A 49406-nucleotide genomic window follows, 5' to 3' on the forward strand; every position below is an offset into this window, starting at 1 on the left:
CTTCTGCCATTTGTTTTCATCTAAAAAAACCAACTTCATCCTCTTTCCTCTATAAATTATTCTCTCTATCCTAACATAAGATCAACACGACCTAGTACAGCTACCCGATAGATCCCGTGCTCAACGCCTTACGGCAATCAGAGGAAAATCATGTACCCAGTCTTCTGGATACTCGATAATAGACTCTGTGCTCAACGCCTTACGGCAATCAGAGGAAAATCATCGCCGATCCTGGGGAGGGCAAAGTTGACGGTTCAATACGTGCTCAACGCCTTACGGCAATCAGAGGAAAATCATGCAGCTGCTCTGAGCAGAGCTCAAGGATCCCACAGGTGCTCAACGCCTTACGGCAATCAGAGGAAAATCATAACCCATCCCCTGGTCTCGTCTATTGATATTCTGAGTGCTCAACGCCTTACGGCAATCAGAGGAAAATCATAACTGTCCCAAAGCTTCTGTCCCTCCCTGTCTAGTAGTGCTCAACGCCTTACGGCAATCAGAGGAAAATCATACAAGTTTTGACGTTCTTTGCTCATTGGAGCAACCTGTGCTCAACGCCTTACGGCAATCAGAGGAAAATCATCTCTCTAACCCCCCTATAGGGGTAGGGGGATATAGAGTGCTCAACGCCTTACGGCAATCAGAGGAAAATCATGGCGCACCCCAGGATTCTTACTCTGCAAGGCTCGGATGGAGCCTTTGCAAGCATGTACCCTTATTCTATACACCAACTGCCAGCTAGAAGACAGGTCTCCTAACGCACTGGGCCCGGCAAAAGGTTTTCTCGTAAGGGAGCCGGGATTTTGCAAGCAACTCCAGGTGGTCGAAAATCCCTGGAACCCTCTTCCGACAAGACTTTCAGGTCTTTTGGGGGCTAGAGCGTCTTTCACAACGATAGATCCTTGCTTTTTAACAGATCCTGTAGCCATCCTGTCGTTCTGGCCAACTTTCTGGTCGGTTCGAGGCGAGCACCCGCTCCAAGCAGCGGTTGCAGATCCCCACAAGCAAGAGGTCATCCTCTGGTTTTAGAATTTTCTCTAGCTCCCAACGCAGTTTCTCTCGTTCTCGCAATGTTAGCCAGGCACGAAAAATTGAGTACTGAATTCGTTCTCCATATCCCTCCAATAACTTGGACGCTTTCCGCCACCGCTTCTGGCAGCGAATATCGTAGCACACCAAGTAACAAACCTTATGCTCTGCCATAATCTATCTCACAACTAAGTTTCCAAACAAGTCTGCTTCGCCGTTCCACTCTTTTTCCAAAAGACGAACCTCTAGCTCTATTAAACGGCAGTAGGTAAGAGAGTAATGAGTAACTGGGTGCTTCCACTTTTCTCGCTTGCGCTCTTCGTAAATCCGAATCATCTTCTTACGTCCCTCTTCGCTGAGCCAAACTTGTTGGCCTCGTACTGTAAAATCTGCGTCTGGATCCCATTGCCGTCGGTTAACTGAGGCTACGACTGGCATATCTACAAGAGGAACACGGAAGATCTCCATCAAGTCAAGAGCCAGAGGATGCGCTTGGGAGCGAGGCTGGTGATAAAAACCCAGGGCGGGCTCTAATCCAACTGTCAAAATAGCATTCATTACATCTTTAAGCAAAAGGGCATAGCCGAACCCAAGCAAGGCGTTAAAGCGATCCTTGGGAGGTCTTCGATTTCGTCCTGAAAATCGCATTTCCTCAGGTACTGCATCAGACAGCAGATGAGGCAAGGCAGAAAAGTAGAGCGCTGCTAAGTTTCCTTCCAGTCCCAATAGACTTGATAAAGAGTCTGCCTGATCAACTTGCTTGAGCAATCGCTTCATTTGTTCGATAGCTTGTTCTACCTCCGGCGAACGCTGGGATCCCAAGCGCATTAAGAACTTGCGCTGGCTCTGGCCTCGACACCTCACCAACTTTCGGGCTAGTCTCAGGCACATTTCAGGATTGCTCAGGGCCTGATACTGTCGAATGCGGCGCTGGATGCTCCCATATCGGGGATCCAGGCTGCCGACATAGCGTCCACCTCCCGAAATTAAGTGAATTCCAATGTATTGTTCGGCGCAGAAATGAATGGCTTGAGTTGAAATTTGAGAGAAACCATGCAGCACAATTTGTCCAGTTTGCTGAGCGGAGATAAACTCTTCGCTTTGGTTTCGGTAGGTAACTTTGAGACGGGATCCACTGCGCCCTACCCGTGCCCCTGGCTCTAGAATGTGGACACATTGCCGTTCGTCATCTTCCGGGAACAGGCGAATAGGTTGCCATTCTCTGTCATGAGCTAGCCGTGCTTCTTCGGGCAAACACACGGGAGCTAAGGAGCAACCCGCACACAGCCGCTCATTGTCGGTAATTGGGGGCCGCAGAGGAGATTGGCGCAGCAGCCTCGCTTGTTCAATTGCCTGACGTACAGCTTGGCGCCCAGCATCATCAAGGGGTACGTGTACGAGCACATTATCTGCGTGGTACCGAATTCGTCCTTCGGGAATTGGGATCCCCAAAGCTGTTTCCACGAGATAGGCGTAGGCCAAAATCTGCAACCGGTCACTCTCCCAGGCTTGAGGCTGGTTGTCCAGATCCCGTGCTGACCGACCCCTTTTATGCTCGTAGGGAATGATCTGTCCATCGCGAGTGCGCAAAGCATCCACTCTTCCCCGCAAGCCCAGTTCTTCGCTTTCTAGAAATAGATCCTCCCACTCCTCTCCCTCTTGCTTTTCCAGCTCTGTGTGTAACCGCCGACCGGCAAAAATAGCTGCGTTTTCCGTATAGAGCTCCTCGACCTCCTCTAGATAAAATAGTCGTGGGCAGTAGGCCAATGCGTGCAGTGCTGAAACACGAATCAAATCTGAATCTATCTGTGCGGGGAAATCGATTAGTGATGCCGGCATAATCTGATACTCCGAAATATGAAAATATAGAGTTCTTCAGCAATCTTAGAACAGCTTTCTCTTTGAGCAGAGACAAAACTCAGGCTCCACGCAAGATCTTCTCCTGGCAGGGTTAATAGGCTGTTCGGAAATAAGCCTTCGACCTAAGGTTGATAAGTCTAGAACCAACAGCTTGGAATTCTCACGGCTTAGTTTGGGCAAATTTCCGTCCAGGCTAACTCCGGCACATCATCACCTTCAAGAGTTCGGAGTGAGTATCTTCGCCAGCGAGTATCCCGCGATCCCACGTGATCAACCCAATACGGCAAGGTCAGGATCCCATCCTCATCTTGAATTAGCCATCTTCCCCCTGAAGGGACTTTCTGAATTGGTCTTACCGAGTTAACTAAGTCACGACTCTCTCCTAGGCTTAGTCCCCCAGATCGGTCAATTAATTCAGGATTTTCAAAGGCTCTTTCCAAGTCATGAGCAAGGGATCCATTGACCAAAACTGCGATTTGCACATCGGTCAGCAATTGTTGGTAGTCAGGACGGGCATTGTTTGGATGCTGAATATCTTTTGTCTTAAAACGACGAAGGGTACGGATCACTGTAGAAAGCTGGGGTTGGCTCAGGAGAGCAATTGCCAGTTGGGATCCGCAATATCGATGCCGATCCCATTCTCCCAGCAGGGAAAGCAACATTCCATAAACAGTAGCCGGTGGCGGCACCGGATAAGTTTCGGCAAACTCCCTGGCCCAAGATTGACGAAAACAGGCGATAGGCACCTCAACGTGGAGCCGAATCATGCTGCCTCCTCACAAGAAATTTGCTGCCTAATCAAGCTGATAAGTTGATTAACTGTTGACTTAATGCCTGGACTTACATGAGCACCCAACTGGGCTAGCTTCTCCCCGTCCTCAGTTTCGGCAGCAGCTCCTGCCAGCCATAGCTCTTGAGGAGCTATATCCCCCACTTGCACTCGACGCACTAAGTCCGGCATGCTGATTTCTCCATCAGAGTTTTCTTCAAAACAGTAGAGCAGGCGTGGCGAAAAGTCGTGTGTCCAGCGCAGGACTATGCTATCCGGTGAAAAGTCATAGAGAAAGCGAGAGTGATTGCCAGCTACTTCCCCCAACGAAACCAGTCCGTTTAACACTTCGATTACTCGGTCTTGCCGGTGGAGCCGAGCAGGAGTCATTGCAAAGCCGTACTGATAGCGAGTAGCATGAACCTCCGTTCCGTAGAGAGAAGTGGATCCCTTCTGGCCACTTTTCGCGTTGAAGGTTACATCTCCGCTGTAGGGTCGAGTAGAAACTGCCCGAGTTACTTCCAAAACACCTCGCCGAGCAGTGGTAGTGCCCTTTGGTAACTTCTCTCCCTTCTTCCTGGATGAGTTTTCGTCTGAGGCATCTACTTTAGCCCCTTCCGCACGCATAAAGCCTAGGACATCATCATCGATATACCGCTCGGGATCAAAGTTAGGCGCTTGCCACTCGTTGTCGTTGGTTTGATCATTCCAACGTCGGTTAACTTCGCAGCCATTCCCTGAGACCTGCCAATAGTAACGCAGGGCCCAACGGATTGCTTCAGCAGAGACGGTAGTGTGCACCTCATTTTTCCAGAGGATCTTTTGCAGGGTAGTGATGTTGCCTTCATTCTCACCGCGGTTGTTGGCAGCGGTGCCGTAGCTGGTCAAGATGTTGCCAAACAGGTGCAAAGTCATAATCTTCCTCCAAGCTAATTCTTCAAACTGAACTGTTAAGTCGTTGCTGCATCAACTTTTTACTTGACTTTCTGGCTCTTGCTTTACACTTTCAGTCCTCCTCTAGCTCGGCAAGTACAATCAAGTCAACATCATCCTCGTCAAGCTCATCCTGAAGTTCTTCCTGTCGCTCCTTGCCTTTGTAGCTGGCCAACGCTAGAAGAGCTAAGTCTCGCGCTTTTTTCCATTCCTTGGGATCCATAACTAAACCCATCAAGTCATCCCAATGCTCTTGCAGTGTCGGTATTCTTCCAGCCCGCGCCCAAAAGCTAGTAATAAACTCGCGGAAGCTTTCCGCGTTTTTGCATCGAGTCAGACCAGTGCGAATACGTATATTTTCTCTGTCGAAGTTAGTAAACTCTCCCCTATCCTGGGTTTTCTGAGATAACCGACCATAGGTAAAGCGAATGGCTTCATGACAAGCCTGAACAAACCAGCGCTCTCTGTCATCCATTTCTGTTTTCATGACCATTTCGTTTAGACCTCCGCGCTCGTAACATAGCTGCTTAAACTGCTCGTTGCTATTAACCTGCTCTGCAAATCCGGCATACCAAGAGTAACCCCTTGCCAGATTTTCAGCAATCATCTCACGAGTAAAACTTGTTGCAATGAAACTGCCTTCCTCTGCTTTTGCCTTGACGACAACTCGATCTGGTAACACTGCTTTGCAGATCTGGTAGTTTTTACAGACGCGATATTCTGCTTCTACAGTAAGTAGATCTGTGCGAGATTTTTGTTGGCTCGACCACGGAACAACACCTAGAGTTAGAACCTGACATCGTTTTACCTTAAATTCCCTAGCAGATTCTGCAATCCCTTGGTACGTCAAAAACCTAAGCCCAGCATCTCCCAAACTCGAAGCATGAAAATCCTGGTAGGCTGCATAACGAAGCTGGGGATCTTGCCGGTAGCTTGCATAGACCTCCATATCGGTAATCTCGGGAACTACCAGGGCATATTGAGCTTTCTGATCTCGCAGCCGCGAGCGAAGTATGTAGTAGCAGCAAGAAACAGGAGCGTAGAGAAGTATAAAGGCCATCTCTGGAGATTCTTCAAAGCTTGTATCCGAGGGAAATGCATTGTGGCGAACAACTGCACCAGGATTAAGCCAGCCAGCAATGCTAATTGGCTGCTTAAGCCAATTACCGTTTTTATCACATAGATTTTTGGCAAATTCCTGATGGACGTAGCTTTCTAAAGCTTTATACTTGATAATGACAGGCGGATGATCCTCATCAATCTCTAAAGATTGAGTTTGCTCGCCAATAACTTTACGGGTTTTGGCATGTTGTAGAAATGTTCCCAGGATTCCTTGATGGATGACTACCTGGGAGTCTTTTCGCATCGACTTACTGTCGATCCCTCGCAGTGCGATTAACCCATTGTCAAGCTGGAAGGACTCTTTGAGCAACCAATCAATCACTTCAAAGTCATTCCCTTCCCAGAACAGTTGAACTTGTCGTGGCGTCAACTCCCAACTTAGTGACCCTGGGCGCTTTTCTGGTGGAATTTCCTGCTCTAGCTGCTTGAGGGTCATCCATAGTCCGGCTAAGCCCGCTCGATGTAGCAGGGTTAATCCGGGGTGTCCCAGATGCAACTTTAATTCGGTCATGGCGTACCAAATTCCTCGCTGTAGTTGATATATCCAGGCTCTGTGACGAAGTAGAATCCGCGTCGCCTCCAGTTCCACCACTCCGTCTTTTTATCTGGGATCCGAATTGGAATTGACCAGGCTTGAGCTTCTTGTAGAAAAGCTTGCATTCTCGATAGCTTTTGGCCCTTATCTAGAGCTTTCTTCTGTCTGACTTCAGCAGCCTTCCAAATAGCGTCTTGATCTTCTGCCAGAAGCACTGTTATCGTGTAGCCGGCCTCTCGCAGGGAACTTGGATAAGTGCACCAGTTTTGATCAAGCCATGCTGACTTCACCCTGGCAGGCTCTTCCCGGCTGAGCTGAGAGATGATATCAGCCAGGTCTCGCTGGGAAATATACTCAAGTTCTCTAAGCTGTTCAAGCAGCTGCCGGCCAGTTTCTAATTCTGCTGCGCCATAGGGGAGGTGTTCGTTCCATTCGTAGAAAAGAGCTACACGGGATCCCTCCTGCTCGCTTTTCATTCTTCGATTGAGGCGACCTAGTCGCTGAATTAAAGATGTCGCTGGAGCCATAGCAGAGATAAGCAAGTCTGCACTTAAATCTAAGGACATTTCACAAACCTGTGTAGTAACAGCGAGAACAGGCCCTGGTTGACCAAAAGCGTTAATAATCTGCTCATGCTTTCTAAGTCTATCTTTATAACGAAATCGACTGTGATAAATTAAAACTTTGGCTTCAATGTCTTTTAGCTTCTTCTGAGCCTCTCGATAAATGTTAATGCAACTGGCAACTGAATTGGTTACCCACAATACCTTTTGGTTCTCTTGAACTGCTTTAGTAACTTCCGACCAAATGGATTCGGAATTGATGGGATCCTCCTTTGGTTGAATTTCTCGTATTTGATAGCGCTTCAGCTCTTCTAGCTCTTGAGGCCCTTCAATGGGATCCCCAATAGGTTCACCCAACTCACTCATCACCCGTTTAATCGCCTCAAGTCGCCCTGGGGTGAAGCTGGCGCTCATCAGTAGGATAGGTGCGCCTCGAAAAGCCTGTAAAAATCTCAGCAAAGAGCCAAACAACTGATTGTCATAGGCATGTACCTCGTCAAAAACGAAGGCAGATTGAACTAGAGCTGGCCAAGAAAATAGTGGTCTTCTATTGTTCTGGATTAACCCTAAAATAGAGTCTACAGTGCAGATAACCAGTTTCTTTCTCCATACTTGCAACGCTGCCAAACGAAACGAAGCACCCTCATCCTCTTCGCCTTCGCCGGTCAATAAAAGTTCTCGATCCAAATCTGCTCGTGAGTGCATCAGTGCCTTTTCTATTGGGGATCCCTCGGCGTAGTCCAAGTAGCCCTGAGTAGCCGTTCCGGTGGTCGGATAGCCAAAAAACAGTCGCCTTCCCGATGCCCACTTTTTCGCCCAAGCGTAGGCTCCCAAGGTCTTGCCTGTACCACAGCCTGCCTTGACCAGTGTTACTCGATGAGTGGCAGCAGCCATTTGCTCTTGGAAGGGACGCAGGGAGTTTTTTCCTAGTTTCTGGGTAATCAGTTGCTCTAATTCACTTTCTTGGAGAGCTAAACTCAAGGTATTAGAAACCCAGCTTTGCAAGTTTTCTCCCTCCACTGGCAAGACCGATCCTGCTAAATCTGCAGCAATTACTGTTGCCTTAGCAGCCGCTATTAATATCTGTCTCTCAAAGCTAAAATTTTGAGCAAAGTCTCGAAACTGATCTACCAATGCACGCAAGTGCTGTTCCAGTTGGTCTCTTTCCCAACTTGCTGAGGGTACACTTGGAATCTCTGATGGTAGCCCTAGTCTCTGCGATCCGAGCCTCAACACAGATTGAAAGTCTGGATGGCCAGTATAAACGTAAATCTCAGATCCTGAGCCATCAGACAACTCCGTAATTTTGTGAGATTCTTTGCCCTGAGAATTCACTCCCGCTTTGAGGTGATGTCCAATTGCTGTCCAGGCAGCTAAGAGGAGCTCCTCTTCAGTAAATGCTTTCTGTAGCCACTCTCGAAATGCACTGACCTGTAAAGCAAGTATGCCACTTAAAAACTCGTGTCGGATAAGTTGCCTTCTGTTATGACTTCCCCAACTCTTTTCAAGCTCTGCTTTCGAGTTAGTGTCTAGGATCGATGACTTGAGATAAACCATCTCCTGGAAATGTTGATTGGCTTTACCCCAGTCGTGCAGATAAGCTCCTAATTTGACAACAGCTCCCAAACGATTTGAGTCACTTAACCCTAACTGCTTGCAAATAGTCTGTCCTAGACGATCTGAGAAGACTTCAGCCGCTGACAAGACAGCCGCAACATGGCCTGCAAGTTTAGCAGCGCCCCTTGCCTGAGCATACTCTTCTTTAGATTGGTAGCTGGGATCCCATTTTCCCAGCGATTTTGCTAGCAAAAACTTAAACATTGTAGAGTCATCCTCACCTGCACGGCAAAAAGAATCCACAACCCATGCGCCGCCGGCCACCTAGCCCTACCTGCTGGAGGCGAATTGAGTCTTCTTCCTGTAGGTTCTCTACTAAGGTTGAGAAACCTACAATCGTATGCCCTTTAATTCTCAAGGTCTTGCGCAAGGGTTTCCCAGTTTTATCTTGCAGTACTGATACCCGGCCTGAGATATTAAGCTTCTCTAACTGGTCTTGGGCAGCTTGCACAAATGGATCTGGCTCGGTGTAGCCCTTGATTGTAACAATTCGGGCTTTTAGGGAAGTGCTTGGTTTGAGAGTAAAAATCCTGGGGATTCCTAGCTGTACTTCGTGAGATCCAATCTTCAATTGCTTGCCGGCTAGCTTGTACACCTCCGGCACTGCTTCCATGGGCAGCCGAATTCTAATGTGGGAGTGCGGAGTCAGTAAGATTTTGCCTCGTCTGTCTCCAATTCCCGCTGTTGTCAAAATCCCGATGTGAGGGTTTCGGTGCAGTGTTGGTACTTGGTGGCATAGCGCCGCGAGTAGAGCGTACCCGTGATCTGCTGGGAGGGTAGTTCCTCGCACGGGCAGGCATAGGTCCACTACGGGAGCTTCGTAAGGGACATGTGTTGGGTTTGCCATTGAAGCTTCAGCAGTCATTGAGTGGCTCATCACACAGCTGCCACCTGAAACATATGTAAGAAATGCTAGTGAACACAGCCCGCTTCTGTCAAGCAGCGCGCGGCGCCCCAGGGCGATCAGTGGAAAGGGCAGTCAGGGGTGCTAAGGCCTGCTGCCAGCAGCAAGGCACTTTCGACCACAGCAGCCACGTGAAAGTGCTCAACGCCCAGGGGCTTACCTCTGACAATACCATTGGTCTTAGCCCTCTTCAGCCAGGAGGTGATTTTCGGAAGAGTTCCCAGAAGAGGGCTGGATCCCCTACCCCCGCATAGGCAACCTCGAAGGGTAGAGCTTAGGATGGCTTGACCCATCTCCTCTTTATCAGCTCTCTCGCTGCCTATGAACCTGTCATCCATTGCCAAGCCACAGCAGCTTTCTCTTTTGCTGATTGCACTTCAGCTAACTCTGGGAGCGCCGGCGACAGCTCATCCGGTCACCAGTTCTGCAACGGACTCGACGGCGGCGGCCATTCAGCGAGTAACGGAAATTCATGGCGGAGCTGGGCCTTGGGCCGTGGTCGGCTATCGCATGGGGATGCGCGCTCTGCAGGAGCTGGGCTTGATGAGTCCAACTCCCCACACTTCTAGGAACCGTTTTCTGGTGGAGGTCATTCACGAGTCGCCGGCAGAGATCCCGTTCGTGTGCATTGTGGATGGCTTGCATGCTGCAACAGGGGCCAGTTTGGGCAAGTTGAACTTGAAGCTGGTGGAGGTCGAATCTCTTGAAAAAATGCGCAGCGTGGTCATCCACCGAGAGACCGGCAAGCGGGTGGAGTTTCAAGTTTTGCCCGAGTTTATTGACAAATACCGGAACTTGCCCCCGGAACAACTGGCGACTGCAGGGCAGGAAGTTCTTCAACTAGCCGATGAGAAGCTTTTCCGTCTCGCCATTAGCCCATAGCAGGGAATATCGCTGCCGGATCCCTTCGGCATTCCTGAGCCAATCAGCTCCAGACCCGAGCGGGTGGCCACCTCTGCCGGATGCTCTCTTTCTGGAACTAACTCTGATTATCGTGGGCTCGCTAGGTACCCCCTAAGGGATCCGGGCTTGAGCGAATACATCTTGAGGGATCACCTTTAGACCCGGCAGGAAATCATCTTGAATGGCTTGGGATCCCGTAAAGGTGCGCGGCGGGGCATCGGGATAGAAGACCGTGATGCTCTTGGCTTGGGGATCCACAACCCAAACCCTGGGGATCCCAGCTTCTAGATAATCGGTTGCCTTCTGGGCTATGGCTCCAAAACTCTGGCCAGGAGAAAGGATCTCGATCACCAACTCGGGAATGGCAAAACAAGGTTCATCGGTCATGGCCTCAACCGGCAACCGCTCGTTAGAGATGTAAGTAACATCAGGAACTGGGATCCAGGGCTCTGCCTTTCGTGTTAAAACAACTGCCCACTCAGTATGTGCTGACCCAGGCTTAGGACACTCAGGGCTAGAGCACCAGTCCTCCAAAATTTGCCACAACACCGGTTGGAGACGAGCATGGAAGCGCTTTGGCGACATGGGTTCGTTTTTGGAGACGGCCCGCCCATCGACTAGCTCATAGACAATATCCCCCTCCGGCAAGGCCAGAAACTGTTCGGGAGTTAGCTTTTGACCTGAAATGGACAACTCTGGAGTCGATAGCATCACAGGATCCCCGTTGTTTAGGATGGCCGAATCTCTGTCTAGGCTAGCTCTGACATCCCCCACCTTCACCGTTTTGAAACAGTTGTCGAGCAGGGATCCAAATCCAGCGGCAAGATGGCTCCACTCAATTTTGGGGGTAGAGATCCCCATCTTTCTGGCACCGGCTGAGCAGAGGATGCCACTTTTCGGGAGAGGATAGAGCAACATTCAACCCAGAACCCTCTCCAGGCAACTTGAGAAGGGGGGGCTTCCAAGCTGCAGTAGCTTGAAGATGCCCGTGCTTCAATGCTTGAAAGCCGTCATCGAGAGGATCCCTATGGCTAATACCCTTTTGACCACTCTAGGCACCAGCCCCTACAGCGAGACGGTGTATGTTTTTGGGGAGCGGAAAGCCGATAGAACCCGTTATGTTGCCAAAGCCCTCTGTCAGCTCTTTGACATCGAGAGGGTGATTGTGCTGCTAACCCAAGAAGCACATGACACCCATTGGAAGCATCTACAGGACTGCCTACCCCCCCACGTGGAGAAAATTGCCAAGGCCATTCCTGAAGGGAAAACCGAGGCAGAGACCTGGGAGATCTTCGATGTGCTGGTCGATAGCATCAAGCCCCATACGCGGCTGGTTTTCGATATCACCCACGCCTTTCGCTCCATCCCCCTACTGGTGCTCTTGGGAGCTGCCCTTTTGCGCAAGGCCAAAAATGTAGAGATTCAGGGTCTCTACTATGGTCTGTACCGCTCTGGCCAAGCGGAAACCCCCATTATCGATCTCACCCCCGCCCTTCGTCTTTTGGATTGGCTGACAGCTACCGACAAATTCATCAGCACCGGCTCGGCCTTGGAGTTGGGCCAACTTTTGGATACAGTTCAACGGGACTTTTACCGCCAACCAAAGCTCGGCAAAAGGGATCCCAAGCCCATCCGGCTGCAGAACTTTGGCCAAGCCATCCGCAATATCTCTCGTTCCCTGGAGCTGGTAAGACCGGTCAGCCTTTTGGAGGATGACTTGCTTAGGTTGCAAAGGCACTCCACCCAGGAGTTGGCAGAAGAGGTGGGCCAATTTGCCAAGCCTTTTGGTCTGCTGCTGCGAAGCATTCAGGATAGCTACAGCCAACTGGCTTTGCCAGCAGACAGAGCTACGGATGCCAAGGCTCAAGTTCAAAAGCAATTTCAACTGCTGCGCTGGTATGTGGAGAAACGCTTCACCACGCAGGCAATTCTCTTAGCTCGGGAGTGGGTGATCTCGGCCCTCTGCTTGTGTGAGGGGCTGCCCAACTACCGCCAGCGGGAAGCGCGGCAGGAGATCGAACACCAACTGGGATCCCTCATTCCGCGGAAAGACCAGCCCCTTGGAGATCCCCCTGCGACTGGCGAATCGGGCCGATCCCTCATCCCACGGGAAGACCAGCCCCAGGCGCTTCCTCCTATTACCACCCATGTGCCCGACGCCAAGCAGCTTGCCGATCTCTGGTCTCGCCTCAGCCAGTACCGCAACGATGTTGCCCATGTGCAGATGAATCTAGACCCTTTGAACAGCGAAGCTCTAGAAAGCTTTGTTTTGCAAGACCTGCTGCCTGGCCTGGAAGAGCTGTTTCCCAAATTGACCTGGGCAGAAGGGAAGTTGGAAGGGGATCTTTCCACTTCTCCGTAGGCTAAAGACATCGGTTCGCCCTCAGGTTCTGGGTTTTTGGTCAAACAACGGCTATTGAGAAATACTGAAGAAAACTGAGGGCTGGCCGGGATCAGATCGATGTTCGAGGAGTTCCTAACTGTTCTGTTTCTCCAGCGAAAACACCATGTCTTACTACTGGCAAGCTAAGCTCTGGGGTCTGTTACATGATCCCGCCCTCAAAGCCCTACACGACAGGACTGGCCGCTCCAAGGAAGGGCCGTGGACCAGACTGGCGGCGATGCAGGGATGGTCTTCTCCCAAAGCCGAGGGATCCTCTCCCATAGGCGATGCCGATCTCATCGCCTCGGCCAGCGACCGCGCGGCCATTGGCCATTTGCCCATAGCCATCAACTATCAAGTTGAGGATCGCAACTTGGGTCTTGGACTAGAAATGAGCCACTTGCTCTCCGGGCGCAAGCGCTTTTGGCAATTGGCCGATGACCAACACCAAGCCCTCAAGGATGCCCGCTCCCGTGCAGACTACCTGATGGAACGGGAGGAGAGCGCCATCCCCGATTGGGTTTGGCAAGAGGAGGATCCCCAAAAAGTGTTTTGGTGGTTTTGGCGGTGCTTTCCCCAGGCCATTTGTCAGGAGTTTGGGGATGAGAGCTTGCTGCTATTGCCGGCAGAAACCCGGCTGCCAGACGGATCCCTGTGGAGCCACGCCAGCGTCACCGCAGCCTTGGCCGGATGCTTGGCCGGCTACGAGGAGCCCACGCGACCCTTTTTGGTGAGCTTTACCTTCAACCCCATCCAAGAGTTGATCAAAGCCAGCCGCAAGATGCGGGACTTTTGGGCCGGATCCTGGCTGCTGCACTACCTTTCTGCCCGCATGAGTTGGCGGCTTGCCGAGAAATACGGCCCCGACTGTCTGCTCTACCCCAGCCTCTACGGCCAGCCGTTAATCGACCACTGGCTGCGGGAGAAGTACCCCGAATTTGAAGAATGGATCCCTCAACCTTCTGCCAACGCCCTGCTCACCGCCGGTTTTCCCAACGTGCTCCTGCTGCTGTTGCCGGAAGACCGGGTGCAAGCGGCCATGCAGTTTGCCCAGCAGACCCTCAAGGAAGAATGGAAGCAGTTGGCCCAGAAGGTGCTGGATTACCTGCAGGGGGATCGCCGCTGGCTGAGGCAGTTGCACCCAGAGGACCCCACCTGGCAGGGATGGCTGGAGCACCAGTGGCAGCACTACTGGGCAGCCGTGCCCCTGGGATCCCCGGCTCATGCCCTCAAGGATACCGGCATCCTCAAGCCCCCTCAGGTTTCCATTGATGCGGATCCCTGGGTCAGTGCCCAAAACCGCACCTATCACCTGGGGGCTAAGCAAAAGCTCTTTGCTGATGAGGAGCTGGAGTTTCTGCGGGCTAGCTTTTGGGATCCCCAAAGACAACAGCGCCGCCAATACAAGGCCGGACTCAACGTGGGATCCTGGTGGGCAGCCGCAGTGGAGCAAAGTCGGCGGCTACAAGCCGCTTGTAAGCAGGCCCGCGATTGGCAGCTCCCCGTTGCGTTTGGGCCGCGCAGCACCGTTTCGGGCTTGGGGCCGGTGGTGCATCCCTCACCGCGGCAGGGGTGGATAACAGAAGGGGAGAGTCGGCGGCTTTGGCAGCGGCAGGCCGGGCTCTTCGATGGCCGGGAACAGCTCAATGCCACCGAAACCCTCAAGCGGGGCTTGTACAAAGTGCTGCCGGAGCTCTTCCGCGAGCTGGATGAAGACCAGATTGCCGCTTCCTACCCGGATCTCACCGCTGGCGTAGCCGGCTACCTCAAAACCCAAGGGCGACGGGAACGAGAGCACTTCGAGCAGGCCTGTCAGGCAGTGGAGGCCCGCTACCCGGAGGTCAGAGGGGTGCTGCGGGAAATGCGGGGCAAATGGGGGATCCCGTGGGCCGACCGGCAGAACCTGCGCTACCATCCCCGTCTGCTCAATGCTGGTTGGCTGGTGGAAGACCTGGAGCTGGACGAGGAAACGCAAAGAAGCTACCGGCAGGACATCGAGACTCTTCTAGGCCGCTACTACCCCAGCGTTAACCCCGCCAGTTGGTACGTGCTGGCTGCTGGGGATGGTGACGACATGGGCAAATGGCTCAGGGGCGAGAAGATGAAATCCTACTACGACTATCTGCCTCAACCCCTACAGCGGCTGGCCAACGGGCAAACGGAAGCCATTGGCGAGGTCTTTGGCAAGGACAAGGAGGAGCTGGAGCAAGTCAAAGACGCTTTTCAGAAGTTTGTCAAAAACAGCCGCAAGCGCATGGGGCCTGCCACCCACAGCGCCCTAAGCCGCGCCCTGCTGGATTTTTCCGGCCAGTTGGTGCCCTACCTAACAGAGCAACGCTATGCAGGCAAGCTCATCTACGCCGGTGGGGACGACGTTTTGGCCTACACCAACCTCTGGGAGTGGGATGGCTGGCTGTGGGATATTCGCCAGTGTTTCCGGGGGGGAGAGGATGACTGGCGGGAGTTTGAGAACCTGGGGGACTACTGGCAGTGGAAAAAAGGGCGGCCTCCCGAAGGTTTGAGCCGGCGCCCCCTCTTTACCCTGGGATCCGCAGCCACCATCAGCTTCGGCGTGGTGATTGCCCATCACTCGGTGCCTCTGGCCATTGCTCTGGAAAACCTTTGGCAGGCGGAAGAAGAAGCCAAGGGCCACCTCTATGCCCATGGCTGCCCCAAAGACAGCGTGCAGGTGCGGGTGCTGTTTGCCAATGGCAACCAACTGGTGAGCACCAGCAAGTTCGACACGTTCGACAAGTGGAAAGACCTCCTTGATTTTGACTGGAAGCTCATGGGCCAGCAGCAGGATCAAAGCTCCTTGTTTGAGCAGGCAGCCCAACTGTGGGAGCAACATCCTGCCCCCAGCCCAGAGGCGGTGCCAGCCTGGGCCACGCTCTTTTGCAGCCGCCGGGATCTCTTCAAACAGGAATCGGAGCAGAAAGAGCACTTCCAGAACAAGCTTGTGGAGTTTATCCAGCATTTTTGGCAGCACAGCCTGCCCGCCCAGCCCCAGGAGTGGGATCTGGAGATCAAAAACTGGTTCAAGTTGGCAGCTTTTGTGCTGCGCAACCGCACCGTGAAATTGGGGAGGAACAGCCGATGAGTTGGTTTACCCTATCACCCTTGGATGTGTGGATGTTTCGGGATGCCAAGCCCTTTGCCCCGGGAGAGCGGGCCTGGGCCAACAGCAGCTTTCCCCCCAGTGGCCACACCTTGGCCGGGGCTGTTCAAGCCTACCTGGGCCAGCCGATGACGCTGCGGCTGCGGGGCCCCTTTCTCTGCCACGACGAAAGGCTCTATTTCCCCGCCCCTCTGCATCTGGAAGACGGATTCTCCCTTGTTCCCGTTCCTTGGTTGGACAAGACGGATCCCTACTTCCATTGCCACTGGGATCCCACCCGGCCAGCCCCGTTGGTGTCCCTGAGGCCAGCAGAGGAGGAACCCGAAGGCAGCCAGAGCAGCAAGAAGAAGAAAACAGGAGGCTATCTGCCCTTCGAGGCGGTGCAAAAGGCGCTGGAAGGCAAAGGCTGGGATCTCAGCCAGGCCGTTAAGCCACCGCTGAAGTATGAAGTGCGACCCCACAACACCCTGCAGGTGAGCAAGCGGCAAGTGCGAGAAGCCGATGGCTACTTTGTGGAGACCTGCATCCGCCTTCAGCCGGGCTGGAGTTTGGCCCTTTCCATCGAGGGCTGGGATCCAGATCGCGAAGCCTGGGATCCCCTACCCCTTACTCAGGAAGCAGTGCTGCGGCTGGGGGGAGAAGGCCACTGCGCTTTGCTGGCCCCCTGTCCGAAGCTGCAGGAGCAGTGGCAGCAGTTGCAGGACCTTTCTCAGGCCGCCTTTTGCCAAGCCCGACGCGCTTTGGCCTACTTGGTGACCCCAGGTGTGTTCATCAAAAAGGTGGACGGGCGTTCCCTCTGCCGCGCCTGGCCGTGGGAATGGCGATTGGCCACTCCCCATCCTGCTCACTCCCTCACCGGCCCCCTGGTGAGCGTGGCCACCGGCAAGCCCGTTCCCATCAACGGCCGCCTGCGGGTGGATCGCCCCCCAGAGCAGCGGCAGATGAGCCTGCCCGCCCCCCAAGTTTTTGCCGCGCCCCCTGGCAGTATCTACTACCTGGAGCAGCCGGCCCCCCTCAACCAAGAAGAGCCCGAGCTAGAAGATGGCCGGCTCAACGTGTTCCACCGCTGGCGGCTGTTGGGCTATAGCGAGCTCCTATGGCTGCCTTGGGCCAACTGAGTTTTGCTTTCAGTCCTTGAATACTTACTCGCAAAAGGAGCCCATCCATGACTTTTCAGATTGCCTACCTCCATCTATTGACTCCCCTGCACACCGGCGGCACCACCCAAGAAGGCAACCTCTTGGGCATTGCCCGCGAATCCCACACCCATTTGCCCTACATCCCTTCCAGCACCATCCGGGGCAGGTTGCGGGCCAGCGTGGCCGATAAAGACAAAAAATTTGAGCTCTTTGGCAACGAAATTGGGGAAGGGGATCAGCTGACCCAGGGATCCATTTGGATTGGGGATGGCTCTTTGCTGTGGATCCCCGTGCCCTCCCTTAGCCATGGAGTGGTGTGGATAAGCTGCCCGCTTCTGCTTAAGCGCTGGCTGCGGCTAACAGGCCAGGATCTGTCAGTGCCGGATCCCTATAGCACCAACTTGGAAACAAACCAGCCTATCTACCTCAAAGATGCCATTCTCAAAGAGGGTCTTCGACAATGGTCGGAATGGAAGAGCTACACCAAAGATCCTAATATCAGTCGCGTGATTGTTTTACCAGATCAGCACTGTGCCACCCTCATTCAAATGAGCCTGTGGCGGCAGGTGAAAGTCAAGCTTAGCGAGCACAAGGTTGTGGAAGGAGGCTTCCGCTATGAAGAGGCCATTCCTCCTGACAGCTTGATGTACTTTACCTGGGGGGTTACCGCCCAAGCAAGTGGCAGTTCTGAGGAGGCAATGAAAGAGTTTCGAGATCTGCTGCAATCCAACCAGATTATGCAGATTGGCGGCCAGGAAAGCTTGGGCCGAGGCTTTGTGGAGCTGTCTTTGAACTAGATCTCAACCTAGGAGGGAGGTTTTATGAATAGCTTTGACCCGCGTACATTGGCCAAGCCCGTTTACGAATCCCTGTGCCAGCTCAGAGCGCAAACCAGGGATCCAGAAAGGCTAAAAGAGCAAAAAAACCAGGCTGTGGAGCTCTACACCTATCTTTCTACTTGGGGCCTGCTGCGCCTCAAGGCCGAAGAAGACGCCCTTAGCCAAGAGGGCAAAAAAGAGGTGGTCAAGGAGTTTTTCGATTGCCTAGAAAAGATCTCCGGTCAAAACGAAATTGCCAAATCCAACGGCCTGGATCGTCTCATGGGGTTGGGAGTTGAAGAGTACCTGGGCTTAACAGGACTGGGACTTGCCTTGGCGCAAGAATTCAGCTTCTGGGCTACAGCCATTTACCATGACGTTAGCGGGGGGGACTAATGAGTGTAGCTGTTCCAATCCAGTCTATTTCCCTGTGTGAAGGAAGCCAAGTGGTCATCCATTCGCTGACTTGGCAAGACTTTGAGAGCATCTTGGAAGAGTTAGGGGAAGACCGCCACACTCGCATTGCCTATTACAACGGCACGTTAGAGATCATGTCTCCCTTGTCCAAACATGAGCGCCCTCACCGCATTGCCGGAGATATTGTGAAAGCTCTCCTTGATTCTCAAGGGAGAGACTGGGAAGACTTTGGCTCAACAACCCTTAAAAAGTCTGGCAGTGCTGGGGTAGAGCCTGACACCTGCTTCTATGTCAATAACCTGGAGCAGATGCGAGGGTGTGAGGGAAGAATTGATGTTGATCTATTGCCCCCGCCTGATCTGGCCATTGAGTCCGACGTTACTTCCCGAACTTTTATCGAGGCCTATAGAGCCATCGGCGTGCCGGAAGTTTGGATCTTGGGTGAGCGAAGTTTGCGGATCTTTATTCTGCAGGGAGAAGACTACGTAGAATCAAGCTGCAGCTGGCTTTTTCCAGACTTCGACATCCCCAATCTTGTACCTCAACTCATTCGACGCGCCCTAGAAATTGGCACCAGCGCTATGTTGCGCAAATTTCGGCAAACCCTTGGCAATTCCTAACGCTGTTTCCCACTTTTGGAGAAGATCCCATGACTGGCAATCGCCCTACTCGTCCTGGCAACGCTCCTCAGCCGCTTCCTCGTCCCCCCAGGCCAGGGGATCCCAGCCGCCGGCCGCCTCAGGAAAATCGGGGCCCTAATTCTCCTAGAGGAGGCAATGGAGGGGGAAACCAGCCGCGCGGTGGAGGAGGCAACAATCCTCCGCCCTCGCCTTGGCTGGGTCACTCCTTGGATCCCACGCCCAGGCCGGATCCCACCGCTGGCTTTATTGAATATCTGCGCTGGATGCGAGCGCCGCTTGATGCTTCTAAAGACGGCACCAAAGCGGAGCTGGCGCACCAAGTGGAAACAACGATCAACCTTGGAGCCCGCCTGAAAGTTTTGAATGAGCGCACCCAACGCATTGCCAGCGACACCTTTCAGGTTACTTGTCCCTGGCGAATTCGAGTCGGTGGGGCCAAGGGTCCAGAGAGCATGTTGCTCCCCGCTTTCGATCCCTTAGGGATCCCTTACATTCCCAGCTCCACCCTGTGCGGCGTGGCCCGCTCCCAGGCCATTCGAGAGCTGATGCAGGAGCGCAATTTATCTTGGGAGCAAGCAGACAAAGCCGTAGCTCCTTGGTTTGGGCACCTACAAGCTGACGAAAAAGACAGGGCCGGCAAGGTTATCTTTTTGGATGCCTACCCGGTACCCAATCGGCCCCAACGGCGAGAGGATCCCGATAATTCTAAAACGGGGGGTCTAGCTGTAGATATTGCCAATAGTATCTGGAAATGGAATGGAAAAAATCTTGACTACTCGCCTAACCCTAACTTGTTCTTTTCTCTCAAGCAAGCCACTTTTTTAATTGGCCTGCGCAAAGGCCCCGGCTGCACCGATGAGATGCTGGATCAAGTCAAAGAGTGGCTGATCCAAGGGCTGGAGCAAGGGGTGGGATCCCAGGTGAATACCGGCTACGGTCGGCTGATCCCCTTAGGGAAATCACTGGACAAGAGCCAAGGAGAATTCTTGCGCCTGCCCTTTGAGCTAAAAGGCCAACTCATTCACGGGCGGCAGGTAGTCAACTGGAGGCCCGATAAGAATCGCTACGACAACCGATCCATCGCCGAAGTGCGGCCCGTAGCCTTTAAGAATATGCTGCGCTATTGGTTCCGCACCTTTGCCCTGGGAGTTTTGCCGGTCGATCAGGTGCAGGAGTGGGAAGGGCAACTTTTTGGCGCCATTACCCCTAAGCAAAAACACGGCTGGATCCATGTAGATCTCCTAAATGGCAAAGTCTCTCAGCCGGAGCCAGAGCCCAATCGGGAAGGAAGAAATAGACCCGCAGGCCGACAAGAAGGGATCCTCATCTTAAGTCTTTCTGGCGAGTGTCAAAACTATGCTTCCCAGGAAGATCAAGAGGCGGTGGAAAAGCTCTTTACTAACCTCACCTGGATGATGTTCCATCTGGGAGGTGTGGGTCAAGGAGCTAGAAGACCCTGCTACTCCCGCCAGAACCGGGAGCGGGCTCCCTGGTGGCGCGGCTCTACCCTAATTCCCAGGTCGGAGGATGCCTTTTGGAAGCTGGCGGAGTCGGTGGCCGGGTTTCAGAAGCTTTTCCAAAAGCGCCTGGGCAACTTCTTTGACGCTCTCAAGACTCTAACCAAGCAGGCCATTAACCCCGATAGCCCAAGAAGTGCTGGCCAGGTTCAGAGGGATAAATGGCCGCAAGCGGTGGATGCCAACTGCAGGATCGTAGTCTGCAGCGGCGAGGAAGATTTCAACAAACCCTATGCCCTGGCAACTTTGCATCGCTTAGGCCGACAAGATGAAGGCCGGTACGACAAATTCTTGTGCGGGGGTGTACAGGGAGGTGCTCTGCCCTCTCCGGTTTGGATTGCCGATTTGGGTGATTACCAAGTGGTTACCGTTTTTGGGGCAACGGCAGATCCTAGGAAAAAGTATCTTGAGGAGCTCAAGAAAGATGCTGATGATTTTCAAGTAATCTGGCCCTTGAGATAGAAGAAATCTCGAAGAATTTTTGGAGTAACAAAATGCCCAAAAAGAAGATCAATGCCAAAGTTCTCAGAAACCTTGTTACAGCCGTAATCAATGGCTCGATTACACTGGCCATTTTGCTCATTGCTCCCTTGGGCCTGGCAGCCGTGATTACCAACACTATTTTGGTTGCCATTGCCAGCTTCTTTTCTGGAAGCTTAACAGAGATGGTCATGGATCTTTTGTCAAGCCCTGAAATTGACGTGGAGGTTTTGCCAGAAGAGCGCCAATCCAAGACCAGCACTTCCATAGAGCCAAGGCGAGGCTCAGAGAGTCTGCGTCGAGATGATCAATAATGCGAACCTTGTATGTTTCCCAGCAAGGGTGCAGGCTAAGCCTCAGGCAAGAGTTTGTGCTGGTTCATTTGGGCGAGTCGCTCTTGCAAGAGATGCCTCTGCCCTTGCTGGAGCAAATTTTAATCTTTGGCCGCTCTCAGGTGACTACCGATGTTGTGAGGGAGTGCTTGAAGCGCAATATCCCCATTGCCTACCTCTCCCGGCTCGGCTATTGCTACGGTCGCCTCATTCCCATTGAAAGGGGCTACCGCCGCCTGGCCCATTGGCAACAGGCGCTCCCTGAAGCATGGAGACTGCAAACAGCAGCCCAAATAGTGCGAGCTAAGCTCCTCAATGGCCGCGTGCTGTTGATGCGACAACTTAGGCAGCGCCCCAGCGAAACCAGGGATCTAACCCTGCGCAGCCTGGAACACTTGGCCGCTCAAGCTCTGCAGGCTACTTCGCTGGATCAATTGCGAGGCATTGAAGGGATCGGCGCAGCTTTGTATTTTCCCGAATTGGGCAATTGCTTACAACAAAAAGGATTTGTTTTGATCAAGCGCACCCGACAGCCGCCCACCAATCCAGTGAATGCCATGCTCAGCTTTGGCTACATGGTGCTCTGGAACCATCTATTAACCCTGATTGAGCTGCAAGATTTGGATCCCTATCAGGGTTGCTTGCACGCTAGCAGTGAACGCCATGCTGCTTTGGTTTCCGATTTGCTGGAAGAGTTCCGAGCGCCTATTGTGGACTCACTGGTACTGTGGCTGGTCAACAGCGGTGTTATGGATATCCAAGAAGACTTCGAGTATCGAGATGGGGGCTGTTTTCTCAGCGATGCTGGCAGAAAGAAGTATCTCAAAGCTTTTCTCCAGAGAATGGAGGGATCCATCCAGACCCCTGACGGAGATCAACCCCGCTGGGATCTGCTAACGCAGCAAGTTAAAAAGTTTAAGCAATCCGTCTATAATCCTCAAGATTTGTACCAGCCCTACCGGATTCGCTGATGTTTCTTTATGTTGTTACCTACGATACTCCCTGCGACAAGCGACGCAAGAAAATTGCCGACCTGCTAGAAGGCTACGGCAAGCGCGTGCAATACAGCGTGTTTGAGTGCGTCCTCGACAAAGACAAGTTCGAGGAGCTCAAACTGCGGCTCCGCAAGAAGATCAAGCCCGAGGAAGACAGCGTCCGCTTCTATCCGCTCACTAGCTATGCCCTCGCCCAGGTGGAAATCTGGGGTGGGCCTGCCCTGACTGCACCCCCCAGCTCGGTCATTGTGTAGCTCAGGCAAGTCTCTTCCTACTTAAGCACTCGGTGTTTCCAAAAGCACACTCAAACGGTATCAACGCCTGCGCGAGCGATCCGCCAAAAGCCGCAAAGGCCGATTCTTTCGTCCGATCCCTCGACGCCTTGCGCCACAAGGCTTTCCGGCCCCAAAGCCCCCTCGCCAGCACCCTTTTTGCCGACTTTTTTCCGGATCCCTCGCAAATGGGTCTTGCATTCCTTGCCCTGCTTGGGTTTAATAGGGGTGGAGTTCCCCCTTCGGGGGGATCCCTAGAAATTGGAAACTCACAACCAGGTTCCCCCGTAGAGTAATCTGGTTGGAGTTCCCCCTTCGGGGGGATCCCTAGAAATTGGAAACGGTCAAATTCGCAAAGACAGGTACGAATGAACTGTAGTTCCCCCTTCGGGGGGATCCCTAGAAATTGGAAACACGACCAGTTTTACACCCATATCCTGGAGGCCCTGAAAGTTCCCCCTTCGGGGGGATCCCTAGAAATTGGAAACCGAAGAGTCTCAACCCAAATGTGTCCTTAGGTTGAAGTTCCCCCTTCGGGGGGATCCCTAGAAATTGGAAACAACCATCCTTTGGCAAGTTGAATTTGGTTGTTATTCAGTTCCCCCTTCGGGGGGATCCCTAGAAATTGGAAACGGTGGGGGTGTTAGATCCCCAGCTCAGCTTTCAATGCCTGTTCCCCCTTCGGGGGGATCCCTAGAAATTGGAAACCTCCTTTGGCAGTGAATCACAATTGTCTGCCTAAAAGTGTTCCCCCTTCGGGGGGATCCCTAGAAATTGGAAACAGCATTTTCGGGAACCACACTATCAACCAGAGTAAAGTTCCCCCTTCGGGGGGATCCCTAGAAATTGGAAACCAGACAATATTCTGGTGATGCCCCGGGGATGATTTGGAAGTTCCCCCTTCGGGGGGATCCCTAGAAATTGGAAACGTTCAAATGCATCTTCGTACCACTCTTCTGGTACATTCCCGTTCCCCCTTCGGGGGGATCCCTAGAAATTGGAAACGCCTGAATCCAAACAATCTCATTGTTCTCATTGATGTTCCCCCTTCGGGGGGATCCCTAGAAATTGGAAACCGCGAAGTGAGTTGGTAACCAACCGTGCCCGGATGAAGTTCCCCCTTCGGGGGGATCCCTAGAAATTGGAAACACCCAGTGTTCAACACTCTGGGTGCATTCCGTCTGAAAGTTCCCCCTTCGGGGGGATCCCTAGAAATTGGAAACTTCATCTATTTGCTCCCAGTTTATGGGAGCAGAGGCTTTCTGGTTCCCCCTTCGGGGGGATCCCTAGAAATTGGAAACTTGATTTAGGTGTTACAGGCACGGCACCCACAGGGGTGGTTCCCCCTTCGGGGGGATCCCTAGAAATTGGAAACTTGGACATGATCTGACTCCGTAGAGAATGTGCCTAATCGGTGTTCCCCCTTCGGGGGGATCCCTAGAAATTGGAAACGAGAGGGGGGTGCCGGCCCCAAAAGTAAGGGTCAATGTTCCCCCTTCGGGGGGATCCCTAGAAATTGGAAACGTTGAGCCACCCAAGTTGGTGGTGAGGAACATCAACGGGTTCCCCCTTCGGGGGGATCCCTAGAAATTGGAAACTTCTATGAGTTAGCCAGCTATTTAGAGACTTCACCTGATTCATGTTCCCCCTTCGGGGGGATCCCTAGAAATTGGAAACCATAACGGATACAGATAACACAGATAATCTGGATGAATGTTCCCCCTTCGGGGGGATCCCTAGAAATTGGAAACCAGGGATATCTCCAGAACATCCCCAGTACCCCCGGAACGTTCCCCCTTCGGGGGGATCCCTAGAAATTGGAAACAAGAGGTGCCCATTGTTGTAGTTACATAATAAGGAGTGTTCCCCCTTCGGGGGGATCCCTAGAAATTGGAAACGAGAATAACTTAGTTACTTGGAATACTCTGTCTTGTTCCCCCTTCGGGGGGATCCCTAGAAATTGGAAACTCTATCTCACGAAAATTGAATTCGTGAAGGCAGACTCGGAGTTCCCCCTTCGGGGGGATCCCTAGAAATTGGAAACAGGAGTCACCGACCAATCCATGTGCGTTAGAAGCCGTTCCCCCTTCGGGGGGATCCCTAGAAATTGGAAACACCATTTGATAAGCATAACTACCTCCCTTTTATTGGGGTTCCCCCTTCGGGGGGATCCCTAGAAATTGGAAACTTGATAGGCCGAATTAGCGTGTTCACGAGGCGGTATTGTTCCCCCTTCGGGGGGATCCCTAGAAATTGGAAACGCTAAGTAGGCTTTCCGGTCTTTCACTGACCATACGGGTTCCCCCTTCGGGGGGATCCCTAGAAATTGGAAACAACCACTACACTAGGACGACCCGTGCAGTTGTACCCCTCGTTCCCCCTTCGGGGGGATCCCTAGAAATTGGAAACGTATTCATAACCTTCGGCTACGCCTTGCAGCTGAACGGGGTTCCCCCTTCGGGGGGATCCCTAGAAATTGGAAACGGTAAGTGTGGGACGTATGTATACTCAATAACGTGCCCGTTCCCCCTTCGGGGGGATCCCTAGAAATTGGAAACTACCGAAGGAGGTATTTATGGCTAGCAAAGTGGTGAAGTTCCCCCTTCGGGGGGATCCCTAGAAATTGGAAACATTTTATGTGCTTTAGCCAGAGCCTCGCCGTATGAGTATGTTCCCCCTTCGGGGGGATCCCTAGAAATTGGAAACTGTATAGTCGTCACGCAAAGTGACGTTCAAGCAGGTAAAGTAGTTCCCCCTTCGGGGGGATCCCTAGAAATTGGAAACCCAAAGTCAATAAATAGCGTAGAGGTGGTTAAACACGCACTAGTTCCCCCTTCGGGGGGATCCCTAGAAATTGGAAACGGTTTTGTTTGAACCAGATTAGTTTGGTATTGTATGCATGTTCCCCCTTCGGGGGGATCCCTAGAAATTGGAAACGCAGATACCAGCCAGGGGGAGAATTAAAAACATTCTATGTTCCCCCTTCGGGGGGATCCCTAGAAATTGGAAACACCTTTAGTACTAATAGTACCTCTTGGAGATATTAGCGATGTTCCCCCTTCGGGGGGATCCCTAGAAATTGGAAACAAACCTTCGTACAGATCCAGCCATCGGGATCGGTTGATTGTTCCCCCTTCGGGGGGATCCCTAGAAATTGGAAACACCCCGCCCTCACTATGAGCCACCCAAGCTCATAGTGTTCCCCCTTCGGGGGGATCCCTAGAAATTGGAAACATGTCGTCTAGGTTCATTGGGTTACCTCCCAATCACTGTTCCCCCTTCGGGGGGATCCCTAGAAATTGGAAACCCAGGACAAGGTTATGCCCGTCCGATACGACGACATTAGTGCGTTCCCCCTTCGGGGGGATCCCTAGAAATTGGAAACTGAGCAGTCGACGTAGTCGTACCAGCGCTCTTCGCTATACTGTTCCCCCTTCGGGGGGATCCCTAGAAATTGGAAACCAGTCGGCTCGATGATCCCACGCTCTAATGCGTGTTCCCCCTTCGGGGGGATCCCTAGAAATTGGAAACTTGGGCGGCCTGGGCGACCTTGGCCTCTTGATCTGATGCGGCCGTTCCCCCTTCGGGGGGATCCCTAGAAATTGGAAACCTCCACCACAAAAGAGCTATTCTGTGGAGTAGATGACCTAGTTCCCCCTTCGGGGGGATCCCTAGAAATTGGAAACCTGAGAATCCGCCGGAAGTCGACTTCCACGCTGCCTTCCTCGTTCCCCCTTCGGGGGGATCCCTAGAAATTGGAAACCTTTGATGGATTTAAAATCTAGGATTCTACGAGAAATGAGAGTTCCCCCTTCGGGGGGATCCCTAGAAATTGGAAACTTAAAGCGGCGACGTTTGCGCTCGGCACGTTGTGCCTTACGTTCCCCCTTCGGGGGGATCCCTAGAAATTGGAAACAACCAGGCCGTTGAACTTGCTACTCCCCCGAATGGCTTTGTTCCCCCTTCGGGGGGATCCCTAGAAATTGGAAACAGGACTTCTGCCAGGTACCCTTTGAGAGGTACCCCTGTTCCCCCTTCGGGGGGATCCCTAGAAATTGGAAACTTTCCTGGGCCATTCTTTGAACATCCCAGTACTGGGATCCATAAATGTTCCCCCTTCGGGGGGATCCCTAGAAATTGGAAACTTGGGCGGCCTGGGCGACCTTGGCCTCTTGATCTGATGCGGCCGTTCCCCCTTCGGGGGGATCCCTAGAAATTGGAAACCTCCACCACAAAAGAGCTATTCTGTGGAGTAGATGACCTAGTTCCCCCTTCGGGGGGATCCCTAGAAATTGGAAACCATCGTATTCCTGGACGAGAGTTGCCGATTGGTAATCGTGTTCCCCCTTCGGGGGGATCCCTAGAAATTGGAAACTGGGCTTCCACCTCCAGAATCAAGTTACAGATTAGGGTTCCCCCTTCGGGGGGATCCCTAGAAATTGGAAACTACCAAAGCATATGTTTGACACTGTCGTATGCATATGCTTCACGTTCCCCCTTCGGGGGGATCCCTAGAAATTGGAAACGTCGAGGACAATGGCCAGGGCCACTTGCGTGGTCTTCTGGTTCCCCCTTCGGGGGGATCCCTAGAAATTGGAAACCCTATAGCCACAAAAAATCCCCCGCCAATAAGGCGGGGTTTTTCCTTCGGGGGGATCTATAGAATTGGAAACCTAGGGATCCCCAGTTGGAAAGAAATTGGAAACAGAGAAAAGATTAGAGTAAAGCCGGTGCTGCTCGGCAGAGGCCAGGCAGCGCTGTTGGTGCTCAGGCCACTCCTGGAGGGCTAGTTTTTGTTGTTCCTGGAGAAGGGTTTGTAGGTCTGAGTCTGCAGGCAGCTCGCCTTGCAAAACCTGCAAATCGTTAAAGCGGCCCAGTTGATCCTGCAAGCACTTCAGGGTTGCTATCCAATCTTGCATGGTTTCCCCGTAAAAGGGCGCAAAAAACTCCACCTGATAGCGCAGCCGTTTGGTGGCCTTGCGCAGCTCGTGCAGTTGCTCAGCCTGGGCTTCCGTTGCGGGGAAAGCAGGGATCCGCCAGCCTGGCTGCAGCAGCCACTGGGCCAGCAGGGGAGTCAGCAAGTGGGGCAAGCTTTCCGGCAAAGGCAGCTCCGCCTGGGGCTTATAGCGGGGGTGAGCCAGCCACTGCTCGCAGGCAGCTTGAAACGCCAGGAAGTCAGCATCTTCCAGAATGCGGCGGGAGCGTTTCTCGGCTTGGGTTCGACGTTGCTGCAGATCTTGTTTTAGCTTCTCCAGTTCTGCCTGCTGGGCTGCCGGGATCCCTTCCCAGCAAGGTTCCTGCAGGATTTCCAGCAGCACGTCCAGATCCCGCTGTTTGCCCAAAGCACTGGCCAGCTTTTGCAGGCGTTTGGGCTTGAGAGGCTTGGGCAGCCGGACGGATCCCTGAAACACCTGCACCCAAGTGCCAATACGGCGCAGGGTCACCCGGATTTGGTGAAGAGACTCTGCCGCTTCTGGATGCTGGGTCAGAACTCGCTTTACGTGTTTCTGCAGCCGCTGCCATTGCTGGCTCAACAGCTGGTGGGCCCAGGCGGCCACGGTTGGCAAGGGCGCAGATGAGGGCAAGGTCAAGTGCAAGGACTCCGTCCCGCTGACGCGAAAGGACTCCGTCCCGCTGACGCGAAAGGACTCCGTCCCGCTGACGCGATCGGTTTTCAGCTCAGCAGCAACAGCGTCCACAGCCAGTCTCCTCTACCCAAAACGAGAACCAAGAGGGCAGCAGGCTCTTTTCACATAGGTCATCCAGCCTAGCTTGAGGTTACCCCCGCCTCTTCCCTTTTAACCTAATCTTAACCTTGGTAAACCGAGCAGGCTGTGGCCAGGGAAACTGTCGCGAGCTTTGGCCTGTCGCGCCATTCCCGTCAGCGGAACAGAGCATGACTCTAGTCAATAATAAGCTCAACTATACTGAAAATAATGTATAATATGTTCAGTACGGATTACTACCAGTTGATCTTTCTGTTTACTTTCGAGTCTGCCAACATGGTAGCCAAAGCAAAGCAGAAAATTGGTAGTAAGACGACACGGAAACTGCGCTTTGGGTATTCTACTCAAAGCTTTGCGGGATACCGCCATTCTGGTTGGAAACAAACAGAATGCTATCGCTGCATAGTTGAACAGTGATGTTCAGCAATGTTCAGCGTAAATGTATCAGTCTAGGGCTCCCGGCCTGCTGTCGCAAGTGGTAGGCGGGGTTCGACCACTGACCAGAGGCGGGCAGCCACCTCTGCCGGGGATCCCTGGGCCGAAACGCGGACAATCCGCTGGGGTTCTGCGGCGGCCAGGGTTTCGAATCCGCAGTAAACCCGCCGGTGGAACTCTAGGCCTTCTTGCTCGTTAGTGCTCTGCACCGCTAGCTCAACTGCGCCAGAAGAACGAGAGCGAGCTCGTTCTAGCCCCACCTCGGGGGGCAGATCCAGCCACAGGGTGAGATCCGGCTGTAGCCCGTCGGTGACCCATCGGTTGAGCTGCCGGATCAGATCCAGATCTATGCCCCGGCCATAGCCTTGATAGGCCAAGGTGGAATCGGTAAAGCGGTCACAAACGACCACCTGCCCTGCCGCCAGAGCCGGCGCGATGACTTTGCTCACGTGTTCAGCCCGATCCGCCGCGTATAGGAGCAACTCCGCCAGAGGGCTAAAGGGATCCCCGTGCAGCAACAGCTCCCGCAGCGTTTTGCCCAGCGCCGTGCCCCCCGGCTCGCGGGTACACAGGCAAGCGTAGCCTTCTTGGCGCAGCCGCTCAACCAAGAGGGCCTGTTGGGTGGTTTTGCCCACCCCTTCCCCGCCTTCTAGGGTGATGAACACACCGTCGTCCTCTGCAAGAGGGTTAGCGCAGGTTGAGTTGGGGCTGCAAATTAAAGGAGTGCCCCGGCACCATCACGTAGACGTCGGGGATGTTGGTGGGCTCCAGGCTTTGCAGGGCTAACCCTTCGATGTTGGAGCGCAGGGCGTTGTTGATGGTGGCTTCCAGTTGGGACAAAACCTGCGCCTCGTTGCCCTGAGCGGCCAAACCAGGAAACTGGCTGTACACGGCGCGCGCCAAGCTGCTGGCCAAGGGGAGCTGGATCAGGGTGAGGTTGGATCCCCCCAGCTGGGGGCCCAAGGTGTTGGCCCGGCCGCGGATGCCCAAAGCTTGGAGGGCATTGGCCGTTTGGCTGACGGGGATGGTGCAAGTATCCATCTTGTAGATGGGCACCGAAGCCATGGTCAGAGCAGAAACGCTGGTCAGTTGCACCACAGTAAAGGAGGCAGTGCCGTTATAGGCAAAGCAAAAATCGCGAAAGGCTGCGGGCACATTGGCAGCGCGGATGGGGCGCTCATCGTCAAAGCCGCCCGACTCGGCGAAGATGTTGCGGATAGCGAATCCCCCGAAGAAGGCCAGCAGGGCCACCACCAGCAGGATCGTCAGATCGGAGGAGGAGACCCCCCCGCTGGAGCTGCCGCCTCGCCCACCACCGCCATATCCCCCACCGCCAACATAGCTGGAGGTGTAGCCGTAAGCCGCGGAACGGCTGTAGTCACTGCGGTAGCCGGATTCCCCAAGGACTCCGTCCCGCTTACGCGAGCGGCCAGCAAAGGACTCCGTCCCGCTACCGCGAAAGGCAGAGGAACGGGCGGATCCGTCGTAGCCGCGGTTGCTGGAGACAGAACGGCGGGAAACCAGGGCTTGCCCAGGACGCTCACCGGCTCCAGGGGATCCTGCAGCGGCTTTCTGCCCCCCCTTTTCGCTGTCAACACGAGACCCCTCGTCTCGGCCAGTCTGGGGGGAGCGGTTGGAAGGGCGAGAAGTGGCCCCTTGCGCGGACTCCCTGTAGCTATCCCGCCCATTCTCCAAGGACTCCGTCCCGCTACCGCGATCGTCCAGCCAATCTTCTGCGCCTGCAAAGGTTGAGCCCTCTTCCGGCAAAGGGGGTGGGGAACGACGACTTTGCCGCTCCCTTCCTTCACCAGAGTTTGCAACCGAGGAGACCGCGGCTTCCTCACCGGCAGAATCCGGGGAATGGCGGCTGGGATCGGGGGCAGCAGTCCGTTCCGCTGCTGCAATGGGATCTTGATCCTCAAACTCAGAAAAACCCATAGTTCTTCGAGCGCTCCCCTCAGCTGCCAAGGCAAGACGGCTTTCAATTTCACTCCCCCGAAGGGAAGCAACTACTGTATCCTAGCAGCTCCCCAGCCAGGACATCGGATGCTATTCCTGGGATCCAAGCCAGCCCATACGCTTCTCCAGGAGAGGCAGCTGCGCTTTCAAGGCGCGCAAGGCTCGCCCTCGGTGGCCGATGGCCTCTTTTTGAGCTGGGCTCATCTCGGCAAAGGTTAGCCCCACTTCGGGCACCCAAAACAGGGGGTCATAGCCAAACCCCCCCTCTCCCCGCGGCTGGGTCAAGATCTCTCCTGAGCATACCCCTTCCACCAGGGCATGCACTACACCTTGGGGATCCACCAGGGCGATGGCGCAGTGAAAGGTGGCCCGGCGATTTGGGATCCCTTCCATTTCCCTGAGCAACCGCTCGATGCGGGCAGCATCGTTGGGGGCATAGCGAGCCGAGCGGATCCCAGGGGCACCGCCAAGGGCTTCTACCGCTAAGCCGGAATCGTCGGCAATGGCCCACTCCCCCAGAGACTTGGCCACGGCTCTGGCTTTGAGAAGGGCATTTTCGGCAAAGGTGGTGCCGGTTTCTTCCACCTCAATTTCTGAGGGCATGCGGCGCAGCTCCCAAGCAGGGGCATGGGCCTGGAAAAAGGCATTGAACTCGCGCCATTTGCCGGGGCTACTGCTGGCCAAGATCAAAGGACGGGTCATGGAAGGTTCCTACGAGTGGAAATCTGAGGAGGCGGAAGGCTGTCCAAGGGCTTCCTGCCTAATGGATCTCGAGAACCATGTTGTGCAGGGCTGTGTTGATCACCAGGGTGGATCCCCATCGCTCTACCTTGCCCCCATCCCAGTGCATGTGTCCGCAGATGTAGTAGCGGGGCTGCACCTGTTCCAAAAGGGGGCGCAAGGTGGGTGTGCGACGGTGATACCACTTCCCGCCTTCATCCAAAAAGCCTCGCGGCGGAGCATGGGTCAGCAGCAGGTCAATGGGCCGGGGGGGTTGACTGTAGAGGGTGAGCAGCTCCTGCAAATGGGCAGAGGTCAGAGACCAGCTCCAACCACAGGGGGGAGTCCAGGGTACAGCCAAAACCTGTAACCCCAGCCACTCAAAGCAGCAGGACTGGGTGATGGCCCGCCCCCAACAGCCAACCAGCGAATTCAAAACCGAAGCTGCTGGATCGTGGTTGCCAGGTAAAAAGAGCCAGGGCTTGCCCAGGCTCTCCACCGCCGCCAAGAAAGATCGCAGATGAACCACCTCTGCTTGGGCTGCCGGATGAAAGCCCTGGGTGGCCTTGCGGGAAGGTTTGCCGGCCTTGGAACAGAAATCCCCGCAGTTGATGTAAGCATCCACCTCCGGCAGATGGGCAAGGGCCTGCCGGATCAGCCGAGGGCTGCCGTGGTAGTCGGAGCCGAGCAGCAGCTTAATCCCCATGAGAATCAGCCGCAGAAGAATCCAGGTGGGATCCCTGAAGCAGGGCGGCAACCTGCTGCCAGGAGCTGCTGTACCAAGCTTGCTGGGCTTCCAGTTCTTCGTCGAGGGATCCCGTGGGGCCAAAATCCGGGCAGGCATACCCCAGAGAGCGTAATCCTGCCACCAACACTGCCGGAGACAGCCACCACTGCTGGGCCAAGCGCAGCAGATCCACCTGGCTGTGGGTTTGCAGGTATTGGCGGAGCTGGCGTTGCAAGCTGGCAGCGGAGGGCAGGGGCACCGCTTGCTGATGGACGGCAATCAACAGCTCGCTGCTGGGGGTGCAACAGAGCAGCCACTTGAGGTGATCCAGAGAAGGGGGCCAGCTCCACAACCAGAGTTGATCATAGCGGTGGCCGGCTTGGGGACGGTCATAGTGGAGAGTCAGGTACCGCCGTTCGCGATAGCGGGCCGTAGGCCTTGAAGACAAGACCAGCGAGGGGCGGCGGAAGCCGTAGAACAGGATGGTTCCCTGCGCCTGAGGCCAGAGGACAGAAAATCGGTCTACAGCTTGCCAACGCAAAGGCTGGGTGGGCTGGGGGGTGGGGCGCCAGATCAACAGAGGTGAGGGCTCTGTCCCCCTCTGGGAGCCAGTCGAGGGCTTGGAGTTGGGCATGGGAGGAGTGGCATCCAGAGAGGCGGGGGAGATGGGAGACTTGCTCCCATCAGGGGTGCGGGGCGCTGTTTTCTCGAGAGGGGGGTTGCCGGCAGTGGCAGCCTCTTGGGCAGGTCGAATCCCGAGAATTTCCAGCTCCAGTTGGGTTTCTCCCTGCCATGTTTTGGCCTTGAGGGTGTAGGCTACATCAACTCGCTCCGGCAGCGGATGGGTTTCCGCTCCCCGCCAACGGATGGCCCAAAGAGGGCGCTGGGGCTTCGCGTTTGTGATCCCCACCAACGCATCGGTGATGCTGGCCACTCCGCGGTCATCACTGGGGGTTTTGGCGGCTGAGTCGCTCCTGCCCGGACAAGAGGACTCCGTCCGAGTAGCACGTAACCCATGGGAGCGTTGCGTAGGGAGAGCAGGATCCCGGAGCAGCAGCTTCAGGTGGCCGGGAACTGGGCCAAATCGCTGCTGTTGCAGAACCTGCAGGTTGCGGCTGTAGAAGACCGGCTCAGGATTGCCGATGCCACAGGGCTGCAGATGCTGGAGCTCTCGATAGAGGTCAAGGGTGAGATCTGACAGCGACACTTCGGCATCGATTTGCACCAGCGGCTGGATCTGCTCCGGCTGCAACTGCTGTTGGGCAAACTGCCGCAACCGTTCTTCAAAAAAAGGCCAGTCTTCTGCTCTCAGGCTAAATCCCCCGGCAGCGGGGTGGCCGCCGTGCTTAGTGAACAGATCCTTGCAAAACTCCAACGCTTGAAACACGTCAAACTCGGGGATCCCCTGCCGCGCCGAGCCACTGATCTCCCCTTGCCGCGACTGGCTGCCGATGAACACCGGACAGCCAAAACGCTCTGCCAACCGCGAGGCCACAATGCCGATCACCCCTTTATGCCATTTCTGCTGAGGGGATCCCAAAATTGTTAACACCCGCTCCTGTTGCAGATCTCGGCCTTGCTGGGCAATTTGCTCTAGGGCTTCTGCCTCGATGCGCTCGCACATCTGCTGCCGCACCTGGTTGAGCCGTTCGCAGCGGCGGGCCAGTTTCTCTGCCTGCTGGGGATCGTCGGTAATCAGCAACTGGATCCCCATTCTCGCCCGGCCAATTCGCCCAACGGCGTTGATGCGGGGCCCCAGGCCAAACCCAATCCACTCAGGCCGCAGCCTCTCCAGGGATCCCTGCATGCCCATCACCTGCAGAAGGGCGCGGATCCCTGCCACCTGGGAGGTGGGCAAGAGGTGCAGCCCCTGCCGCACCCAAAGGCGGTTAACCCCCGTCAGCGGCGCCAGATCGGCAATGGTGCCCACAGTAAACAGTTCCAGGGCCACCCGCTGCAGATGGCCATCACCACGGCGCTCGGCCAGCGCCTGGGCCAGGAGGTAGGCAACCCCCACCCCGGCCATCCCCCGATAGGGGGAAGAAACGGGGAGCTGCTTGGGATTGAGGATGGCATCGGCAGGGGGCAACTGGGGCGGCAAGTCGTGGTGATCCGTCACGATCACTGTCAAGCCCAGAGCTTTGGCCAGTTGGATGGGCTCGTGGGCGGAGATGCCGTTGTCCACGGTGAGAATGAGGCGCACCCCCTCTCGGTGCAGCTCTTGCACCATGCGGCTGTTGAGGCCATAGCCCTCCGTCATGCGGCTGGGGATGCGGTAATGCACGGGTGCTCCGCAACCGGAAGGAGTGCCCCGCAAAGCCCTCAACAGCAGGGCCGTGCTGGTCATGCCGTCGGCATCGTAGTCGCCGCAAATGGCAATGGGCTCTTGTCGGCGAATCGCCCCGTCCAGCAAGTCCACCGCCAGGGGCAAATCGGCAAAATCCTGACTGGGTGGAGGCAGGTGGGCGGGATCCGGCTGCAGGTACTGCTGCACGGCAGCAGGGCTGGAGAGCCCGCGATTGAGCAAGATCTGGGCCAACACAGGCGAGATCCCCACTGCCTCAGCCAAGCTTTGGGCAGCCAACTTGTCCACCGGATGAAACAGCCAGCGTTGAGCAGGGATCCCGGCCATAGGGAAGGGTGGGGCTTGGATGGGGATAGAGGGTAGGCAGTGCTACAGTTGGCCTATAGGGTATCCTTTTGACGTTAGCTCAAAACGCTCCTCTGAATCTTTCCTGCCGCCGATGTATTCTCTGCTGCTTACCTATGGTCTTAACCCGCTGACAGGCTTAAAGCTGTTGGTCAAGTCCTCTGAGCAGACCTCTCTGTGGACACTGGCCCAGCAGCTTTGGGGCCGCCCCGGATCTCGGCGACGCAGGCCGCGCCTACAAATCTCGTTAGGCCGCTTGGTGCCAGAGCAAGCCGAGCACTTGTCCAAGTTGGAAGTGCTGCTGCGTCTGCGGTTTTTCATTGCCCTCGAAGCGGAAACTCCAGAGAGTGCTGCCCACCACTGTCGCGAACGGTTCTTGCTTCCTTCCGGCCAGGGATCCGCCATTCAGCTTGCCCGCTACACCGAGGGCTCGCAGCAGTACAAGACGGAGATCATCCGCTTTGCCCTGGGGGGATCCCGCACCCTTGTGGCGAGGACTCCATCCCGCCGCCGTCGCCTCTGAAACAAACTCCCCGACAAGCCATAGCGATAGAGCATGACTCTAGTCAATAATAAGCTCAACTATACTGAAAATAATGTATAATATGTTCAGTACGGATTACTACCAGTTGATCTTTCTGTTTACTTTCGAGTCTGCCAACATGGTAGCCAAAGCAAAGCAGAAAATTGGTAGTAAGACGACACGGAAACTGCGCTTTGGGTATTCTACTCAAAGCTTTGCGGGATACCGCCATTCTGGTTGGAAACAAACAGAATGCCATCGCTGCATAGTTGAACAGTGATGTTCAGCAGTGTTCAGCGTAAATGTATCAGTCTTGCCAGCCTATCTATACTGGAGATGCACTAGATCTGTGTTTCTCCCGTGAACCCAACTGGGCTGCATCTTTGCGGTGGCAGTGCGGAGCATTCTATCGGTGGTGGGCGGCATCTGCAAGCCCATCCCTGGCACAGCCTTGCCCAAACTTCGGCTTACGCTAGCTTTGAGTTGTCCTTCCCGCAAGGGGGTGAACTGCGAGCTCTGGCACTGTGGGGGATCCCCGCAGGCCCAGGCAAAGACTCCATCCCGGATGCAGAGGTTTGAGTTGCCGCCAATCCCGCCAGAGGAGATGGATCCCATGTGCAACGCCCGTAAGGACTACGGCTGGCCAAAGTGCTCCGCACTCCTGTTGCCAGCGCAACCGGCCCTCTTTGCCGGATCCCTGGCGGCCTTTGCCCTTGTGCTCCACGCCGTTAATGGGAACGTCCTGCCGGCTGCTTTGGCCCTGACCCGTTACCAAGTGCATGTACTGGCGGATGGGGCGGCGGAGTTGGCTCAGGTGCGCACCCAGGTGCCGGATGCCTATTTTGTGCAAGGGGATGGGCAGGTTTTCATTCTGGCGGGGACGTTCATCAACCGTAGCCATGCTCAACGCCGTCAGGCCGACTTGGAACGGCTGGGGTTATCGGTGCGGGTGGTGAGCCGCCAAGAAACGGATCCCCCTCTGCCCCCTGCTTTTCCTGCCCAAGCAGCACCCAGCCGCCCTGCTGCCAGCTCAAAAGCCTCTGTGCCGCCGACGCCAACCGCTCCGCCCTTGGATCCCCAGCGTCCCTTTGCCACCCACGTGCCCAACCCCACCGGTGATCCCCGTTTGGAAGAACGGGTGCGCCGCTTCTTTCCAGGAGCCACTGTGGTGCAGTACCGCGGCCAGGTTGCTTTGCAAACGGGAACCTTCTCCCGCCTGTCGTTGGCCCAGGATCAAGCCCGCTGGCTAACCGCTCAGGGGTTACCGGCAGTGGCGGTGTCGCTGGTAGGAGAAAATGCGGGCCAGGATCCCATCTCCAACCCAGCACAAGGAGAGCGCCATTGGGTGTTGGTGGCCGATCCCACCGGGGAGAAATGGCCTGCGCTAAAACAACTCCTAGAGGGATCCCTGCCCTTGATCTACGATGACCTGCGGGTGGTGCGCACAGGTGGGTTTGCCGACCCTGCTGCTGCCGCCGAGCAGGTGCGTTACTTGGCCGGCCAAGGCTATGAAGCGGGGATCTTCCCCGCCGATCTGCGCCGCTCTCAGCCTCTTTTGCAAGCGGATCCCGTCTCCTCCTCGCCTGCCCAGGCTGTTCCTCCTGGGGAAGAAGGTGGCAGCGGATTTTGGGTGGTGGTGCCGGCTGGGGAAGAGGCCCTACCCAAGCTGCAACAGTTTGCCCCTGATGCCTTCCTGCGGGGCTCAGTGATTCAGGTGGGCACCTACCGGCAACGGGCCAACGCCGAACAGGCGCGGCGTTCTCTGGCCGAAGCAGGGTTCGATGCCCGCATCCTGCCCGTGGAGTAGCCAAGAGCCACTTCCGCCATAAACGCTCTCCTCCTTCCCTGCCGTTGGGGATCCCCATTCGGCCCAAATGGCGACTTGGGTGAGTTTCTGCTTTTGACATACTCCCCACCCTACTGGCTTGTCAAAGCCTACAGCCCGCTTGGGCGAATAGAGCGGTTGACTACCCTGCCACTGCCCTGAGCCTACCGTAAAGCCCTCCTCAAGGACGGAGCGTTTGGGCAACTGGGCGAGGCTGGTAAGAAGGATAGGCCAGCCGTTGCACCACCTGTTTGCAATACACCACCTGTTTCAATAGCAGTGCGGAGCATTTTTCCTAGAGGGCTTGCTTAGCCTGCTGCAGCGTCTGCTCAAACACCTCCAGCGGCTGCGCACCGGAGAAGGCAATGCCGTTCAAGATGAAATGGGGAGTGCCGCCGATGCCCAGTTGAGAGGCCAAGTCAATATCTCGCTGAATGGCGCGTTCTGCCGCCCGACTGCGCCGATCCCGATTGAATTTTTCTATATTCAGGCCCAGCTTCTCAGCAGTGGCCACATAAAACCCATCCCCAAGCTGGGATTGGTTGGCAAACAGCTCGTCGTGAAACTCCCAGAACTTACCTTGACGTTGGGCGGCCCAAGCAGCCCGGGCAGCCGACATCGCTTCTGGGTGGATGCTGGTCAGGGGCAGGTGCTTGTACACCAAGGTCACCTCATCTCCATGGTCGGCCATGAACTGCTTGAGGGTGCTGTGGGCGCGGGCGCAGAAGGGGCATTGAAAATCGGAGAACTCCACCAACACTAACCGCAGAGCGTCGGATCCCAGTCGAGGGGAATCTCCGATGACGGCGCGTGGGTTCTCCCGCAGTTGACGGCCAAATTCTTCCGCCAGCCGCTGCTGTTGTTGCTGCTGCTCCTGGTACTGTCGCTGCTGGTATTCCTGTACGGCCTCCAGAATCACCTGGGGGTTCTTTCGAATGATCTGCAGCACCTGCTCTTCCAAATCTGCCGGGGCAGCCGCCGCCGCTGGTAGGAAAACCGGAGCTCCACTTCCCACTCCCAGCAGAACCGTCAGCCCGAACAAAAGTCCAGCCCGGGCCAAGCTCCGCCCCCAAGCGCGAAAAATCCTCACCAGCCTATGCATCCCAACCCCCCTCTCAAACATGCCTAGAGCCGTCGCAACTCACCCAGCCTACCGTCAGATCCCAACAGTGTCTATCACTCGTTCGGGGGGGTTAGGAATTGGTGACCTGCAGAAGCTGCTCCTTGATCCGCTGCAACTGGCTGGCCCAGCGGGGATCCGGCTCAGAGGCTGCCTCACTTTCGGCGACGACGGTGGAGCGCCCACCCTTATTGCCGCGCTGGCGTTGCTTTTTGCTGGGGGCAGGGTTTTCTGCCGACTCTTTAGAGCCCTTGGCCTCAGAATCTCTGGACGCTCTGGAATCTTTGGAACCTCTGGACTCTTTGGATGAAGGCTCAGAGGTCGCTGTTTTGGATTCGCCTTCTTCCCCTCGGTCGCGCGGCTGGGCGAGCTCAATGCGCAAGTTGACATCCCCAAAGCTGTGGCCGTTGAACTTTTCGATGTACTGCTGCGCCTGCTCTTCGGTGTTTACCGTTACAAAGCCGAAGCCGCGGCATTTGCCTGTCTTCCGATCCCGGATCACCTTGGTGGAAATGACCTCACCGGCAGAGCGAAAGAGCTTCTCCAGTGCCTGACGATCCACCTCTTCCGGCAGATTTCCAACATACAGACGCACAGGCATGATCCAGCGAAGCTCCTAATCGAAATAACAAAAGGCCAAAATGCAAAGCGCTACATCTAGGGCGCTCAAGCCCATAACATCAAACCCGGAACCCGGTAGTCCATCGTCACACCATAGCGCGCCGCAAAGCGCAACCCTTGGCAATCACGAAGCTATTTTTTAATTTACCTCAACCTGGAGCCGCGAAGACGAGGAGAACGGTTTTTGTGAACGACTGCTTTGTACAGCCGGTTTGTACAGCCGGCTTTTGCAGCTAAGCTAAGCCGGTGTTGTTCAGGCGATCCCGATGTTGAAAAGGTCGGGCCTGGGGGCCTGTGTAGTCGGCTACAAGATGTCCTTGCCCTCGCAGTTGGTAGCGGTAGGTCACCAAGCCTTCTAAGCCCACCGGGCCGCGCGGCGGCAGTTTTTGGGTGCTGATGCCCACTTCTGCCCCAAAGCCGTAGCGAAACCCGTCGGCAAAGCGGGTGGAAGCGTTGTGAAAGACCCCCGCTGCATCTACTTCATCCAAAAATCGCCGGGCAGCAGCGGCATCCTCGGTTACAATCGCTTCGGTATGGCGGGATCCGTACTGCTGGATGTGGGCAATGGCCTCGTCAAGGGAGCCCACCACTTTAATAGAGAGGATCAAATCGGCATACTCGGTGCTCCAGTCGTCCTCGGTGGCCGGGATCAGATCCGGCACCAGCTCGCGGCAGAGGGGATCCCCCCGCAATTCCACCCCCCTCTCCCGCAGGGCCTTGACCGCCGGAGGTAAAAAGTGGGGGGCTATGGCCTTGTGGACCAACAGAGTCTCGATGGCATTGCAGGCGGCGGGGTACTGGGTTTTGCTGTCCACCGTCAGCTTGATTGCCATGTCCACGTTCGCTGCCCGATCCACGTACAGGTGACACAGGCCATCGGCATGGCCCAATACCGGGATGCGGGTATTCTCCAGGATGTAGCGGACAAAGCTGCTGGAGCCGCGGGGGATGATCAGGTCTACCAGCCCCTCCAGTTGCAGTAGGGCCTTGACCTCGGCGCGGCTGGTGAGCAACTGCAGGGATCCCTGGGGAAACTCCGGGATCTGTTGCAGGCCCGCCTGAATGGCCGCCATCAACGCCTGATAGGAGAGCAGAGCTTCCGATCCCCCTTTAAGCAAGACGCTATTGCCGGTTTTCACCGCCAGGGCAGCAATTTGCACCAGAGCATCGGGCCGCGACTCGAAGATCACCCCCAGCACCCCCAAAGGGTAGGTGCGCCGTTCCAAGATCAGCCCCTCGTCCAGTTCCCGGATCAGCAAAGCTCGGCCCACCGGATCCCCCAGCCGGATCACCTGCCGCACTCCGGCCACCATGTCGGCCAGTTTGTGGGCGTCCAGCTTCAGGCGAGCATAGGCAGATGCCGACAACTCCCCGGCTTTCACCATCTCCGCCGCCCGCTCCAAATCCGCCCGGTTGGCGGCCAAGATAGGCTCTTGGTGCTCCACCAAGGCAGTGGCCATGGCCTCTAGAGCGGCATTCTTAATAGCCGTGGGCAAGGTGGCCGTGTGTTGGGCAGCAGCGCGGGCCAACTGCACTTGGGACAGCAGCGGGCGCTCTGAAGCAGAGGCAAGCGAGCTGGGGCAATCGGTGGCAAGGGACATAGAGTCAGAAAGGGGGCAAAGTGCCCATTTGGAAGAAAAGGGTTGCGATGATAGGTTGTAACAAAGTTGTGTTGAACTGTGATCCTAGAAGCACCCCCGGCAGGGATCCCTATGCTAGGTTGGGCACAGTCGGTTGGGGTTATCTGTAGCCTACCAAAATCCGGATCCCACTTGCTGCGGCAGGGGAGCCCTTCATCGCTCTCGATGCTTCTAAGCTGAAGTTCGCATAGGGGAAGACCCTTGCTCGAAACCCAGTTCCCTGACAATTAGAGATCCACCTCTGGAGATCCACCTCGTCAACCTTGACTTTTAGCGCCTTCCAGGAGAGCCAATGAGAAAGCGTGGGTTTGTGGTCAGTGCAACGGCTGCAGTGATGACAGCGGTATCGCTGGTCGGCGTGCAGCTATCCATGCCGGGCTGGGCAGGGTTTCGCCGGGATCCCAAGGAAGTGGTGGACGAGGTTTGGCAAATTGTTAACCGGGAATACGTGGATCCGTCTTTTAATTCCCTGGATTGGGAAGCGGTGCGGCGGGATCTGCTCAGCCGAGAGTATGCCACCCGAGAAGATGCCTACGCGGCCATCCGGGAAGCCCTGAAGAAACTGAACGATCCCTACACCCGCTTTCTGGATCCGGATCAGTTTGCCAGCATGCAAATCGATACATCCGGCGAGCTGACCGGGGTGGGGATCACGCTGGGCATGGATCAAGAGACGAACGAGCTGGTGGTGATCTCCCCCATTGAAGGGTCTCCTGCCGACCGGGCTGGGATCAAATCCAAAGACGTGATCGTGCGCATCGACGACAAGTCCACCGAAGGCATGGACACCAACGCTGCAGTCAACCTCATTCGGGGCGAGCCGGGTACGCGGGTGCGGCTGACCATTCGCCGCGAGGGGGAAGGGCTAAAGGTGTTCGATTTGGTGCGGGAAAGAATTGAGCTGGCCACCGTGCGCTACGAGGTTCACGAGGAAAACGGCCTGCCCATTGGCTATATCCGGATTACCCAGTTTTCCGGCAACGCCGCCGAGAAGATGCGCCAAGCCATTCGCGAGCTGGAAAAACAAGGGGTAGCCGCCTACGTTCTGGATTTGCGCGCCAACCCAGGGGGCCTGCTCTACTCCAGCGCCGAGATTGCCCGCATGTGGATTAACCGGGGCAGCATTGTCTCGACGGTGAACCGCCAAGGGGAGCAGGATCGCCTGACGGCCAACAACACGGCCCTTACCGATAAACCTTTGGCCGTTTTGGTGGATGGTGGCTCGGCCAGCGCCAGCGAGATTCTGTCGGGGGCTCTGCAGGATAACCGGCGCGCCGTGATCGTCGGCACGCAAACTTTCGGCAAGGGCCTGGTGCAGTCGGTGCATCCCCTGTCCGATGGATCTGGGCTGGCGGTAACCATTGCCCGCTATCGCACTCCCAACGGTAACGACATCGACCACAAGGGCATTACCCCCGACATTTTGGTGGAATTGTCCGAGGAAGATCTGAAGCGGCTCAGCCAGAACCGAGAGCTGGTGGCCACCCCAGCCGACCCACAGTACGCTGCTGCCATCCAGGCTCTGCAGGCTCAGATCTCTGCCCGTCGGCAACAGGCCCAGGAGGTCATTCGTTCCTCTTCACGTTAGCCGGTGTTGGGGGCGGTTTTGATGGGTCTCAGATCTGGCACTCCTGAGACTGGGGTTAAGCCGAGGCCCAAGCTATTTAAGACTATTAAGACTCTTCTCATTCGAGTTATTCGAGGAGTGTTGACCAGCGCTGGGCTGGGGATGCTTTTATTGTTTCTGTAGGTGGCGCGTAGCACAATGGCGGGGTCGAAGATCGCGGGATCCATAAACTTGGCCGGACGGGATCTGCTCAAGCTCAGCGACCTAACCCCGGCGGAGCTGTCGGCCCTGCTAGCCCAGGCGGCTGAGTTAAAGCGGGATCCCTATCGGGTGGAGCTGCGGGGTCGGGTGTTGGGGCTGTTGTTTCAGAAGGCTTCTACCCGCACCCGCGCCAGTTTTACGGCAGCCATGGCCCAGTGCGGGGGCAGCACCCTGGATCTGGTGCCGACAGTGATGCAGGTGAGCCGCGGCGAACCCCTGCAGGATACGGCCCGCGTCCTCTCCCGCTACCTGGATGTGATCGCCATTCGCACCTACGACCAGAAGGAGCTGGAAACCTTTGCCGAGTATGCCGATGTTCCGGTGATCAACGCCCTCACCGATCAGTTTCACCCCTGTCAGGTGTTGGCCGATCTGCTCACCATTCAGGAGAACTTTGGCCAACTGGCGGGACTGACCCTGGCCTATTGCGGCGATGGCAACAACGTTGCCCACTCCCTGCTGCTGGGCTGTGCCATGAGCGGGATCCACATCCGCGTCGCCACCCCCCCCGGTTACGAACCGAATGCGGCAGTGGTGGAGCAAGCCTGCGCCCTGGCCCAGGGATCCCAGGTGTTGGTGCTGCAGGATCCCCAGGAAGCCGTCTCTGGAGCTCAGGTGGTCTATACCGACGTGTGGGCCAGCATGGGTCAAGAAGCTGAGGCCGAGGCCCGCAAGGCCACCTTTCTGCCCTACCAGGTCAATGCCGAGCTGATGCAACAGGCAGATCCGCAAGCCATTGTGCTGCACTGCCTGCCGGCCCACCGGGAAGAGGAAATCACCACTGAAGTACTGGAGGGATCCCAGTCCCGCGTGTGGGATCAGGCGGAAAATCGCCTACATGTGCAAAAGGCACTCCTGATTCAGGTGCTGGGCGCAGGATGACCCCTCACCCCCAGGCTAGAGAGCGGGTTAGCAAATGAGCTTACCGGAAAACTGGGTCTATGGTCATTTCGATTTAAACCAGGACACTGCACCCACACCCCAAACGTTGGTCGCGTCGGCGTTGCAGAGCAATAGCGTTGCGGAGCGATAATGCAGAGGGCCAGAAGGTTTTTCAAGGACTCCGTCCCGCTGGCGCGACCAGTAGCCTAGGCGTCTCACCCTAACCTGAAATGACTATATTTGACAAAACTGGCCCAAATCCTAAGCTGGCTACCGATTACTGCTGGGGCGGCGGGCGGCAATTGCCAGGCTGACATTGGGCACCCGCTGCAGAGTATCCATCACCTCCACCACCTTGCCGTGGGAGAGGGCCAAATCAGCGTTGATCACCACCAAGCGCCGCCCTTCAGCCGGCTTCTCGGCCAGGATGCGTTCCACTGCCGGGATCAGGGCAGAAATATCGGCAATTTTCTCCTGATTGACGGCAATCTGTCCTTCCGCCGTCAGGCTCACCGTTACATCCGGCTGCAGACGAACTTCAGCTGTAGTGGCATCCGGCAGGTTGACATCCAGAGCCTCGGAGCGGGTGAGCACCAGGCTGGCAATCACGAAAAACACCAGGATCGAGAAGATGACATCGATCAGGGGCACGATGTTGATCTCGCCAGCTCGGAAGTTCTCTTCGGGGATGCGCATAGGTTAGGAGGGCTCAAGCGAGGAGTAGGGGGGAAGGGTGGAGCTGCCACTGGGGCTAGATTGGGTGTAGGAATACTGGGAAAGCTGTTGAGCCTGCATCTCTTGCCGCTGCCGATGCAGCAGCTCCAGCATGCCGCCGTACTCTTGGATTTTAGAGAGTTGCCGCAGGTACAAAGAGCGGAAGACGTTGGAAATCAACAGGGTGGGAATAGCCACAATCAGTCCAAAGGCCGTCGAGTACAAGGCTTCGGCGATCCCCCGACCTACCCCCTGGGTATCGGTGCCGCCGATATCCCCCAGTTGAATGGAGCTGAGGATCTGGATGATGCCGGTGACGGTGCCCAACAAGCCCAAGAAGGGGGCAACGGTGATTACGGTGTCGAAGACAGTGTTGAAGCGCTTCAGCAGAGGCACCTCTGCCGCCAAGGCGGTTTCCAGGGCCAACTTAAAATCTTCCGGGCTGGCCTCGTTCAGCTCCAACCCGGCCAAAAAGATGCGGGCAATCGGCAGATCGGCATTTTGCTCCAGCAAATACTGGGCAGCGCGCGGGTTGCGGCGGTACTGGCTCAGGGCTTGCTGCACCACCTCCTCCTGCCGATGGGTGATCTTCCACCAAAACAGCACCCGCTCAATGCAACAGGCCACCGAGAAGACCGAGAACGTCAACAGGGGGATGGAGTAATACCAACCCTGGATCATGAGCTGCAAGACTCTATCCATCGATCCTGATTCCCCCCTCCAAGCGGCAATTTACGCTCATCTTGTCATAGCACTTTCTCGGCAGGGCTGGGATCCCTTCTTGCGCGGCGAAGATTGCACCTTTTGGCAATTTTGCCCCCATGCCGGATCTCATCTCGTCAATTGTCAATCCAGAGGGCATACTGGTTGCAACAATTTTGGATCCCGAGGGCGTGAATTATGAAATTCAGACGCTGGTTGGGTCTTTGCTGCGCCGGCTTGATGGCCTTGCTGTTGACGGCTTGCGGCAAGGGATCCGCCCCCTACGACAGCATCGTGGTCAATTTTGTAAACACGGCCACCCCCAGTCAGATTGCTGCTATCGCTAAAGAGTATCACTTGACGCTCCGCCCCAGCAGCGACAGCGCTTTTGCCCGCCAGGAAGCGATCTATCTGTTTGACGTGGATGCCGACCACCTGGGATCCACGCGGCGGCTGGTTAAGCGGCTCACCAACGAAGCATTGATCGAGTATGCTCACCCCAACTATCAATTCCAGGCGGCTTTCGTGCCCAACGACCGCCTCTATCCCCAGCAATGGAACCTCAGGGCCATCCGCATGCCGGAAGCCTGGGACATCTCCCAAGGGGAAGGGGTGACGGTAGCCGTGGTGGACACGGGAGTAACACGAGTGCCGGATCTAGCCCAAACCCAATTTGTGAAGGGCTACGACTTTGTGGATGACGATGAGGATCCGGAAGACCTCAACGGCCACGGCACCCATGTGGCGGGAACCATCGCCCAATCCACCAACAATGTCTTGGGTGTAGCCGGCATTGCCTTCAAGGCCAAGATCATGCCGGTACGGGTGTTGGATGCCAATGGCTTTGGATCCCTGTCGGATGTGGTGGAAGGGATCCGCTATGCTGCCGACCACGGGGCTACGATCATCAACCTCAGCCTGGGTAGCCGCGCTTCTGCCCAACTGATGGAGGAGGCGGTGGCCTATGCCCACAGTAAGGGGGTGACGGTGATCGCAGCCGCTGGCAACGAAAACTCCAACCAGGTGAGCTACCCGGCCCGCTACCCGCATGTGATCGCTGTCTCGGCCACGGGGCCCAACGGGGAGAAAGCCCCCTACTCCAACTATGGGGTGGGGGTGGACATCTCTGCTCCCGGCGGAGCCAAAACGCCTGATCACCCCGAGTACGGCATTCTGCAGCAAACCATCAATCGTCGTAACCCCAACGAGCCGGTCTTTGCCTACTTCCAAGGCACCAGCATGGCCACTCCCCACGTAGCCGGTGTGGCAGCTCTGATCCAGGCTCAGGGCATCAAAGACCCGGACAAGGTGGAGGAAGTGCTGAAAATGTCGGCTACCCCAGTGCCCGGCGACAAACAGAACTTCTACGGGGCTGGTCGTTTGGATGCGGCCAAGGCGCTGGCCAGGGCCACAGGACAACAGGAGGAAAACCCCTTGGTGCTCTGGTTGAAGGACTTCCTGCAGTACCTGAACAACAATGGCTACCTCAACCCACGCTTCTGGTTCGATGGTGGCCCGATTGCTCTGGTGCCGAAGCTGCTGATGGTGGTGGGCGGCTACATTATCCTGGTGCTGATCCGCTGGTGGCTGGCTCCCAAGCGGCTGCTGCAGACGGTGCCTTTGCTGGCTGGGATGCTTTTGGGCAGTGCCGGTCTTTTCCCCTTGCAGGGGTTGGCGATTGTCGGTGGCCCCCGTTGGCCCTTCCAATTGGCGGGTAGCTCCCTGCCGGAGTTGGGCACCGCCTTTGCCCAGACCAATGCCTTGAACCCCCTATTTGCCAGCGTGTTGATCCCAGGCCTGTTGATGTTGCTGCTCCTGGGCCATCGGCGCTGGCGCTGGGCGGTGATTGGCTTGTGCATTGGCATGGCCTCGCATCTGCTCTTGTCCGGATCCCTGTTTTATGAGGGGGTGCTATGGCTTGGATCCTCTGCTTGGTTGGGTCGCTCCTTCTTGCTCTTCAATGGCTTGCTCTGCCTGGGCCTGGCCTACTTGGGAGCGCAAGCGGCTACGGAATCTCAATCCACGGCAACCGGGCTGGCGCTGAGGCAGTGATGCAAGAGTACAGCGGTACCATCCAGTTCCTGGATATCGAAGGGGGAGTGTGGGTGCTGACGCTGCCTTCCGGCGAGCACTATGCCCTTTTCCGTGCCCCCAAAGAGCTCTTGCAAGAGGGACTAGAGGTCACCATCCAGGGACAGATCAGAGAAGACATGGTGACGGTGGCTCAGGTAGGGCCGGTTTTAGAAGTCAAGAGCTTCCAGCGGCAGCCCTAGCTTGGCTTGCGGCTCCGGCCATACCAATCGGGGATCCCCAAGCGGGGATCCCTGCTTTTCGATGTCAGAATGCTTTTACAGTCGCTTCAAACAAGATTGAGACACCTCGCTGCCGACCCTCACCCCTAGCTTCTCTTTAGTTAGGAGAGAAGGAAAGTTAGGAAGCAATGCAACGAAAATATTTCATTTCCGTTTAAAAAGAATCTCGTTTCCACGGCTGAGCATTCACGAAGCTCAAAAAACGTAGGTAGGCAGCTGTATCCCGTGACCGCTTAATACTTACATAGTCATAAGTCTGTAGCCTGAACAACTGGGAAACCATCATCGCTGTTTTAGAGGGGAAACCTACTGGCGAAAGCGGGACGGGATCCTTTGCGGCAAGGGCTGTTGTGGAACCAGTAACAAGAATCCTCACCCTACCGCTACGGGGAAGCAAGCCAGTAGAGCAGGGAACATGTCAAAGCAGGTTGCTCAGGCGGCTGTGAAAGACCGAGTAGATCTCTGCGTAAGACTTCACCCACTCTGGATCCGGTTGAACATAGCGTTCTACCTGTACCAATCGATCGGCAGCCTGTTGGACAGAGCAGCACCAATAGGCAGAAGCGGCCAAGATGGCTGCCCCCACAGCCGGCTCCGGGTGTTTCACCACAGCCAAGGGACGAGCAAGGATGCTGGCGCGTAGGCGCAACCAGAGAGGGCTTTTGCTGCCTCCACCGGTGGTGAAAATCGGGCTCTGCTCTGGCACTGGGATCCCTTGAGCGGCCAACGTTTCCAGCCCCAGCCGCTCCACCATCGCTACCCCCTCCAACAAAGCAGCGTAAAAACGGGGGGATCCCTCTTCTGCCTCCGGCAAGAACCCGGCAAACTGGGGATCGACAATGGGAAAACGCTCTCCCGGCTGACAAAGGGGATAGCTGACCAGCCCGGTGGGCAGATAAGCCTGAGCTTGCTGATCCAGCATTTGCAGGTTGCCGTCGGGGAAGTAATGAGGCAAAACTCCGCCTCCACAAAAAGAGGCGGCCCCCGGCCACCAAACCATTCGTTCGTGACAGCGGTGCGGAGCACTGTCCGGGTGCAAATGGGAATAGATGCTTGGGGTTTGTATGGGATCCGGACTGTTGGCCTTAAAAATAAGGGTTGTGCCCAAGCTGGTGGAAACCTGCCCCAAGCGAATAGCCCCTGCCGCCAGTTGCCCGGCACAGCCATCGGTGATCCCTGCCGCGATCAGCACTTCCGGCCCCAACCCCCAGTCTGCTCGCACCGTTCCTAAAACCGTTCCCGGCGGTACCACCTCGGGGAAATGCTTGGGGTTTAGGCCCTGCCGCGCCAACCACTCCTGAGGCCAGGTGTAGGCCTCCAGGTCGAAACCGCTCTTGAGGGCATGGGTGTGATCGGTCACCTGCCTGCGCCCCCCCAGTTGGCTCAGCAAAAAGTCCGCCGGATGGGCCAAGTAGCTGTCTCGATACTGATCAGGATAGGCTTCCGCCCACCACAGCCAACGGCTGAGACCCCAACTGGCAGGGATCCCCAATTGCTTGGCCTGAGCCTGGCCCCGCGGGTCGGAATACAGCCACGCCTGTTCCAACGGCATGCCTCGACCATCCACCGGCAGAATGGTGCCGGAAGTGCTGCAAGCACTCAGAGCTGCAATGGAATACTGCTCCCCCAGTTGCGCGGTCAGTTGTCCCAAAAGGGCTTTCAGGGTTCGCAACCAGCGGCCCGGATTGGTCTCTGGGGGATCCCACTGGCGCTCGCTTTTGGCCACCACCTCCCCCTGCTCTGAGAGGGCCACCACCCGCATCCCAGAAGTGCCCAGATCGATCCCAAGAAACACAGGGGGCATAGGAATACTCACCTGAGAATGCTTTGTTTATATACGGGGTGGCCAAGTGGCCTCAAAAAGGGGCCCAAACTGGCTCAAAAGATGGGATCAAAATCTCAAAACTCCTGGCTGCTCCGAGCCAGTGCTTCTTGGATATCCAGATCCAGCCCTCTCACCGATTCCAGCACCGAGCGGGTGATCAGCTTGCCCTCCTGCACCAAAACCGCGCCGGTTACAGGGTGCAAAAGTGGCTGCTCCGCTCGCCGACCGATCAACGCCTCGATATCCTGAAAAGCATGGATGTACATCCCGGCAGGCAATTCCACCACCACCCCTTCCCCCAGCACCCGCGCTTGGCAGGCCAAGCGAGAGTTAGGCTTGCAGGTGGTGATCACCTCCAGGGTGCGCTGCTCCCGCTTGCTCATCGGGGATAAAGACTCCATCCCCTCCTTAACGTACACATGACAGGTGGCGCAGAGGCCGCGCCCACCGCACTCTTTCAACACATTCAGCTCTTCTTGCAGCAGCACCGAGAGCAAATTGCTGTTGGTGGCGATTTCAGACACTTGGGCAATGGGATCCAACCGCACACGCTTGACCATAGTCCGCACTTTTTGGGCTACTGGATGCTAAAAAAGCTAGCATCTTTCACCAATGCAGATTGCCGGAACAGGGCAGTTCTACCTAAGCATGCAGGAAAATCCCCCATGCGCCATTCAGGTCTCGGTGCATACGAATGCCCTCTGAGCCTTCTCGGCACTCCAACTATAGGTCTTGCTGGTGTAGGCTTCAGAAACTTGACCAAAAGGCGCGGCAAGCCCCGTCCTTCAGGGCGGGGAAGGATAGCGCCGACCGTAGCCGACGCCCTTTAAAAACGCAGTGTCGGCCATGT

38 protein-coding genes, 1 pseudogene and 2 CRISPR repeat arrays are annotated in these 49406 nt (G+C 55.8%); of the genes and pseudogenes, 18 read left to right on the top strand and 21 right to left on the bottom strand.

What is annotated here, in order from left to right:
• The first annotated feature begins 116 nt into the window (after positions 1 to 116).
• Positions 117 to 655: a CRISPR direct-repeat array (repeat unit 36 nt; unit sequence GTGCTCAACGCCTTACGGCAATCAGAGGAAAATCAT).
• A gap of 254 nt (positions 656 to 909) precedes the next feature.
• From cas2 (ACVWXW_RS10880) to cas6, 7 genes are all read right to left on the bottom strand, one after another.
• Entirely contained in the window at positions 910 to 1203 is a 294-nt protein-coding gene (gene cas2, locus ACVWXW_RS10880; protein ID WP_457403825.1) for a CRISPR-associated endonuclease Cas2, read from the bottom strand.
• A gap of 3 nt (positions 1204 to 1206) precedes the next feature.
• Complete coding sequence (gene cas1, locus ACVWXW_RS10885; RefSeq protein WP_457403826.1) at positions 1207 to 2868, bottom strand: type I-MYXAN CRISPR-associated endonuclease Cas1; 1662 nt, start codon at positions 2866 to 2868, stop codon at positions 1207 to 1209.
• Positions 2869 to 3056: 188 nt separating this feature from the next.
• Positions 3057 to 3656 carry a type I-MYXAN CRISPR-associated protein Cas5/Cmx5/DevS gene (gene cas5 / locus ACVWXW_RS10890; protein WP_457385032.1) on the bottom strand — a complete coding sequence of 200 codons (600 nt, stop codon included), beginning with the start codon at positions 3654 to 3656 and terminating at the stop codon, positions 3057 to 3059.
• Complete coding sequence (cas7i, locus tag ACVWXW_RS10895) at positions 3653 to 4573, bottom strand: type I-B CRISPR-associated protein Cas7/Cst2/DevR (protein WP_457403827.1); 921 nt, start codon at positions 4571 to 4573, stop codon at positions 3653 to 3655. The genes cas5 and cas7i overlap by 4 nt, the downstream gene beginning before the upstream one ends.
• A gap of 91 nt (positions 4574 to 4664) precedes the next feature.
• Complete coding sequence (cas8a1, locus tag ACVWXW_RS10900) at positions 4665 to 6224, bottom strand: type I-MYXAN CRISPR-associated Cas8a1/Cmx1 (RefSeq protein WP_457403828.1); 1560 nt, start codon at positions 6222 to 6224, stop codon at positions 4665 to 4667.
• Entirely contained in the window at positions 6221 to 8632 is a 2412-nt protein-coding gene (gene cas3, locus ACVWXW_RS10905) for a CRISPR-associated helicase Cas3' (protein ID WP_457403829.1), read from the bottom strand. The genes cas8a1 and cas3 overlap by 4 nt, the downstream gene beginning before the upstream one ends.
• A gap of 13 nt (positions 8633 to 8645) precedes the next feature.
• Complete coding sequence (cas6, locus tag ACVWXW_RS10910) at positions 8646 to 9275, bottom strand: type I-MYXAN CRISPR-associated protein Cas6/Cmx6 (RefSeq protein WP_457403854.1); 630 nt, start codon at positions 9273 to 9275, stop codon at positions 8646 to 8648.
• 378 nt (positions 9276 to 9653) lie between these two features.
• On the opposite strand from cas6, the gene ACVWXW_RS10915 reads away from it, so the two are divergent.
• The gene (locus tag ACVWXW_RS10915) at positions 9654 to 10214 is read left to right on the top strand and encodes a formylmethanofuran dehydrogenase subunit E family protein (RefSeq protein WP_457403830.1); all 561 of its coding nucleotides are present in this window, start codon (positions 9654 to 9656) and stop codon (positions 10212 to 10214) included.
• Positions 10215 to 10346: 132 nt separating this feature from the next.
• Here ACVWXW_RS10915 and ACVWXW_RS10920 read toward each other — a convergent pair whose 3' ends face one another.
• Entirely contained in the window at positions 10347 to 11096 is a 750-nt protein-coding gene (locus tag ACVWXW_RS10920; RefSeq protein ID WP_414328896.1) for a Uma2 family endonuclease, read from the bottom strand.
• Between the two features lie 166 nt (positions 11097 to 11262).
• On the opposite strand from ACVWXW_RS10920, the gene csx2 reads away from it, so the two are divergent.
• From csx2 to cas2 (ACVWXW_RS10970), 10 genes are all read left to right on the top strand, one after another.
• Positions 11263 to 12597, top strand: a complete 1335-nt coding sequence (gene csx2 / locus ACVWXW_RS10925) for a TIGR02221 family CRISPR-associated protein (protein WP_457403832.1) — start codon at positions 11263 to 11265, stop codon at positions 12595 to 12597.
• A gap of 145 nt (positions 12598 to 12742) precedes the next feature.
• Complete coding sequence (gene cas10 / locus ACVWXW_RS10930) at positions 12743 to 15718, top strand: type III-B CRISPR-associated protein Cas10/Cmr2 (protein WP_457403833.1); 2976 nt, start codon at positions 12743 to 12745, stop codon at positions 15716 to 15718.
• Entirely contained in the window at positions 15715 to 16854 is a 1140-nt protein-coding gene (locus tag ACVWXW_RS10935; protein ID WP_457403834.1) for a type III-B CRISPR module-associated protein Cmr3, read from the top strand. Before cas10 ends, ACVWXW_RS10935 begins: the two co-directional genes overlap by 4 nt.
• A gap of 47 nt (positions 16855 to 16901) precedes the next feature.
• The gene (gene cmr4 / locus ACVWXW_RS10940) at positions 16902 to 17672 is read left to right on the top strand and encodes a type III-B CRISPR module RAMP protein Cmr4 (RefSeq protein WP_457403835.1); all 771 of its coding nucleotides are present in this window, start codon (positions 16902 to 16904) and stop codon (positions 17670 to 17672) included.
• A 24-nt stretch (positions 17673 to 17696) separates the two neighbouring features.
• Positions 17697 to 18089, top strand: a complete 393-nt coding sequence (locus ACVWXW_RS10945) for a hypothetical protein (RefSeq protein ID WP_414357349.1) — start codon at positions 17697 to 17699, stop codon at positions 18087 to 18089.
• Positions 18089 to 18730 (top strand): Uma2 family endonuclease, encoded by a 642-nt coding sequence (locus tag ACVWXW_RS10950; protein ID WP_457403836.1) that lies wholly within the window; start codon positions 18089 to 18091, stop codon positions 18728 to 18730. Before ACVWXW_RS10945 ends, ACVWXW_RS10950 begins: the two co-directional genes overlap by 1 nt.
• Before the next feature lie 29 nt (positions 18731 to 18759).
• Positions 18760 to 20730 (top strand): RAMP superfamily CRISPR-associated protein, encoded by a 1971-nt coding sequence (locus ACVWXW_RS10955; protein ID WP_457403838.1) that lies wholly within the window; start codon positions 18760 to 18762, stop codon positions 20728 to 20730.
• A gap of 32 nt (positions 20731 to 20762) precedes the next feature.
• A complete protein-coding gene (csx18, locus tag ACVWXW_RS10960; RefSeq protein WP_099812781.1) occupies positions 20763 to 21062 on the top strand; it encodes a CRISPR-associated protein Csx18 in 300 nt (99 codons plus the stop codon).
• Complete coding sequence (gene cas1 / locus ACVWXW_RS10965) at positions 21062 to 22051, top strand: CRISPR-associated endonuclease Cas1 (protein ID WP_457403839.1); 990 nt, start codon at positions 21062 to 21064, stop codon at positions 22049 to 22051. The genes csx18 and cas1 (ACVWXW_RS10965) overlap by 1 nt, the downstream gene beginning before the upstream one ends.
• Positions 22051 to 22329 (top strand): CRISPR-associated endonuclease Cas2, encoded by a 279-nt coding sequence (cas2, locus tag ACVWXW_RS10970; protein ID WP_414389456.1) that lies wholly within the window; start codon positions 22051 to 22053, stop codon positions 22327 to 22329. The genes cas1 (ACVWXW_RS10965) and cas2 (ACVWXW_RS10970) overlap by 1 nt, the downstream gene beginning before the upstream one ends.
• A gap of 251 nt (positions 22330 to 22580) precedes the next feature.
• A CRISPR array of direct repeats spans positions 22581 to 26948; the repeat unit is 36 nt; unit sequence GTTCCCCCTTCGGGGGGATCCCTAGAAATTGGAAAC.
• Positions 26949 to 27020: 72 nt separating this feature from the next.
• Here cas2 (ACVWXW_RS10970) and ACVWXW_RS10975 read toward each other — a convergent pair.
• Positions 27021 to 28046: a CHAD domain-containing protein gene (locus tag ACVWXW_RS10975; RefSeq protein ID WP_457403840.1), complete on the bottom strand. Its 1026-nt coding sequence runs from the start codon at positions 28044 to 28046 to the stop codon at positions 27021 to 27023.
• A gap of 249 nt (positions 28047 to 28295) precedes the next feature.
• On the opposite strand from ACVWXW_RS10975, the pseudogene ACVWXW_RS10980 reads away from it, so the two are divergent.
• Positions 28296 to 28479 (top strand): annotated as a pseudogene (locus tag ACVWXW_RS10980) (hypothetical protein); the annotation flags it as partial.
• Positions 28480 to 28522: 43 nt separating this feature from the next.
• Here the strand turns inward: ACVWXW_RS10980 and tmk are convergent.
• The 5 genes from tmk to recJ all read right to left on the bottom strand — a co-directional run bounded on the left by tmk (position 28523) and on the right by recJ (position 34546).
• Positions 28523 to 29173 carry a dTMP kinase gene (gene tmk / locus ACVWXW_RS10985; RefSeq protein ID WP_414413780.1) on the bottom strand — a complete coding sequence of 217 codons (651 nt, stop codon included), beginning with the start codon at positions 29171 to 29173 and terminating at the stop codon, positions 28523 to 28525.
• 22 nt (positions 29174 to 29195) lie between these two features.
• On the bottom strand, positions 29196 to 30446 hold the full coding sequence (locus tag ACVWXW_RS10990) for a hypothetical protein (RefSeq protein WP_457403841.1): 1251 nt from the start codon (positions 30444 to 30446) through the stop codon (positions 29196 to 29198).
• Positions 30447 to 30557: 111 nt separating this feature from the next.
• Positions 30558 to 31169 carry an RdgB/HAM1 family non-canonical purine NTP pyrophosphatase gene (gene rdgB / locus ACVWXW_RS10995; RefSeq protein ID WP_414357613.1) on the bottom strand — a complete coding sequence of 204 codons (612 nt, stop codon included), beginning with the start codon at positions 31167 to 31169 and terminating at the stop codon, positions 30558 to 30560.
• Between the two features lie 58 nt (positions 31170 to 31227).
• A complete protein-coding gene (locus ACVWXW_RS11000) occupies positions 31228 to 31893 on the bottom strand; it encodes a metallophosphoesterase family protein (RefSeq protein ID WP_457403843.1) in 666 nt (221 codons plus the stop codon).
• Positions 31883 to 34546 carry a single-stranded-DNA-specific exonuclease RecJ gene (gene recJ, locus ACVWXW_RS11005; protein WP_457403844.1) on the bottom strand — a complete coding sequence of 888 codons (2664 nt, stop codon included), beginning with the start codon at positions 34544 to 34546 and terminating at the stop codon, positions 31883 to 31885. The genes ACVWXW_RS11000 and recJ overlap by 11 nt, the downstream gene beginning before the upstream one ends.
• Positions 34547 to 34658: 112 nt before the next feature.
• On the opposite strand from recJ, the gene ACVWXW_RS11010 reads away from it, so the two are divergent.
• Together ACVWXW_RS11010 and ACVWXW_RS11015 are read left to right on the top strand one after the other, a co-directional pair.
• Positions 34659 to 35087, top strand: a complete 429-nt coding sequence (locus ACVWXW_RS11010) for a hypothetical protein (protein ID WP_457403846.1) — start codon at positions 34659 to 34661, stop codon at positions 35085 to 35087.
• 388 nt (positions 35088 to 35475) lie between these two features.
• Positions 35476 to 36894 (top strand): SPOR domain-containing protein, encoded by a 1419-nt coding sequence (locus ACVWXW_RS11015; RefSeq protein ID WP_457403847.1) that lies wholly within the window; start codon positions 35476 to 35478, stop codon positions 36892 to 36894.
• 313 nt (positions 36895 to 37207) lie between these two features.
• Here the strand turns inward: ACVWXW_RS11015 and ACVWXW_RS11020 are convergent, their stop codons facing one another.
• The 3 genes from ACVWXW_RS11020 to ACVWXW_RS11030 form a co-directional block, all read right to left on the bottom strand.
• Positions 37208 to 38014, bottom strand: coding sequence for a DsbA family protein (locus ACVWXW_RS11020; RefSeq protein ID WP_457403848.1), 807 nt, complete (start codon positions 38012 to 38014; stop codon positions 37208 to 37210).
• Positions 38015 to 38105: 91 nt separating this feature from the next.
• Positions 38106 to 38633, bottom strand: coding sequence for an RNA recognition motif domain-containing protein (locus ACVWXW_RS11025; RefSeq protein ID WP_011432462.1), 528 nt, complete (start codon positions 38631 to 38633; stop codon positions 38106 to 38108).
• A 253-nt stretch (positions 38634 to 38886) separates the two neighbouring features.
• The gene (locus tag ACVWXW_RS11030) at positions 38887 to 40254 is read right to left on the bottom strand and encodes a glutamate-5-semialdehyde dehydrogenase (protein ID WP_457403849.1); all 1368 of its coding nucleotides are present in this window, start codon (positions 40252 to 40254) and stop codon (positions 38887 to 38889) included.
• A 331-nt stretch (positions 40255 to 40585) separates the two neighbouring features.
• Between ACVWXW_RS11030 and ctpC the strand changes: the two genes are divergently transcribed.
• Together ctpC and argF are read left to right on the top strand one after the other, a co-directional pair.
• Complete coding sequence (ctpC, locus tag ACVWXW_RS11035; protein WP_011432460.1) at positions 40586 to 41881, top strand: carboxyl-terminal processing protease CtpC; 1296 nt, start codon at positions 40586 to 40588, stop codon at positions 41879 to 41881.
• Between the two features lie 177 nt (positions 41882 to 42058).
• Positions 42059 to 43003 (top strand): ornithine carbamoyltransferase, encoded by a 945-nt coding sequence (gene argF / locus ACVWXW_RS11040; RefSeq protein WP_457403850.1) that lies wholly within the window; start codon positions 42059 to 42061, stop codon positions 43001 to 43003.
• 270 nt (positions 43004 to 43273) lie between these two features.
• Here argF and ACVWXW_RS11045 read toward each other — a convergent pair whose 3' ends face one another.
• Complete coding sequence (locus tag ACVWXW_RS11045) at positions 43274 to 43699, bottom strand: ExbD/TolR family protein (RefSeq protein ID WP_011432458.1); 426 nt, start codon at positions 43697 to 43699, stop codon at positions 43274 to 43276.
• 3 nt (positions 43700 to 43702) lie between these two features.
• Entirely contained in the window at positions 43703 to 44419 is a 717-nt protein-coding gene (locus ACVWXW_RS11050; protein ID WP_049749560.1) for a MotA/TolQ/ExbB proton channel family protein, read from the bottom strand.
• 198 nt (positions 44420 to 44617) lie between these two features.
• Between ACVWXW_RS11050 and ACVWXW_RS11055 the strand changes: the two genes are divergently transcribed.
• Positions 44618 to 46471, top strand: a complete 1854-nt coding sequence (locus ACVWXW_RS11055; protein ID WP_457403851.1) for a S8 family serine peptidase — start codon at positions 44618 to 44620, stop codon at positions 46469 to 46471.
• Entirely contained in the window at positions 46471 to 46692 is a 222-nt protein-coding gene (locus tag ACVWXW_RS11060) for a hypothetical protein (protein WP_414342539.1), read from the top strand. The genes ACVWXW_RS11055 and ACVWXW_RS11060 overlap by 1 nt, the downstream gene beginning before the upstream one ends.
• A 457-nt stretch (positions 46693 to 47149) precedes the next feature.
• Here ACVWXW_RS11060 and ACVWXW_RS11065 read toward each other — a convergent pair whose 3' ends face one another.
• Both ACVWXW_RS11065 and ACVWXW_RS11070 read right to left on the bottom strand, forming a co-directional pair.
• Entirely contained in the window at positions 47150 to 48535 is a 1386-nt protein-coding gene (locus ACVWXW_RS11065) for an FGGY-family carbohydrate kinase (protein WP_457403853.1), read from the bottom strand.
• 95 nt (positions 48536 to 48630) lie between these two features.
• Positions 48631 to 49116 (bottom strand): 2Fe-2S iron-sulfur cluster-binding protein, encoded by a 486-nt coding sequence (locus tag ACVWXW_RS11070; protein WP_011432453.1) that lies wholly within the window; start codon positions 49114 to 49116, stop codon positions 48631 to 48633.
• Between the last annotated feature and the right edge of the window lie 290 nt (positions 49117 to 49406).

It is taken from the genome of Thermostichus sp. MS-CIW-30, from assembly GCF_054058015.1.

Excerpts from the sequence above, each read along its gene's own strand:
- cas2 (WP_457403825.1), bottom strand. The coding sequence starts at position 1,203 with ATGGCAGAGCATAAGGTTTGTTACTTGGTGTGCTACGATATTCGCTGC.
- cas1 (WP_457403826.1), bottom strand. The coding sequence starts at position 2,868 with ATGCCGGCATCACTAATCGATTTCCCCGCACAGATAGATTCAGATTTG.
- cas5 (WP_457385032.1), bottom strand. The coding sequence starts at position 3,656 with ATGATTCGGCTCCACGTTGAGGTGCCTATCGCCTGTTTTCGTCAATCT.
- cas7i (WP_457403827.1), bottom strand. The coding sequence starts at position 4,573 with ATGACTTTGCACCTGTTTGGCAACATCTTGACCAGCTACGGCACCGCT.
- cas8a1 (WP_457403828.1), bottom strand. The coding sequence starts at position 6,224 with ATGACCGAATTAAAGTTGCATCTGGGACACCCCGGATTAACCCTGCTA.
- cas3 (WP_457403829.1), bottom strand. The coding sequence starts at position 8,632 with ATGTTTAAGTTTTTGCTAGCAAAATCGCTGGGAAAATGGGATCCCAGC.
- cas6 (WP_457403854.1), bottom strand. The coding sequence starts at position 9,275 with ATGGCAAACCCAACACATGTCCCTTACGAAGCTCCCGTAGTGGACCTA.
- ACVWXW_RS10915 (WP_457403830.1), top strand. The coding sequence starts at position 9,654 with ATGAACCTGTCATCCATTGCCAAGCCACAGCAGCTTTCTCTTTTGCTG.
- ACVWXW_RS10920 (WP_414328896.1), bottom strand. The coding sequence starts at position 11,096 with ATGGGGATCTCTACCCCCAAAATTGAGTGGAGCCATCTTGCCGCTGGA.
- csx2 (WP_457403832.1), top strand. The coding sequence starts at position 11,263 with ATGGCTAATACCCTTTTGACCACTCTAGGCACCAGCCCCTACAGCGAG.
- cas10 (WP_457403833.1), top strand. The coding sequence starts at position 12,743 with ATGTCTTACTACTGGCAAGCTAAGCTCTGGGGTCTGTTACATGATCCC.
- ACVWXW_RS10935 (WP_457403834.1), top strand. The coding sequence starts at position 15,715 with ATGAGTTGGTTTACCCTATCACCCTTGGATGTGTGGATGTTTCGGGAT.
- cmr4 (WP_457403835.1), top strand. The coding sequence starts at position 16,902 with ATGACTTTTCAGATTGCCTACCTCCATCTATTGACTCCCCTGCACACC.
- ACVWXW_RS10945 (WP_414357349.1), top strand. The coding sequence starts at position 17,697 with ATGAATAGCTTTGACCCGCGTACATTGGCCAAGCCCGTTTACGAATCC.
- ACVWXW_RS10950 (WP_457403836.1), top strand. The coding sequence starts at position 18,089 with ATGAGTGTAGCTGTTCCAATCCAGTCTATTTCCCTGTGTGAAGGAAGC.
- ACVWXW_RS10955 (WP_457403838.1), top strand. The coding sequence starts at position 18,760 with ATGACTGGCAATCGCCCTACTCGTCCTGGCAACGCTCCTCAGCCGCTT.
- csx18 (WP_099812781.1), top strand. The coding sequence starts at position 20,763 with ATGCCCAAAAAGAAGATCAATGCCAAAGTTCTCAGAAACCTTGTTACA.
- cas1 (WP_457403839.1), top strand. The coding sequence starts at position 21,062 with ATGCGAACCTTGTATGTTTCCCAGCAAGGGTGCAGGCTAAGCCTCAGG.
- cas2 (WP_414389456.1), top strand. The coding sequence starts at position 22,051 with ATGTTTCTTTATGTTGTTACCTACGATACTCCCTGCGACAAGCGACGC.
- ACVWXW_RS10990 (WP_457403841.1), bottom strand. The coding sequence starts at position 30,446 with ATGGGTTTTTCTGAGTTTGAGGATCAAGATCCCATTGCAGCAGCGGAA.
- rdgB (WP_414357613.1), bottom strand. The coding sequence starts at position 31,169 with ATGACCCGTCCTTTGATCTTGGCCAGCAGTAGCCCCGGCAAATGGCGC.
- ACVWXW_RS11000 (WP_457403843.1), bottom strand. The coding sequence starts at position 31,893 with ATGGGGATTAAGCTGCTGCTCGGCTCCGACTACCACGGCAGCCCTCGG.
- recJ (WP_457403844.1), bottom strand. The coding sequence starts at position 34,546 with ATGGCCGGGATCCCTGCTCAACGCTGGCTGTTTCATCCGGTGGACAAG.
- ACVWXW_RS11010 (WP_457403846.1), top strand. The coding sequence starts at position 34,659 with ATGTATTCTCTGCTGCTTACCTATGGTCTTAACCCGCTGACAGGCTTA.
- ACVWXW_RS11020 (WP_457403848.1), bottom strand. The coding sequence starts at position 38,014 with ATGCATAGGCTGGTGAGGATTTTTCGCGCTTGGGGGCGGAGCTTGGCC.
- ACVWXW_RS11025 (WP_011432462.1), bottom strand. The coding sequence starts at position 38,633 with ATGCCTGTGCGTCTGTATGTTGGAAATCTGCCGGAAGAGGTGGATCGT.
- ACVWXW_RS11030 (WP_457403849.1), bottom strand. The coding sequence starts at position 40,254 with ATGTCCCTTGCCACCGATTGCCCCAGCTCGCTTGCCTCTGCTTCAGAG.
- ctpC (WP_011432460.1), top strand. The coding sequence starts at position 40,586 with ATGAGAAAGCGTGGGTTTGTGGTCAGTGCAACGGCTGCAGTGATGACA.
- argF (WP_457403850.1), top strand. The coding sequence starts at position 42,059 with ATGGCGGGGTCGAAGATCGCGGGATCCATAAACTTGGCCGGACGGGAT.
- ACVWXW_RS11045 (WP_011432458.1), bottom strand. The coding sequence starts at position 43,699 with ATGCGCATCCCCGAAGAGAACTTCCGAGCTGGCGAGATCAACATCGTG.
- ACVWXW_RS11050 (WP_049749560.1), bottom strand. The coding sequence starts at position 44,419 with ATGGATAGAGTCTTGCAGCTCATGATCCAGGGTTGGTATTACTCCATC.
- ACVWXW_RS11055 (WP_457403851.1), top strand. The coding sequence starts at position 44,618 with ATGAAATTCAGACGCTGGTTGGGTCTTTGCTGCGCCGGCTTGATGGCC.
- ACVWXW_RS11060 (WP_414342539.1), top strand. The coding sequence starts at position 46,471 with ATGCAAGAGTACAGCGGTACCATCCAGTTCCTGGATATCGAAGGGGGA.
- ACVWXW_RS11065 (WP_457403853.1), bottom strand. The coding sequence starts at position 48,535 with ATGCCCCCTGTGTTTCTTGGGATCGATCTGGGCACTTCTGGGATGCGG.
- ACVWXW_RS11070 (WP_011432453.1), bottom strand. The coding sequence starts at position 49,116 with ATGGTCAAGCGTGTGCGGTTGGATCCCATTGCCCAAGTGTCTGAAATC.